This window comes from Streptomyces sp. NBC_00250, assembly GCF_036192275.1.
GTDB lineage: Bacteria > Actinomycetota > Actinomycetes > Streptomycetales > Streptomycetaceae > Streptomyces.
The window spans coordinates 7,491,381-7,545,000 of sequence record NZ_CP108088.1 but is presented as its reverse complement, the minus strand read 5'-3'; the positions used below and the strand labels follow the sequence as shown (position 1 = coordinate 7,545,000).

General features: G+C 74.0%; 42 protein-coding genes (1 of these 42 running past the window's edge). 18 read left to right on the top strand and 24 right to left on the bottom strand.

Annotated elements, in window-relative coordinates:
* Positions 1-904, top strand: the 3' portion of a protein-coding gene (gene ptsP / locus OG259_RS34195; RefSeq protein ID WP_328945750.1) for a phosphoenolpyruvate--protein phosphotransferase. The gene continues 767 nt to the left of window position 1, outside the view; the window shows 904 of its 1,671 coding nt (coding positions 768-1,671); its start codon lies off the left edge, out of view; the stop codon is at positions 902-904.
* A gap of 75 nt (positions 905-979) precedes the next feature.
* On the opposite strand, the gene OG259_RS34190 is transcribed toward ptsP, so the two are convergent.
* Together OG259_RS34190 and OG259_RS34185 are read right to left on the bottom strand one after the other, a co-directional pair.
* On the bottom strand, positions 980-1,879 hold the full coding sequence (locus OG259_RS34190) for a hypothetical protein (RefSeq protein ID WP_328945749.1): 900 nt from the start codon (positions 1,877-1,879) through the stop codon (positions 980-982).
* 23 nt (positions 1,880-1,902) lie between these two features.
* Complete coding sequence (locus OG259_RS34185; RefSeq protein ID WP_328945748.1) at positions 1,903-3,189, bottom strand: MFS transporter; 1,287 nt, start codon at positions 3,187-3,189, stop codon at positions 1,903-1,905.
* Positions 3,190-3,235: 46 nt separating this feature from the next.
* Between OG259_RS34185 and OG259_RS34180 the strand changes: the two genes are divergently transcribed.
* Entirely contained in the window at positions 3,236-4,555 is a 1,320-nt protein-coding gene (locus OG259_RS34180; protein ID WP_328945747.1) for an aminotransferase class I/II-fold pyridoxal phosphate-dependent enzyme, read from the top strand.
* Positions 4,556-4,645: 90 nt separating this feature from the next.
* On the opposite strand, the gene OG259_RS34175 is transcribed toward OG259_RS34180, so the two are convergent.
* On the bottom strand, positions 4,646-6,253 hold the full coding sequence (locus tag OG259_RS34175; RefSeq protein WP_328945746.1) for a serine protease: 1,608 nt from the start codon (positions 6,251-6,253) through the stop codon (positions 4,646-4,648).
* Positions 6,254-6,396: 143 nt separating this feature from the next.
* Here OG259_RS34175 and OG259_RS34170 point away from each other — a divergent pair, with 143 nt between their 5' ends.
* The gene (locus OG259_RS34170; RefSeq protein WP_328945745.1) at positions 6,397-7,080 is read left to right on the top strand and encodes an RNA polymerase sigma factor; all 684 of its coding nucleotides are present in this window, start codon (positions 6,397-6,399) and stop codon (positions 7,078-7,080) included.
* On the top strand, positions 7,077-8,195 hold the full coding sequence (locus tag OG259_RS34165; protein ID WP_328945744.1) for a CU044_5270 family protein: 1,119 nt from the start codon (positions 7,077-7,079) through the stop codon (positions 8,193-8,195). The genes OG259_RS34170 and OG259_RS34165 overlap by 4 nt, the downstream gene beginning before the upstream one ends.
* Before the next feature lie 8 nt (positions 8,196-8,203).
* Here the strand turns inward: OG259_RS34165 and OG259_RS34160 are convergent, their stop codons facing one another.
* Positions 8,204-10,174 carry an acetoacetate--CoA ligase gene (locus OG259_RS34160; RefSeq protein ID WP_328945743.1) on the bottom strand — a complete coding sequence of 657 codons (1,971 nt, stop codon included), beginning with the start codon at positions 10,172-10,174 and terminating at the stop codon, positions 8,204-8,206.
* 215 nt (positions 10,175-10,389) lie between these two features.
* Here OG259_RS34160 and OG259_RS34155 point away from each other — a divergent pair, with 215 nt between their 5' ends.
* Complete coding sequence (locus OG259_RS34155; RefSeq protein WP_328945742.1) at positions 10,390-12,747, top strand: glycoside hydrolase family 31 protein; 2,358 nt, start codon at positions 10,390-10,392, stop codon at positions 12,745-12,747.
* Between the two features lie 122 nt (positions 12,748-12,869).
* Here OG259_RS34155 and OG259_RS34150 read toward each other — a convergent pair whose 3' ends face one another.
* Positions 12,870-13,493, bottom strand: coding sequence for an NUDIX domain-containing protein (locus tag OG259_RS34150; RefSeq protein WP_328945741.1), 624 nt, complete (start codon positions 13,491-13,493; stop codon positions 12,870-12,872).
* Between OG259_RS34150 and OG259_RS34145 the strand changes: the two genes are divergently transcribed.
* The 3 genes from OG259_RS34145 to OG259_RS34135 all read left to right on the top strand — a co-directional run bounded on the left by OG259_RS34145 (position 13,492) and on the right by OG259_RS34135 (position 16,088).
* A complete protein-coding gene (locus tag OG259_RS34145; RefSeq protein WP_328945740.1) occupies positions 13,492-14,313 on the top strand; it encodes a M15 family metallopeptidase in 822 nt (273 codons plus the stop codon). The two genes, OG259_RS34150 and OG259_RS34145, sit on opposite strands and share 2 nt — an antisense overlap.
* Positions 14,314-14,403: 90 nt before the next feature.
* The gene (locus OG259_RS34140) at positions 14,404-14,904 is read left to right on the top strand and encodes a Zn-ribbon domain-containing OB-fold protein (protein WP_328945739.1); all 501 of its coding nucleotides are present in this window, start codon (positions 14,404-14,406) and stop codon (positions 14,902-14,904) included.
* Between the two features lie 26 nt (positions 14,905-14,930).
* A complete protein-coding gene (locus OG259_RS34135; RefSeq protein ID WP_328947259.1) occupies positions 14,931-16,088 on the top strand; it encodes a lipid-transfer protein in 1,158 nt (385 codons plus the stop codon).
* Positions 16,089-16,119: 31 nt separating this feature from the next.
* On the opposite strand, the gene OG259_RS34130 is transcribed toward OG259_RS34135, so the two are convergent.
* Genes OG259_RS34130 through OG259_RS34115 form a run of 4 tightly spaced genes read right to left on the bottom strand, consistent with a single transcriptional unit; the run spans position 16,120 to position 20,737 of the window.
* A complete protein-coding gene (locus OG259_RS34130) occupies positions 16,120-16,725 on the bottom strand; it encodes a GTP-binding protein (RefSeq protein ID WP_266889426.1) in 606 nt (201 codons plus the stop codon).
* Positions 16,706-17,185, bottom strand: a complete 480-nt coding sequence (locus tag OG259_RS34125; protein WP_266889428.1) for a DUF742 domain-containing protein — start codon at positions 17,183-17,185, stop codon at positions 16,706-16,708. Before OG259_RS34125 ends, OG259_RS34130 begins: the two co-directional genes overlap by 20 nt.
* Before the next feature lie 10 nt (positions 17,186-17,195).
* Positions 17,196-17,645, bottom strand: coding sequence for a roadblock/LC7 domain-containing protein (locus OG259_RS34120; protein WP_266889430.1), 450 nt, complete (start codon positions 17,643-17,645; stop codon positions 17,196-17,198).
* Positions 17,642-20,737, bottom strand: a complete 3,096-nt coding sequence (locus OG259_RS34115) for a nitrate- and nitrite sensing domain-containing protein (RefSeq protein ID WP_443052064.1) — start codon at positions 20,735-20,737, stop codon at positions 17,642-17,644. Before OG259_RS34115 ends, OG259_RS34120 begins: the two co-directional genes overlap by 4 nt.
* A gap of 405 nt (positions 20,738-21,142) precedes the next feature.
* Here OG259_RS34115 and OG259_RS34110 point away from each other — a divergent pair, with 405 nt between their 5' ends.
* Positions 21,143-21,511 carry a hypothetical protein gene (locus OG259_RS34110; RefSeq protein WP_328945738.1) on the top strand — a complete coding sequence of 123 codons (369 nt, stop codon included), beginning with the start codon at positions 21,143-21,145 and terminating at the stop codon, positions 21,509-21,511.
* Positions 21,512-21,649: 138 nt separating this feature from the next.
* Here OG259_RS34110 and OG259_RS34105 read toward each other — a convergent pair whose 3' ends face one another.
* The 5 genes from OG259_RS34105 to OG259_RS34085 are packed head-to-tail and all read right to left on the bottom strand — an operon-like array spanning position 21,650 to position 30,333.
* Positions 21,650-26,350, bottom strand: a complete 4,701-nt coding sequence (locus OG259_RS34105; protein WP_328945737.1) for a hypothetical protein — start codon at positions 26,348-26,350, stop codon at positions 21,650-21,652.
* Between the two features lie 52 nt (positions 26,351-26,402).
* Complete coding sequence (locus OG259_RS34100; RefSeq protein WP_328945736.1) at positions 26,403-27,344, bottom strand: hypothetical protein; 942 nt, start codon at positions 27,342-27,344, stop codon at positions 26,403-26,405.
* Complete coding sequence (locus OG259_RS34095) at positions 27,341-28,024, bottom strand: hypothetical protein (RefSeq protein ID WP_328945735.1); 684 nt, start codon at positions 28,022-28,024, stop codon at positions 27,341-27,343. Before OG259_RS34095 ends, OG259_RS34100 begins: the two co-directional genes overlap by 4 nt.
* Entirely contained in the window at positions 28,021-29,565 is a 1,545-nt protein-coding gene (locus OG259_RS34090; protein WP_328945734.1) for a hypothetical protein, read from the bottom strand. The genes OG259_RS34095 and OG259_RS34090 overlap by 4 nt, the downstream gene beginning before the upstream one ends.
* Positions 29,566-29,622: 57 nt before the next feature.
* Positions 29,623-30,333, bottom strand: coding sequence for a GntR family transcriptional regulator (locus tag OG259_RS34085; protein WP_328945733.1), 711 nt, complete (start codon positions 30,331-30,333; stop codon positions 29,623-29,625).
* A 112-nt stretch (positions 30,334-30,445) separates the two neighbouring features.
* Here OG259_RS34085 and OG259_RS34080 point away from each other — a divergent pair, with 112 nt between their 5' ends.
* The 3 genes from OG259_RS34080 to OG259_RS34070 are packed head-to-tail and all read left to right on the top strand — an operon-like array spanning position 30,446 to position 32,756.
* Positions 30,446-31,234 (top strand): LamB/YcsF family protein, encoded by a 789-nt coding sequence (locus OG259_RS34080; RefSeq protein WP_328945732.1) that lies wholly within the window; start codon positions 30,446-30,448, stop codon positions 31,232-31,234.
* Positions 31,231-31,896, top strand: a complete 666-nt coding sequence (locus OG259_RS34075; RefSeq protein ID WP_328945731.1) for a 5-oxoprolinase subunit B family protein — start codon at positions 31,231-31,233, stop codon at positions 31,894-31,896. Before OG259_RS34080 ends, OG259_RS34075 begins: the two co-directional genes overlap by 4 nt.
* The gene (locus OG259_RS34070) at positions 31,893-32,756 is read left to right on the top strand and encodes a biotin-dependent carboxyltransferase family protein (RefSeq protein ID WP_328945730.1); all 864 of its coding nucleotides are present in this window, start codon (positions 31,893-31,895) and stop codon (positions 32,754-32,756) included. Before OG259_RS34075 ends, OG259_RS34070 begins: the two co-directional genes overlap by 4 nt.
* Positions 32,757-32,824: 68 nt before the next feature.
* Here OG259_RS34070 and OG259_RS34065 read toward each other — a convergent pair whose 3' ends face one another.
* From OG259_RS34065 to OG259_RS34040, 6 genes are all read right to left on the bottom strand, one after another.
* Positions 32,825-36,523 (bottom strand): hydantoinase B/oxoprolinase family protein, encoded by a 3,699-nt coding sequence (locus OG259_RS34065; RefSeq protein ID WP_328945729.1) that lies wholly within the window; start codon positions 36,521-36,523, stop codon positions 32,825-32,827.
* Positions 36,520-37,545 carry an SGNH/GDSL hydrolase family protein gene (locus OG259_RS34060; RefSeq protein WP_328945728.1) on the bottom strand — a complete coding sequence of 342 codons (1,026 nt, stop codon included), beginning with the start codon at positions 37,543-37,545 and terminating at the stop codon, positions 36,520-36,522. Before OG259_RS34060 ends, OG259_RS34065 begins: the two co-directional genes overlap by 4 nt.
* Entirely contained in the window at positions 37,542-38,768 is a 1,227-nt protein-coding gene (locus OG259_RS34055) for a glycosyltransferase (RefSeq protein WP_328945727.1), read from the bottom strand. Before OG259_RS34055 ends, OG259_RS34060 begins: the two co-directional genes overlap by 4 nt.
* Entirely contained in the window at positions 38,765-39,886 is a 1,122-nt protein-coding gene (locus tag OG259_RS34050; protein WP_328945726.1) for a glycosyltransferase family 4 protein, read from the bottom strand. The genes OG259_RS34055 and OG259_RS34050 overlap by 4 nt, the downstream gene beginning before the upstream one ends.
* Before the next feature lie 317 nt (positions 39,887-40,203).
* Positions 40,204-41,619 carry a HEAT repeat domain-containing protein gene (locus tag OG259_RS34045; RefSeq protein WP_328945725.1) on the bottom strand — a complete coding sequence of 472 codons (1,416 nt, stop codon included), beginning with the start codon at positions 41,617-41,619 and terminating at the stop codon, positions 40,204-40,206.
* Between the two features lie 256 nt (positions 41,620-41,875).
* Complete coding sequence (locus OG259_RS34040) at positions 41,876-42,268, bottom strand: ankyrin repeat domain-containing protein (RefSeq protein WP_328945724.1); 393 nt, start codon at positions 42,266-42,268, stop codon at positions 41,876-41,878.
* Between the two features lie 312 nt (positions 42,269-42,580).
* Between OG259_RS34040 and OG259_RS34035 the strand changes: the two genes are divergently transcribed.
* Both OG259_RS34035 and OG259_RS34030 read left to right on the top strand, forming a co-directional pair.
* On the top strand, positions 42,581-42,775 hold the full coding sequence (locus OG259_RS34035; protein WP_015032212.1) for a hypothetical protein: 195 nt from the start codon (positions 42,581-42,583) through the stop codon (positions 42,773-42,775).
* A 37-nt stretch (positions 42,776-42,812) separates the two neighbouring features.
* Complete coding sequence (locus OG259_RS34030; RefSeq protein WP_328945723.1) at positions 42,813-44,441, top strand: hypothetical protein; 1,629 nt, start codon at positions 42,813-42,815, stop codon at positions 44,439-44,441.
* A 100-nt stretch (positions 44,442-44,541) separates the two neighbouring features.
* On the opposite strand, the gene OG259_RS34025 is transcribed toward OG259_RS34030, so the two are convergent.
* Entirely contained in the window at positions 44,542-46,041 is a 1,500-nt protein-coding gene (locus tag OG259_RS34025; protein ID WP_266889478.1) for an SCO1417 family MocR-like transcription factor, read from the bottom strand.
* A gap of 102 nt (positions 46,042-46,143) precedes the next feature.
* Here OG259_RS34025 and yczE point away from each other — a divergent pair, with 102 nt between their 5' ends.
* From yczE to OG259_RS34005, 4 genes are all read left to right on the top strand, one after another.
* Entirely contained in the window at positions 46,144-46,812 is a 669-nt protein-coding gene (gene yczE / locus OG259_RS34020; protein WP_328945722.1) for a membrane protein YczE, read from the top strand.
* Positions 46,809-47,573: a glycerophosphodiester phosphodiesterase gene (locus OG259_RS34015; RefSeq protein WP_328945721.1), complete on the top strand. Its 765-nt coding sequence runs from the start codon at positions 46,809-46,811 to the stop codon at positions 47,571-47,573. Before yczE ends, OG259_RS34015 begins: the two co-directional genes overlap by 4 nt.
* 70 nt (positions 47,574-47,643) lie before the next feature.
* The gene (locus OG259_RS34010; protein WP_328945720.1) at positions 47,644-49,008 is read left to right on the top strand and encodes an MFS transporter; all 1,365 of its coding nucleotides are present in this window, start codon (positions 47,644-47,646) and stop codon (positions 49,006-49,008) included.
* Positions 49,009-49,263: 255 nt separating this feature from the next.
* A complete protein-coding gene (locus OG259_RS34005; RefSeq protein WP_015032218.1) occupies positions 49,264-49,638 on the top strand; it encodes an RNA polymerase-binding protein RbpA in 375 nt (124 codons plus the stop codon).
* 272 nt (positions 49,639-49,910) lie between these two features.
* Here the strand turns inward: OG259_RS34005 and fxsA are convergent, their stop codons facing one another.
* From fxsA to OG259_RS33990, 3 genes are all read right to left on the bottom strand, one after another.
* Complete coding sequence (gene fxsA, locus OG259_RS34000; protein ID WP_328945719.1) at positions 49,911-50,504, bottom strand: FxsA family membrane protein; 594 nt, start codon at positions 50,502-50,504, stop codon at positions 49,911-49,913.
* A 138-nt stretch (positions 50,505-50,642) separates the two neighbouring features.
* Positions 50,643-51,419 carry a polyprenol monophosphomannose synthase gene (locus tag OG259_RS33995; protein WP_328945718.1) on the bottom strand — a complete coding sequence of 259 codons (777 nt, stop codon included), beginning with the start codon at positions 51,417-51,419 and terminating at the stop codon, positions 50,643-50,645.
* 526 nt (positions 51,420-51,945) lie between these two features.
* Positions 51,946-53,589 carry an amidohydrolase gene (locus tag OG259_RS33990; protein ID WP_328945717.1) on the bottom strand — a complete coding sequence of 548 codons (1,644 nt, stop codon included), beginning with the start codon at positions 53,587-53,589 and terminating at the stop codon, positions 51,946-51,948.
* Positions 53,590-53,620 lie beyond the last annotated feature (31 nt).

Genomic DNA, 53,620 nt, shown 5'->3' with positions numbered 1-53,620 from the left:
GGACGGGCACAAGGTGCCGCTGCTCGCCAACGTCGGCGGTCCGGCGGACGTGCCGGCCGCGGTGGAGGCCGGTGCCGAGGGTGTCGGTCTGTTCCGTACGGAGTTCCTCTTCCTGGACGACAGCAAGAAGGCTCCGTCCGAGGAGAAGCAGATCGAGGCCTACCGCGCGGTGCTGGAGGCCTTCCCCGAGGGCCGGGTGGTCGTGCGGGTGCTGGACGCCGGTGCCGACAAGCCGCTGGACTTCCTGACGCCGGTGGACGAGCCGAACCCGGCGCTCGGTGTGCGGGGTCTGCGGTCGCTGCTCGACCATCCCGAGGTGCTGCGGACGCAGCTGACCGCGCTGGCGAAGGCCGCCGAGGGTCTGCCGGTGTACCTCGAGGTCATGGCGCCGATGGTGGCGGACCGTACGGACGCGAAGGCCTTCGCCGACGCGTGCCGTGAGGCGGGGCTGCGGGCGAAGTTCGGTGCGATGGTCGAGATTCCCTCGGCCGCGCTGCGGGCACGCTCGATCCTCCAGGAGGTCGAGTTCCTGTCGCTGGGCACCAACGACCTGGCGCAGTACACCTTCGCGGCCGACCGTCAGGTCGGTGCGGTGTCGCGGCTGCAGGACCCGTGGCAGCCGGCGCTGCTCGACCTGGTGGCGCTGTCCGCCGAGGCGGCCAAGGCCGAGGGCAAGAGCTGCGGTGTCTGTGGTGAGGCTGCCGCCGACCCGCTGCTCGCCTGTGTGCTGACGGGTCTGGGTGTCACCTCCCTTTCCATGGGTGCCGCCTCGATTCCGTATGTGCGGGCGACGCTGGCCAAGTACACGCTGGCTCAGTGCGAGCGGGCCGCTGCCGCGGCGCGTGCGGCGGACACGGCGCACGAGGCGCGTGTGGCCGCTCAGGCGGTGCTGTCCGGGGAGTGATCCCGGGCGTTCGCCGACGTACGAAGGGGCTTTCCGTCATCCAGGTGACGGGGAGCCCCTTCGTCGTGTCCGGGGTCAGTGGTGGGTGGTCCAGTCGTCGTCGGGGTCGAGGGTGAGGGCGAAGCCGGCGCGGTGGTCCACGCCCGGTTCCGGGGAGAGGGGTTCTCCGGTGCGGGCGTCTGTGCAGTAGGCGGCGAAGACTTCCGCCTCGGTGAGCGGGGTGAGGGTGCCGCCGGTGAGGCGCCAGCCGTGGAGCCGGTCGCGGTCGCCCGGGGTGCTGGTGCGCAGGACGAGTCCGCCGGGGGCGCCGAGGACGATGCCTGCGGCGAGGACGGCGGTGAACTCGGCGGCCGGTGCGTCGTCGACGCCCACCGGTTGTGTGGTGCCGTCGGCGTGGAGGACGGCGAGGAGTTGATCGTCGGCCGCCGGGACGCTGCAGACGAGGTGGTGGGTGCCGCCGCCTGCGGCGTCGAGGAGCCGGGCGAGGAGCCGGGCGGCCCGCTCGAAGGCGGCCCTGCCGATGTCCTTGCCGCAGGTGGCGCAGTCGCCCGCGCCGGCGAGGACGGTCGTGGCGTACTCCCAGGTGGCGTGGCGGACGGCGGTGTCGACGAGCTCGGGGAGGAGGGTGCTGAGGGGCTGCCCGGTATAGGTGACGTGGGCGCCGGTGGCGGCGAGGTGGGCGGTGAAGCGGCTGCGGCTGGTGGGGTGGTCCGGGTCGATGGCGGTCTCGGCGCAGTAGGCCGCGTACTCCTCGGGGTCGAAGAGGGTGACGGTGGTGTGGCCGCCCTGGGTGGCGAGGGTCCTGAGGAGGGCCTCGACCTGGCGGAGGTAGGTGGTGTGGTCGTCGAAGGCGAAGGTCCGGTACTGGCGCATGGTCGTGAAGTCGTGCTCGTCGGCGAGCAGGCCGACGGTGCTGGGAACTTCGCGGCGCAGTGCGCGGCGGAGGCTTGCCTGGGTGGTGCCGGTCCGTGTCATGTCTCCCCCTGGTGACGGTCCGATCAGTGCTCACTCACCGTAACCTTCGCCACTGACAGTGACGCTTGGGGGAGGCGTCGGCGGACGAGGCGGTTCTGGGCGGCGGTGGTGCCGACGAGGGCGGCGCCGAGGACGGGCCAGGCCAGGGGGCCCGCGGAGACGAGGCCGGTCATGAGGAGGGGGCCGACGAAGCGCTGGGTGGACTGGGCGAGGCCGTGGACTCCGAGGTAGGCGCCCTGGGCGTCGTCGGGGGCGAGGGCGACGGAGATCTCCCAGGACGCGATGGTGTGGATCATCTCGGCGAAGGTGAGGGCGACGGCGGCGGTGATCAGGGCGGTGATGGAGAGGGTCCGGCCGCCGAGGGCGGAGACGGCGAGGGCGAGCGTGCCGACGGCGAAGAGCGCGGCGAGGGGGGCGAGCAGGCGGCGGGCGGCTTCGGTGGAGGAGCCGAAGCGCGAGAGGGGGACCTGGAAGATCACGACGAGGGCGCTGTTGGCGACCATCAGGAGCGGGGCGAGGCCGACGGGGGCGTCGGTGGCGTGGACGATCCAGAGCGGCAGGGCGACCTGGAGGATCGAGTCGTGGAGGAAGAAGACCGAGTCCGCCGCGGTGAAGCCGAGGAAGCCCCGGTCGCGCCAGGGGTTGGAGGGCTTGGTCGTGGGGGTGGCGTCGGTGGACGCGGCGGCGATCCGGGAGGCGGCGGGGGCGGGGGGTTCGGCGCAGCGGAGGGTGAGGGCCGCCATCACGAGGTACGAGAGGGCGTCGCCGATGAGGAGGAGGTGGAAGGCGGTGGTGCTGCCGACGGCCAGGGCGGCCGCGGCGCCGAGGCCGCCGAGGGTCCAGCCGATGTTGGAGGTGGTGCGGTTGATGGCCTGGTAGCGGACGCGGTCGGGGCCGGCGACCCGGGCGGCGTAGAGCTTGGTGAGGACGTTGGTGGCGCGGTCGGGCAGTGCGCCGACGGCGGAGAAGAGGACGAGCAGCAGGTAGTCGTCGGTGGTGAGGAGGGCCAGGAGGGCCGCGGCGCGCAGCAGTTGGGTGCAGATGATGACGCGGACGAGGGGGAAGCGGTCGGCGAGGCGGCCGCCGAGGGGGGCGCCCGCGATGCCGGCGGCGCCCGAGACGGCGATGAGGAGGCCGACTTCGCCGAGGCCGAGGCCGGTGACGTAGGTGAAGTAGAGGGCCATGGCCGTGGACCAGAGTCCGGTGCCGCACTTGTCGATGAAGCCGATGACGAGCATGCGGCGGCCGTCCCGGCCGCCGGGGATGCGGTCCTTGAGGCCTGTTCGGGTGGAGTGGGTGGAGCGGCTCAACGGGTCCCCCTTGCGAACTGCTTTGTATTGATACATACTTGACTACGTGGCAGCACAATATGCGATCGAAGGTACGACGGCCAAGGGGATTGCCGCGTCCGTGGAACGGGGCGTCACCGAGGGCGGGCTCTCCCCCGGCGACCTCCTGCCGCCCGTGCGGCGGCTCGCCGACACGCTGGGGGTGAGCCCGGGAACGGTCGCGACGGCCTACAAGGAGCTGCGGCAGCGGGGGCTGATCGTCACGCGGGGTCGGGGCGGCACGGTCGTCGCCGACGTACCGTCCGTGGCCTCGCGGCGTCCGCCGCGGGTACCGCAGGGTCTGGTGGACCTGGCCGGCGGGCATCCCGACCCGGCCTTCCTGCCCGTACTGCGGCCCCCGTCGACGGTCACCCCGGTGTACGGGTCCCATCGCGCCGCGCCTCGGCTCGCGGTGCTCGAAGAGGTGACCCGGCAGTGGTTCGCGCGGGACGAGGTGCCGGCGCGGCACGTGACGTTCGCGCACGGGGCGCTCGACTGCATCGCGCGGCTCCTCTCGACGGAGCTGCGGCCCGGTGACGCGGTGGCCGTGGAGGATCCCGGCTTCCACCATCTGCTCGATCTGGTGCCCGCGTTGGGGCTGCGGATGGTCCCGGTGGCCGTGGACGGTGAGGGGCTCGTACCCGAGTCGCTTCGGACGGCGCTCCGGGGCGGGGTGCGCGCGGTGGTGTGCAGTCCTCGGGGGCAGTGTCCGACCGGGGCGTTCTTCACCCGGTCGCGGCGGGACGAACTGGTGGCGGTGCTCCGGGAGTTCCCGGAGGTGCTCGTCGTCGAGGACGACCACAACGCGGAGGTCGGCGGGGCCGCGGCGTACACGCTCGCGGCGGCGGGGCTCGAACGATGGGCGCAGGTGCGCACCGTGTCGAAGCATCTCGGGATCGACCTGCGGTGGGCCGGGGTCGCGTGCGACGCGGTGACGCTCGCGCGGCACGACGGGCGGATGCTGATGACCTCGGGCTGGGTCAGTCACGTCCTCCAGGAGTCGGTGTCCGGCCTGTTCCGCGACGAGGCGGTACGCGCGCTCGTGGCGGACGGCGAGACGGCGTACGCGGAGCGGCGCGCGGCCCTGATCGGCGCACTGGGGGCGCACCGGATCCGGGCGGTCGGGGCCAGCGGGCTGAACGTGTGGGTGCCGGTGCGGGACGAGTCGGCGGTCGTCAACGGGTTGCGGACGCAGGGCTGGTGGGTGGCCGCGGGGGCGCGGTTCCGGATCGCCGCCCCGCCGGCCGTACGGATCACGACGTCGACGCTCGCGCCCGAGGACGCGCCGCGCCTGGCGGCGGACTTCGCCGAGGTGCTGGGGGACGCGCAGGCGACGTACGGCGGGTGACACCCGTAGGGGGTTGGTGGCGGCGGACGTGCGTGAGCGCTCCGGGGAGGGTGGTCCCTTCCCGGAGCGCTCGGATGCGGTCTCGTCAGGTCATCGGGTCCGGTAGGCGTTCGTCAGGGTCTGGGTGAGGGTGTTGCCCTGGGTGTCGGTGAGTTCGGCGCGGAGCGAGACGGACCGGCCGGGGCCGGGGGTGCGGAAGCCCGCCTCGTCGTTGACGACCGGGACGCGGGTCCACGTGGTGCCGTTGTCGGTCGACATCGACACGGTGAGGGAACGGATTCCGGTCTCGACGGCCGCGCCCTGGACGGTGACCGGTACGCGGACCAGGGTCCCCGCCGGCGCGGTGCCGTCGAGGTCGAGCGCCGGGGCGAAGCGGACGGTGCTGAGCGGCAGCGCGGCGGGGCGGGACGCGGCGGCCGAGGTGAACGTCCAGGCGGCGGTGACGCGTCCGCTCGCCGGGGTGCCGTCGCCCCGGGTCGCGGTGGCGGTCAGGCGGTACGAGGCCCGCCCGGGAGTGGTGGTGAAGGTGGCGCGGCCGGGGTCGCCCTGACTGGTGCCGATCAGGAGGCCGTCCCGGTGGAGTGTGGTGGTGGCGCTGTGGAAGCGCGGGGCGGTGGGCACGTGACCGTCGCCGTCGGCGAGGAGCGGGATGTCGAGTGCGAGGCTGTCGCCGTCGCGCACGCCCGCGGGGCGGGCGCCGGGTGCCGTGTCGAGGGCGGGGCCGAAGACGGCGTTGTCGAAGGTGTGGGTGGTGGTGGCACCCGCGCGTACCGCGATTCCGTTGGCGGCGTAGCGGTTGGGCGGGGTCTCGGGGGCCGCGGGACCGGTGTAACCGAGGTCCCAGAGGCCGCGTTCCGGGGTGACGAGGAAGGTCGCGGTACCGGGCAGAGGGAGGGGCTGGACGAGGCCGACGGTGGGGCCGGCGCTGGGCTGGATGTCGACGAACCCGGTTCCGGTCACGCCCTCCGGGGCGGCTCCGCGGACCTTGACGGTGGCCAGGGAGGCGGCCGAGGGATGGCGGACGAGACCGGTCAGGGCGCGTGCGGAGGTGAAGACGTAGCCGAGCGCGTAGTCGGCGCGGGCGCCCGACCAGTAGGTGTCGATCCACTCCTTGACCGAGCCGGACTCGGCGGCGGGGCCGAGGTGGGCCACGCGCAGGTCCCCGCTCGACATCATGATGTTCGCCGAGCGGGTCGTGCCCGCGTGGGTGGCCTCGACGAACGCCATGCTGTGCAGGTAGCGGGCGCCGGACTCCGGCGGGCGGACGTCCACGGGGGCGGTCGTACGGGCGTCGACGGTGACCGTCGTGTCGTGGTCCAGGTCCAGGCGGGGCTGGACGATCCAGTCGGTTCCGGTGGCCTGCTCGGCACCGGAAAGGGTGGAGTCGAGCAGGTAGCGGCCCTTGGGCAGGCGGACGGTGACCGTGCCGGACGGGTCGTGGGGCGAGGCGGAGGCGTCGGCGCCGGGGCCCGAGATGCCGGTGACGTTCGTCCGGTAGTCGCCGGTGGCGGCGCCCGCGCGGTCGAGATGACGGATGGTCAGCGCGTACGTCTCCGGGGTCGCGGCCGAGGCGGTCGCCGTCGGGGGCAGGGCGGAGAGGGTCGTGCCTCCCAGTACGGCGACCACGGCCAGGGTGCGCAGGACCGTGCGACGGTTCGCGCCCCGGGGCGTACGGCTGGGTGTCGAGGAATCGTTCATGTCCAGCACTGCGCGTTGAGGGTCCAGCGTTCCCGTGACCTGGGCCACATCGGCGCATGTCCTGGACGACGATGGCGCGAGGTGTGGCGCGGGTCACGGGAACCCGGACGAACCACCGCCCAGTGCCTTGTGTGGAATCACCTATGAGAGATCGTTTCCGCGCCGGGGACCCCTCCGCGCTCGGCGAGGCGTACGACGAGCACGCACGCGTGCTGTACCACTACGCCTTCCGGGTGTGCGGGGACCGGGCGGCGGCCGAGGATGTCGTCTCCGCCGCGTTCCTGGAGGCCTGGCGCTGTCGCGGGATGGTGCACGCCGAGGGCGGAAGTCTGCGCCCGTGGCTGCTCGGCATCGCGACCAACATCATGCGGGGTGCCGCCCGCGAGGCGCGGCGGCGGGACGCGGCGCTCGCCCGGATGCCGGAGCGCGGGGTGCTGCCGGACTTCGCCGACGACGTCCTCGCCCGGATGACCGACGGAGAGCAGATCCGGGCCGCGCGCGCCGCTCTCGGCAAGCTCCGGCGGCGTGAGCGGGAGGTCTTCACGCTGGTCGTGTGGGCCGGGCTCGACTACGCGGCTGCCGGGGAGGCGTTGGGGATCCCGGTCGGGACGGTTCGTTCACGGCTGTCCCGGGCGCGTGAACGGCTCCGGAAGCTCGCCGATGCCGAACTGCGGGCGGCCCGCCGGGAGGAGCGGGCCGCGGCCGTCGCCGTTCGGTCCCGTACCAACGCCGCACCCGCCCCGGAACCCGTGAGCAGAGCCCTTTCCGCCCCGTCCGACGTCCGTCCTGCCCTCGTGCCCCGATCGATCCCGGAGAACCAGGCATGAACGCCTTCGCCCCTCGTACGCCGCGCCACCAGGACCACGGGCACGCGGACGCGCACCTGCGGGCCGAGCTCGCCGAGCTGCTGCCGCCGCCTCCTGTACCCGAGCTCGCCCCGGAGCGGGATCGCGATCTGCGGCACACCGTCCTGCGGACCGCCCTCGCCTCCGGTGACGGCGCCGGCGTCCGCCCGCCCCGTGCGCGCCGGGCGGGGGCCAAGCTCCGGCTCGGCTGGATCGCGGCGCCGGTGGCCGCCTGCGCGGTCGTGGCCGGTGCGGTCGTGCTCGCGCCCCAGGACCCGCCGGCCGGGTCCCCGGGCCGGATCTCGGCCGGGCAGCAGGCGTCGCCCGGCGCCGTACAGGTGCTGTCCCGCGCGGCGCTCGCCGCCGCCGCCGCTCCCGCGCCGGACGCCCTGCCCGAGGGGTACGTCTACGTCAGGAGCCTCGTCGCCCATGCGGGGCGCAGCGCTGCCGGTGGATCCGCGACGCTGCCGCCCGTCCATCGGCGCGAGGTCTGGCTGTCGGCCGACGGCAGCCGGCCCGGGCTGCTGCGCGAGCCCGGTTCCGCCGACATTCCGCTCGGCGCGCCGCTGCCCGTGTACGAGCTGGACCACCGCGGAGCCACGCCCCGGAAGACCACGGCGGGGGCAGAGCCGCCCTCCGTCACCAACCCGACCCACGCGTACGTGGCGACGCTTCCGACGGACCCGGAGGCGCTGCTGAGGCTGATCCGTGACGAGACGCGGGGGCGGGGGGACGACGGAGGCGATCCGGACCAGCGGGCGTTCACCGCGATCGGAACCCTGCTGGCCGAGACGTGGGCTCCTCCGAAGGTCACCGCCGCGCTGTACGAGGCCGCGGCGCGGATTCCCGGGGTCACCGTGCTGCCGTCCGCGAAGGACGCAGCCGGTCGCGAGGGCGTCGCCGTGGCCCGTACCGCGCACGGCGAGCAGACCCAGTGGATCTTCGACCGTACGTCGTCGGCGTTCCTCGGGGAGCGGACCGTCCTGACCGCGACCACGTCGGCGGGCCCCTCGGGCACCGTCCTCGGGGTGTCCGCGGTGCTCGCCAAGGCAGCGGTCGGCGCCCCCGGCGAGCTGCCGGGGGCGCCGAAGGGCTAGCCGCTGGATCAGCCCCGGCGGGTGGCCGCCAGGGTCTCGTAGAAGTGCAGGAGTCCGAGGTCGTCGACCGAGCCGGCGTTGACGGCCTTGGCCAGCGGGGTGCCCTGGAGGAGGCGCTTGACCGGGACCTCGATGCGCTTGCCTGTGAGGGTGTGCGGGACGCCCGGGACCTCGATGATCTCGTCGGGGACGTGGCGCGGCGAGAGTTCGGAGCGGATCGTCCGCTTGATGCGGGCGATCAGCTCCTCGTCGAGGGTGGCGCCCTCGACGAGGTGGACGAAGAGCGGCATCCAGTAGCCGCCGTCCGGCTCCTCCAGGCCGATCACGAGGGATTCGCGGATCTCCGGGAGGCGTTCGACGGCCTCATAGATATCGGCGCTTCCCATCCGTACGCCCTGGCGGTTCAGGGTGGAGTCGGAGCGGCCGTGGATGACGACCGAGCCGTGGTCGGTGATCGTGATCCAGTCGCCGTGGCGCCAGACGCCCGGGAACATCTCGAAGTAGCTGTCGCGGTAGCGGCTGCCGTCGGGGTCGTTCCAGAAGTGGATCGGCATGGACGGCATGGGATTGGTGACGACGAGTTCGCCGACCTCGTCGATCACGGGCTTGCCGGAGGGGTCCCAGGCCTGGAGGTCGGTGCCGAGGCCCGCCGCCTGGAGTTCCCCGATGTGGACGGGGAGGGTGGGGACGGCGCCCGCGAAGCAGGAGCACACGTCGGTGCCGCCGCTGACGGAGGCGATCCAGAGGTTCTCGCGGACCTCGTCGTGGAGCCAGCGGAAGCCGTCGGGGGGCAGCGGGGAACCGGTGGTGGCCACGCACTTCACCGACGAGAGGTCGAAGTCACGGCCGGGGTGCACTTCCGCCTTGGCGCAGGCCATCACGTACGCGGCGGAGGTGCCGTACAGGGTGGCGCGGGTGCGTTCGGCCACGCGCCACTGGGCGGCGGTGTCGGGGTAGCCGGGGCTGCCGTCGTACAGGACGACGGTGGTGCCGGTGAGCAGGCCGGAGACGAGGAAGTTCCACATCATCCAGCCGGTGGAGGTGTACCAGAAGAACACGTCCTCGGGACCGAGGTCGCAGTGCAGGCCCAGTTGCTTGACGTGCTCGACGAGGATGCCGCCCTGGGACTGGACGATCGCCTTCGGCAGGCCGGTCGTGCCGGAGGAGTACAGGACCCACAGCGGGTGCGAGAACGGAACCTGCTCGTACACCGGCTCGACGTCGGCCGCGACGAGGTCGTCCCAGGCGAGGGTGCCCTCCGGGGCCGGGGTGCCGAGCAGCGGGATGTGGACGACCGCGCGGAGGGTCGGGAGCTCGGCGCGCAGTTCGGCGACGGTGTCGCGGCGGTCGTGCTCCTTGCCGCCGTAGCGGTAGCCGTCGACGGTGAAGAGGACGACGGGCTCGACCTGCTGGAAGCGGTCCAGGACGCTGCGGGCGCCGAAATCGGGGGCGCAGGAGGTCCACACGCCGCCGACGGCGGCGGTGGCGAGGAGCGCCACGACGGACTGCGGGACGTTGGGCAGGTAGCCGCTGATCCGGTCGCCCGGCTGTACGCCGAGGGCGCGGAGTTCGGCGGCGAGGGAGCCGACCTGGCGGCGGAGCTCGCCCCAGGTGATCGGCGTGGGCTCATGTGTTTCGTCCACATGGAGCAGCGCCGTGTCATGGGGCCGCTCGCCGGCGGCTCGCAGGGCGTGCTCGGCGTAGTTGAGGGTGGCCCCGGGGAACCAGTCGGCGCCGGGCATCGAGCGGTCGCCGAGGACGCGCTCGTACGGGGTGGAGAAGCGGATGTCGAACCACTCGACGACCGCCTGCCAGAAGGCTTCGAGCTCGTCGACGGACCAGCGGTGGAGCGCCGGGTACCCGCCCTCGGCCGGGGCGCCGTGGTGCTCGGCGGCCCAGGTCTGGAAGCGGGTGACGGCGGCCGTGGCGATGCGGTCCTCGTCCGGCTGCCAGAGCGGCTCGGTCTGCGCTGATGTCATTGGGGTGGCTCCCTGGCTGTACGCGGGGTCGGCGTGTGTCCCGCGCACGTGCTGGGGTGTGCGCGCGACGCGGCTGACAGGACGATGCCATGTGATCGTCTTTCGCACCAGGGCTGCCCGCCCATGGTCGGGGAGGTGAATATGTGCTCCCACCACGGGTGAACGACAGTTGAACGGACCTTGTTCCGCCCCTGGTGGGTGGCAGGGTGAGCCGCATGGACGGTCGTGAACTGGTGCGTTCGATGAAGGTGTTCGGCTCGGTGCAGGGGTTGCGGACGGTGCGGGCGGCGTGGCGGCAGCGTCGTACGGACGCGTGGGGGCTGCCGCCGAGGGGTGCCGAGCGGGCCCGGGTGCCGGGGCTCGCGATCGGGGCGGAGTCCGCGCCCGGTGGGGGGACCGTCCGGTTCGCGCGGTCCTCGTTGCGGATCTGTGTGTCGTCGGGCGGCACCGTGTTCTGGGGGTGGGACGGGGCCGATCCCCTTCCCTCGTACGCCTTGGCGGGCGAGGCGCCCGATCCGGATCCCCGGGCCGCCCTGGAACCGGACACGGACGGCGGCTGGCGGATCGTCTCGGAGCGGGTGACGGTGGCGGTCTCCCGGCACGGGGCGGTGGAGATCCGTACGCCGGGCGGGGTGATGCTGCGCCGGGACCTGCCGCCGCGCTGGTGGGAGCCGGTGGCCGAGGGGGGCGCGGGCGGGGCGCGCTGGGTGCAGCGCAGTGAGGTGCCGGCGGACGCGCGGTTCTTCGGGCTCGGTGGGCGGTCCGCCGGGCCGCGGCTTCGGGACGGCTCGTACCGGCTGTGGAACACCGATCCCAAGGGGAGCTTCGGTCCCGGGGACGATCCGCTCTACCTCACCATGCCCGTGCAGTTCGTCGTCTCGGACGCCGGAACGCACCTGGCCTTCCACGACAACTCCTGGGACGGCCGGGTCACCCTGGCCGAGGGCGAGGAGGGCGCGGGGTCCGGGCACGACCGGCCGGGGACCAGCGAGGTCCGCATGGGCGGCGGGCCGCTGCGCTGCTGGGTGGTGGTCGGCACCCCCGCGCGCGTGCTCCACGGCTGGGCGGCCCTCACGGGTGCTCCGGCGCTGCCGCCGGACTGGGCGCTCGGAGCGCAGCACGCGCGCTGGGGGTTCGGCAGCGAGCGCGAGGTCCGGCGCGTCGTGGCCGGATATCGGGAGCGGGGGCTGCCGCTGTCCGCCGTCCACCTCGACATCGACCACTACGACGGGCACCGGGTGTTCACCGTCGACCGGGAGCGGTTCCCCGATCTGCCGGGGCTCGCGAAGGAGCTGCGGGAGCAGGGCGTGCGGCTCGTGTCGATCGTGGACCCGGCGGTGAAGGCCGAGCCGGGGAACGCGGTGTACGACAGCGGGCGGGCGGCCGGGGCCTTCGTCCGGGACGCGCGGGGCGACGAGGTCCACGGGGTGGTGTGGCCGGGCGAGTGCGCCTACCCGGACTTCACCGATCCCGCGGTACGGGAGTGGTGGGGCGGGCTGTACGAGGAGCGGCTCGGGCAGGGCTTCGCCGGGGTCTGGCACGACATGAACGAGCCGGTGTCCTTCGCCCCCTTCGGTGACACGACGCTGCCGCGTTCGTCGCGGCACGCCCTGGACGGCCGGGGCGGCGACCACCGCGAGGCGCACAACGTGTACGGGCTCACGATGGCCCGCGCCGGGTACGAGGGGCTGCGGCGGCTGCGGCCCGACGAGCGGCCCTTCCTCTTCTCGCGTTCCGGCTGGGCCGGCATGCAGCGGTACGGGGGCACCTGGTCGGGCGACGTGTCGACGGGGTGGCCGGGGCTGCGGGCCTCGCTCTCGCTGGTACTGGGGCTCGGCCTGTGTGGGGTGCCGTACTCGGGCCCCGACGTCGGCGGTTTCGACGGCAGCCCGACGCCGGAGCTGTTCCTGCGCTGGTACCAGCTGGGGGCGTGGCTGCCGCTGTTCCGCACGCACGCGGCGATCGGCGCGGGGCGGCGCGAACCGTGGGAGTTCGGACCCGAGGTCCTGGAGCACGCGCGCGTGGCCCTGGCCGAACGGGAGCGGCTCCGGCCGTACTTCACGACCCTGGCCCGGCTCGCCCGGATGACGGGCGCTCCGTACGTGCGCCCGCTGTGGTGGGGGGCGCCCGAGGACCGGGTGCTGCGCGACTGCGAGGACGCGTTCCTGCTCGGCGACGCGCTGCTGGTGGCGCCGGTCCTGACCCGGGGCGCCGACCGGCGGGCGGTGCGGCTGCCGCGCGGACGGTGGTACGACACGGCGACGGAGCAGGCGTACGAGGGTCCCGGGCAGGTGCTGCTCGACGCGCCGCTCTCCCGGGTGCCGGTCCTGGCGCGGGCGGGGGCGGTGCTCCCGGTGCGGGGCGAGGACGGCGGTCTGGCCTTGGAGGTGTGGGCGCCCGCCGCCGGGCGGACGGGCGGCGGGCTCGTCGTACGGGACACGGGGGACGGCTGGGAGTCGGCCGAGATCGAGCGGTACCAGTCACGGCTCGTGGACGGGCGGGTGCTCGTGGAGCGGGTGACGGACGACGGGGTGGAGGAGGCCGGGCTGCCGGTGCGGGTGCGGGGGGTGTGACCTCGCGCCGAGGTCGTGTCCGGAAAGTCCTGCCTGGCCTGCGGACAGGCGGCGCTACTTCCCGGACGCGACCTAGGGGACGGGGCTCGTCCGGCGCTTGGCCCCCTCAGCCGTACGCCCCCTCAGCCGTACGCCCCCGCGAACCACTTCCGTACCGCCTCCGTGTGGAGCGGGAAGGCCAGCTCCACGGGCGCGTGGAGCACATGGTGGCCGCTCGTCTCGTTCGTCGGGGCCGAGGGCGGGAGAGCGGCGGCCGGGCGGGGCGGGAGGAGGCCGAAGAGGAGGAGGTGGCCGGCCGGGGAGCTCAGTGCGTCGGCGAGGCCCACCTCCTCGGCGGAGGCCACGATCCCGGTCTCCTCGCGCAGCTCGCGGGCCACGGCTGCCCGCCAGTCCTCGCCGTGGTCGATGAAGCCTCCGGGCAGGGCGACCCCGCCCCGCGCGGGCTCGATGGTGCGGGTGATGACGACGAGGCCGGTGCCCGCTCCGTCCGTGACGGGGAGCAGGGCGACGGCGACGGGCAACGGGTTGCGGTAGGCGGTGTGGCCGCAGGCCGCGCAGGTGCGGGGCCAGCCGGCCTCGGCCGGGTGGGCGGCGCCGCAGGCGGTGCAGTGCGAGGCGCTGGTGCGCGCGGCGGTGTGGGAGGTGCCGGGCGCGGTCGCGTGGGAGGTGCCGTGGGTGTCCTTCACGGGCCGACCGTATGCGATCACCCTTTCCCGGCGCTGCCGGAACTGATAGACGGTGCGCATGACAGGACTTGCTTCCGCTCTCCGTACTCTCGCCGTCACGGCCGCGGCCGGACTGCTCGCCGTCACGGGTGCCGTCGCCGCCCCCTCTCCCCCGGCGTCCGCCGCGCAGGAGCCGAAGGCGCCACGGGAGTTCGTGGCCCTCGCCTCCGTGGACCGGACGATCCTTCAGGAGATGCGCTACACGACGGCGCACAACTTCGTGGGCGAGCCGGTGGACGGCTACCGGCAGCCGCTGTGCATCCTGACGCGGTCGGCGGCCGAGGCACTGCACCGGGCGCAGGTCGGGCTGCTGGCCCGGGGTTACACGCTGAAGGTGTACGACTGCTACCGGCCGCAGCGGGCCGTCGACCACTTCGTGCGCTGGGCGAAGGACCTGGCGGACGAGCGGATGAAGGAGGAGTTCTATCCGCTCGTCGACAAGTCGAGGCTGTTCGCCGACGGTTACATCGCGGAGAAGTCCGGTCACAGCCGGGGCTCGACCGTGGACCTGACGATCGTGCGACTGCCGGCGGTACGTACGCGCGCGTACGTGCCGGGCGAGAGGCTGAGGGAGTGCTACGCCCCTCGGGCGGAGCGGTTCCCCGACAACTCCGTGGACATGGGGACCGGGTACGACTGCTTCGACACGCTCTCGCACACCGACGACCCGCGGGTCCAGGGCGTGCAGCGGGCCCATCGGCAGTTGCTCAAGGGGGCGCTCGTCGAGCAGGGCTTCGTGAACCTGCCGGAGGAGTGGTGGCACTTCACCTTCAAGCCGGAGCCGTTCCCGAGCACGTTCTTCGACTTCCCGGTGGCGCGGAGGTCGGTGGCCGGTCACTGAAGTCTTTCGTCCGCGAGGCTCCCGTGGCACACTCCTGACGGTTCGTCAGATCAGTGGTGATCGTCGCGATCGGTGGTACGGGAGGCCTTGATGGCACGGACGCGCAGACCTGTGGTGGCCGGGTGGTTCACCGACGACACCGTGCCGGAGACGGAGTTCCGGCTGCTCGGCACCCGTTGCACCGCCTGCGCGTCGGTCTTCTTCCCGCGCGCGGACGACGGGTGCCGCAACCCGGTCTGTCCCGGCGGCGGGGAGCTCGCCGAGTTCCCGCTCTCCCCGCGCGGCCATGTCTGGTCGTACACCGACGGGCGCTACCGTCCGCCCGCCCCGTACGTCTCCGATCCGGACGCGCCCTGGGAGCCGTACACCCTCGTCGCCGTCGAGCTGGCGGCCGAGGCGATGGTGGTCCTCGGACAGGCCGCTCCGGGGGTGACCGCGGCCGATCTGGCGATCGGGACGGAGGTCGAGGTGGTGCCCGGGGTCCTCAACCAGGACGAGGAGCACATCTGGACCACCTGGAACTGGCGGCCGGTCGGGTCCGGGGCAGAGCAGGAACGGCCCGTCGAGCCTGCACGGGAGGAGCGGTCGTGAACGACATCGCCGTACTCGGGGCCGGAATGCACCCGTGGGGCAAGTGGGGGCGGAGTTTCATCAGTTACGGGACGGCCGCCGCCCGGGCCGCCCTCGCCGACGCTGGCCTGGAGTGGACGGACGTCGGCTCCGTCGTCGGCGCCGACACCATGCGGTGCGGATACCCGGGGTACGTGGCGGGGGCGACGTTCGCGCAGGCCCTCGGGTGGCAGGGCGCACGGGTCACCAGCGTGTACGCGGCCTGCGCCTCGGGCGCCCAGGCGATCGGGACCGCACGGGCCCAGATCCTCGCCGGACTCGCGGACGTGGTCCTGGTCGTGGGCGCGGACTCGACCCCCAAGGGGTTCTTCGCGCCGGCCGGCGGCGAGCGCCCCGACGATCCGGACTGGCTGCGGTTCCGGGTGCTCGGGGCCACCAACCCCGCGTACTTCGCGCTCTACGCCCGCCGCAGGATGGCCCTGTACGGGGACACGCCCGAGGACTTCGCCCAGGTGAAGGTGAAGAACGCGACGGCCGGTGCGCTCAATCCGCTCGCCCGCTACCGCGCGCGCGTGAGCGCAGAGCAGGTCGCGGCCTCGGCCGTCGTCGCCGATCCGCTGCGGCTCCTCGACATCTGCGCGACCTCGGACGGGGGCGCCGCGCTCGTGCTGTCCAGCATGGAGTTCGCGCGCCGCCACGGGCACCCCGACCCGGTGCGGGTCCGGGCCGTGTCGACGGTCTCCCCCACGTACCCCAAGGCGGTGCTCGACCTCCCGGACATCGCGACCGACTCGGCGGTGGCCGTCGCCCCGGCCCCGCACTCCTTCCGCGCCTCCATCGCGCGCGCCGCCTACGAGGAGGCGGGGATCGGGCCCGAGGACCTCTCCCTCGCGGAGGTGTACGACCTCTCCACCGCCCTGGAGCTGGAGTGGTACGAGGACATCGGGCTGTGCGCGGCCGGCGAGGGCGCCAAGCTGCTGCGCGACGGGGCGACCGCGCTCGGCGGACGTCTGCCCGTCAACACCAGCGGCGGACTGGCCTCCTTCGGGGAGGCGGTGCCCGCCCAGGCGATCGCCCAGGTCTGCGAGCTGACCTGGCAGCTGCGGGGGACGGCCGGCGACCGGCAGGTGCCGGGGGCGCGGGTCGGCATCACCGCCAACCAGGGCCTGTTCGGGCACGGGTCGGCGGTGGTGGCGGTGCGCTGAACACCGTGCCGCCGTCCCGGGCCCGCTCCTGTCAGGTCGTCGCGGCCGCGTGGCTCCGGTCCGCGAGCACGAGCGCGTGCTCGACGACGGCGACCAGGACGTTCTTCACGGACTCGCGGTCCCGGGCGTCGCACATCAGGAGTTCGACCTCCGGGTCCAGGTCGAGCGCCCCGCGCACGCTCTCGGCGGGGAACCGCCGGGCGCCCTCGAAGCAGTTGACGGCCACCGTGAACGGGATGCCACGCCGCTCGAAGTAGTCGATGGCCGCGAAGCTGTCCTCCAGGCGGCGGGTGTCCGCCAGGACGACCGCCCCGAGCGCGCCCTGCGCCAGCTCGTCCCAGAGGAACCAGAACCGGTCCTGCCCGGGGGTGCCGAACAGGTACAGGACGAGGTCCTCGCGCAGGGTGATCCGGCCGAAGTCCATGGCGACCGTGGTGGTCGTCTTGGCCTCGACGCCGTGCAGGTCGTCGACGGGCCGCCCCGCCTCGCTGAGGATCTCCTCGGTCCGCAGGGGCCGGATCTCGCTGACCGCGCTCACCAGCGTCGTCTTGCCGACCCCGAACCCGCCCGCGACGAGGATCTTGAGGGTCACCGGCTCGACGTACGGCTTCTTGCGGCTAGAGCGCCCGAAGGCCATTGATCACCTCGCGGAGAATGCTCACGTCCGGCAGCTCGGCCGGCGGAACGGGGCGGGTCACATGGACGAGTTCGTCCTCGACGAGGTCGCCGACGAGCACCCGGACCACCCCGACGGGGAGGTCGAGTCCTGCGGCGAGCTCGGCGATCGACTGGGGCTGCTCGGAGCAGCGTTCGACGATCTCCACGTGCTCGGGGGAGAGCGTCTGGTCCCGGCCGGGGTCGTCGGCGGCGGGCTCGGGCACGACCACCGCGATCAGGTCGAGCCGGTGACGGGTGGCGGCGCTCGTCCGGCCGCGGGTCATCGCGTACGGACGGACCACCGGACCGGCCTCGTCGTCGAACCAGTGGTGGTGGCCCGGGGTCGGGCCCTGGTCCGACGGGTTCGGCACGTCCGGTCGGCCGAACCTGCTCGGCGGGCTCGACTGGTTCAGCTGGTTCCGCTCGGTTGCGTCACTCATGCCGTCCCACTCACCCTCCCGCGGGCAGACCGGTCCGGGGGGCCGTCGCGAGGTGGGCCCCGACCCGCTTCACCATCAGCGTCATCTCGTACGCGACCTGGCCGACGTCGGAGTCCGCGTCGGCGAGCACCGCCAGGCAGCTGCCGTCACCGGCGGCCGTGACGAAGAGGAAGGCGTCCTCCAGCTCGACGACCGTCTGGCGGACCTTGCCCGCCTCGAAGTGGCGGCCGACTCCCTTGGCGAGGCTGTGGAAGCCGGAGGCGACGGCGGCCAGGTGCTCGCCGTCCTCCCGGGTCAGGTCCTGGGACGCACCGGTCGGGAGGCCGTCGCTGGAGAGCACCAGGGCCTTCCGGATGGACGCGACGCGCTGCACGAGCTCGTCGAGGAGCCAGTTCAGCTCGCCGTTTCCGTGCCCGTGGCCGGAAGTGGTGCTGGATGCTGCGGCGTTCGGTGCGGTCATCGACCGTCCCCCTCGGGTGTCGTTCCAGGTGCTGTCGGGTCGTCCGGGTCGGCGTTGTGCCGTCGCCCGCGCTGCCAGCCGCGCTGCATGGCGGCCATGCGCGCGCGTACCTCCTCGGCGTCGCGCTCGAAGGACTCGGGGTCCGCCGGCGAGGTGCCGTCGCTCGTACGGGCGTCGGCACGCCCGCCCGTACCGCGCTCGGCCGGGCCGTCGGTCGCGCGCAGCTGCGGCGCGAGGCTGGCCTGGCGGACGCGGCGGGGCAGCCCGCCGAACGGCTCGGCGCTCTCCGGCGGCACGGGCCCCTCCGGCGGGACGGGGACGAGGGTGGGGCCGGTTCCGCGCGGGGGGATGGGCAGGCCGTGCTGGATGCCGGTTCCGCGCGGGGGTACCGGCGGATCGTCCTGCCGACCGGCTCCACGCGGGGGCACCGGCAGATCGTCCTGCCCGGCTCCGTAGGCGTGGTGGCCCGGGATGCCCAGGCCATCGGTCGGCCGCCCGAGACCGCCGGTCGCCGGGCCGAGGCCGTCGGTCGTCCGGCCGGGGACGGGATGCGCCCGGCCGGTGAGCGGCTGGTCTAGGTCGGGGAGGGCGTGGGACCGGTCCGGACCCGAGTCGGCGCGGTCCGGGAGCGGGTGCGGGCGGTCCGCGAAGGAGCGGCCGCGGCCCGGCTCGTCGGCGCGCTGCCCGCGGCCCGGCACGTCGGTGCCGCGACCGCGGTCCGGCTCGTCGAGGCGGCGGCCGTGGTCGACGACGAGCGTCGGGGTGCGGCGGCGCGGCAGCGGTACGGGGCCGAGAACTGCCCCGTCGACGGGCTTCTCCTCCTCGCCCTGGCCGTTCGGCCGGTCCGCGGCCTGCTGGTGCTGGTCTCCCGCCGACGCGAGTCCGGCGCGGCGCCGTCCCCGGGGCAGGAAGAGGCCGCCGCGCTCGCTCTCGGTGTCGAGGAGGTCGGCCGAGCGGTCGAGGAGCACGTCGAACTCCTCGCTGCCGATCGGCCCTTCGAGTTCCACGGGACCGTCGAGCGGTCCGGGTCCCTCGGTCACGTCGGGGACCCTGGCGAGCGCCGGGCGGCGGCTGGGCAGAACGCCGTCGTCGGCCGTCGCGCCGTCGGCCGGGCCGGTGCGCTCCAGGGTCTTGCGGTCGAGGCGGAAGCCGGCGCCCTGGGTCTCGGGCGCGTCGGTGAGCAGCGCGGCCGGGATGAAGACGACCGCCGTGGTGCCCCCGTACGGAGAGGTCTGCAGCGAGACACGGACGTTCTGGCGCTGGGCGAGCCGGCTGACCACGAAGAGGCCGAGCCGGTCGGTGTCCGAGAGCTCGAACTCGGGGGTCTCGGCGAGCCGGAGGTTGGCGTCGAGCAGGGCGTCGGGGTTCATGCCGAGGCCGCGGTCGTGGATCTCCAGGGTGAAGCCGTTGGCGACCCGCTCGCCGAGTACCTGGACGGCGGTGTGCGGGGGTGAGAACACCGTGGCGTTCTCGAGGAGTTCGGCGATGAGGTGGGTGAGGTCCGCGACGGCGGGGCCGCCCACGCCGAGGCGCGGGAGCCGGCGTACCTCGATGCGCTCGTAGTCCTCGACCTCGGCGACGGCGGCGCGGACCACGTCCATGAGCTGGACGGGCTTGCGCCACTGCCGGGACGGCGCGGCGCCGGACAGGATGACGAGGCCCTCGGCGTGCCGCCGCATGCGGGTGGTGAGGTGGTCGAGCCGGAAGAGGTCGGCCAGCTCGTCGGTGTCCTCGGTGCGCCGTTCCATGGTGTCGAGGAGGGTGAGCTGGCGGTGGAGCAGGACCTGGTTGCGGCGCGCGAGGTTGACGAACACCTCGGAGACGCCGCGGCGCAGTTCGGACTGCTTGACGGCGGCCTCGACGGCGGCCCGCTGGAGCGTGTTGAGGGCCTGGCCGACCTGGCCGACCTCGTCCTGCCCGTACGCGAGGTGAGGCACTTCGGTGCCCACGTCGACCTGTTCGCCCGCGGCGAGCCTCCGCATCACGCTGGGCAGGCGGACGCCGGAGACCTCCTGGGACTCCTTCTGGAGGCGGCGCAGGTCGCGGACGAGTTCGCGGCCGATGCGGACGGAGATGACGATCGAGGCGAGCAGGGCGAGGAAGCCGAGGACGCCGGCGACGCCGACCTTGAGGAGGACGCTGTACGCGGCGGGCTGGACCCGGTCCTGGTAGCGGTCGCCGGCCGCGGTGTTCTCGCGGGCCAGGTCGTCGAGGACCGGACTGGCGTTCTCCTGCCAGTAGACGGGCGTGACGGCACGCGGGCGGTCGGTGGGGCCCTCTTCGATGATCGCGTTCTCGGCGGTGCGCAGCGGCTGGCTGTCGGGGCTTCGCCAGTACTTCTCGAACTTCTCGCGTTCGGCGGCAGGCAGGAGTTCGAGGTTGACCTCGTAGAACTGCTTCCGGTTGGCCACGAGGTTGGATATCTCGCGGATCTCCTCGATGGTGACGCGGTCCGCGACGAGCGCGGAGAGGACGAGGGCGTCCTCGCGGGAGAGCAGCTCACGCGCGCGGGTGACGCCGACGAGGGCGCGGCCCTGCTTGTCCATCTCCACGTTCTCGAGGGCGTGGAGGGTGATGAGGAAGCTGTAGCAGGGGTCGACGAGCCGGTTGTAGAAGTCGAGGGCCTGCATCCGGCCGATGTCGCGTTTCTCCACGGAGCGGCGCAGCGAGGCGAGGCCGTCGAGCGCTTCGAGGAGGGAGGTGAGCCGCTGGGCGGTGACGGGCCGCATCTCCTCGCGTACGCCGGGGTCGGCGGCGTTCGCGCGGATGCGGGCGATCTGGCGGTCGGTGGCCCGGCGGGTCTCGTTCAGCGAGCCCAGGGTGTCGGAGCCCCGGGGGTCCGCGAGGTAGATGAGTGACTGGCGGCGTTCGAGCTGGATGACCCTTGCGGTGTCCTCCAGGGGGTAGCCGACCTTGTCGACGATGTAGCCGACGTCGAGGAGTTGGTCCGCCTCGCGTCCGGTGAGGACCGTGGCGAAGCCCCACAGGCCGGTCAGGGAGACGAGCGGTACGAGCAGCAACGCCACGATCTTCCGGCGGATGGACTTCCCGCGAAAGCGCATGGCCTCCCCCAGCTCGGCCTCCGCGGCCACGGAGGTCCTTCACGTTCGTGACGTCCGGCGTCAACACGCGGCGTCAACCTTGAGTTTCAACAAACGGCGGCGTGAGCCTACTACTGCATCACGGCCATCTCGAAGGCATGTCCGGGCTATTTTCAGCCTGTCGAGTGAGTGTTGATCATGAGATGTCCTGGTATTCGGGGAGTTGGGATTGGTCAATGTGGCGTAGGACACCTGATGACGCTCCATTTCTCCGGCCTGCGGAGATGGCTGGAATTGTTCGTTCCGGTCCTGCGTCGGTCACGTTCATCCCGGGACGGGCGAAACCTTTTCCCTCCCTCGTGCGTCAATAAGTACGGGGAGGGTTCTGTCCGCGTATAGGCGCTCAAGACGGGCAGCCACTCCTGTAGTCGTTCGGTGGTGGGGAGTGACAGGACAATGGAACACGAGGCGCGGTCGGCCCGGCAGTTGTGGGTCGAGGACGAGCAAGCCCGACGGCGGATGCCCGATCCGGTGCGCAATTCCGCCGTGCGGGCCGTGATGATCACATCGGTGACGCTCATCCAGGGAGTCGTGGCGTTCTTCAGTTCCCTGACGGGCTCGTGGCTGGCGTTCCCGGTGACCGTCAGCGCGGTGGTCTCCACCGTCGTGGCCACCTGGAGTGTCCTCGACATCTGGATCACCCGTCAGGTGTGGCGCCAGCGCAACGGTGTGGTGTCACAGCCGAGCAGCACGGCGCGTCCGCCCATCCGGGCCGGCCGCGGAGAGGGGTCGGCGGAGACGGCCTCGCTGTCCGAGGCGGCCTGAGGCGACTGGGGCCTGTCCGACCCTGATCCGCCGGACAGGCGCCCTGGGACCGTCCGGCGATTCACGTCGTACAGGTCCCGGGAGAACCGATGAGCGGCCCGGCCCCCTGTCGAGGGGGCCGGGCCGCTCACCGTTGCGCTAGAGAGACGCCACCCGGGTGGGGTCGTCGGAGGCATGGCGGCGGTACATCCTCGTCGCCGTGATCTCGCCGTGGATCGCCTCACCCTCCCCGCCGGTCTGCGGCAGACCCGGGCGCAGGTGCTCCTCCACGCTGATGTACTTGAGGCCGGCCCGCAGGTCGGCGTCGTTGCGGAGCCGGATCACCAGCGGGAACTCGGCGAGCGCGGTCGTGTCGAACAGGCCCGTCGTGTACAGGAGCTGGACGCCCAGCGCGTCCGACACGGCCCGCTGGAGCTCCAGGAGGTACGTGGCGTTGGCGCGGCCGATCGGGTTGTCCAGGAACAACGTGCCCGCGTGGCGGTGCTTGTCGCGGCCCCGGTCGTTGGAGCGGAGCGCCGCCATCGTGCAGTACAGGGCGATGGCCGCGGTGAGCAGCTGTCCGCCGGAGAAGACGTCGCCCATCTGCCCGACGGGCACCCGCTCGGCGCGGAGCACCGCGTCCGGCTTGAGGATCTCGACGGAGACGCCCTTGGGTTCGAGCGCCGCCTGGACTCCCCGGAGCAGCAGGGACATGCCGTCGCGGCGCAGGTCGGAGTTCTTCTTGACCGCGGCGCGGGTCGCCTCGTCGACGACCTCGCCGAGCCGCTCCGCGAGGGTGGCCTGATCGGGCTCCTCGAAGCGGATCCGCAGGAACTCCTGCCCCGACCACTCGCCGAGGCCCTCGGGGAGCCGGGAGAGCCGCTGCGCGGAGCGGAGGGTGGCCAGCGAGGACTCCACGAGGCCGCGCAGCCGGTCCACGATCGAGTCGCGGTTGCGCTCCAGCTGCTCCAGTTCGTCGGTGAGGACCCGCAGCCGGGGCGCGAAGGCCTCGGCCCACTTGGCGGCGTGCTCGGGCAGCGCGGACGCGGGCAGTTCGCGGATCTGCTGGCGTGCCGGGGTGCGGACCTGCTCGTAGCGGGTGGAGTTGGCGTGCCGTACGAGGATGTCGCTCGCCTCGCGGACGGAGGCGTCGGCCGAGGACAGCTCGGCCGTGCAGCCGCGCAGCGAGCGGCGTGCCTCGGTGGCCGTCGTACGGGCCTCATCCAGGCTGCCGGGGTACGGCTCGGACTCCTCCCGCTCCTCGTCCGTGTGATCGCGGAGCAGGTCCCGCAGCAGGGCCGCGGTCTCGTCGAAGCCGCCCGCCGCGTCCTCGGCGGTCCGGTGGTCGCGGAGCAGGCCGGTGTGGGCGGCGCGGGCCGCCTCCAGGGCGGCGCTGCGGGAGGCCAGTTCGGCGGTGGCCGTACGGAGCAGGACCTGGGCCCGCTCGGCGTCGGCGGGCACGACCTCCTCGGGCAGCTCGGTGTGCGCCTCGCCGTCCTCGGGGGCGAGGCGCTCGGCCTCGCCACGCAGTCGGCCGAGCTTCTCGCTGGCCTCCGACGCGCGGGTCTCCAGCATCTGCACGAGGGACTCGGCGCGGGCCGCCGCCGCCTGCCGGGACGGGCCGTCGGCGCCGTCGGTGGACTCCAGGAGCTGCTCGGCGCGGGTGCGGACCTTGTTGGTGAGACGGTCCAGCTCGGCGAGGGCGGCGGACTCGTCGCTCTCGGCGCGGGCCTGCTCGGCGCGCAGGTCGGCGCCGACGCCGACCTTCTCGTACAGCTGGGAAGCGGCCCGGTAGGCCTCGCGCAGGGTGGGGAGCGCGGCGCGGGGCGCGGTCTCGTTCACCTCGGGGAGGGTGTCGGGGGCGCCGGCGATCTCAGCGCGCTCGGCCCGCAGGGCGCGGGCGGTGCGGTGGGCGTCGTCGGCGGAGCGCTGGGCCGCGCGGCGGTCCTCGTCGGCGGCACGGGCGCGTTCCAGACAGGTCTGGGCGCGGGCCTCGGCCTCGGTGGCGTCGTCGGCGAGTTCGCGGAGCTTGGCCTGCCAGGCGGACCGCTCGCGCAGCCGGAACGCGAGGCCCGCGAGGGCGTCGGCGACCCGGCGGGCGCGCTGGGCGGCCTCCTGGCGCTCGTCGCGTACCTGGGCGGCTTCGGCGGCGGCCTCGTCGGCCTCCACGCGCGCGGTGCGTGCCTCGTCGAGGGTCGCGGTGGCGGCTTCCGCGGTCTCGCGGGCGGTCGTGGCGACGGCCGCGAGCTCGGCGAGCATCCCGGGCGGGCAGTCGGCGCGCCAGGAGCCGATCCGGGCCGCGAGGGAGCGGTCGCCGGCGAGGCGGGCGGCGAGGGTACGGATCTCCTCGTCGCGGGCGGTGGCGCGGGCGCGCAGCGCGTGGCGCTCCTCGTCGGCCGCGTGCTCGTCGTGCATGGCCGGGTTCGGCGGGACGAGGAAGACGCTGTGGACGCTGCTGTCGTCCGCCGTGTCCTGCCCGGGTACGGGGGCGAGCAGGGCGGCGGCCGTACCGACGGCCACGGCGGAGCGGGGCAGCAGGGCGGCGGTGCCGAGGACCTCGCGGGCGCGTCCGTACGAGACGGGGTCGGTGATCACGACGCCGTCGACCAGCTCGGGGCGGGCGGCGAGTACGCGCGCGTGGTCGGCGGGGTCCACGGCCTGGGCGAGGTAGCGCCAGCCGGGGAGGGCGGGGATGCCGTGCTCGCCGAGGTACTCGACGGTGGCGAGGACGTCGGGTCCCGGCGGCAGCAGGCCGCCGTCGCCGAGGGCGCCGAGGATGCGGGAGTCGTCGGCCGCGGCGGTGCGCAGGTCGAAGAGCTGGCGCTCGGCGGAGGTGACGGCCTGGTCGAGCATGCCGCGCAGTTCGTCGGCGTACCGGTCGAACTCGGTGACGGTGAGCGGGCCCTGGGGCGCGCTGTCGGCGTCCGCCCCGGAGGTTTCCCCGGGGTCGGCGTCGGGGTGGGCGGCGCGCTGACCGGGCAGCGGAGAGCCGGTGGCCGGGAGGGACGGGCCGGTGGTCGGGAGGCTCAGGAGTTCGGCGAGGCGCTCCTCGCCGGCGAGGAGCTCGGCGGCCCGGCGCTCGGCGTCGTAGGCGTTCCCGGCGGCCTCGGCCGCGTCCGCGGCGCGGGCGGCGGCGAGTTCGGCACGGGACTCGGCCCCGGCCGCCTCACGCGCGCGGTCCGCCGCCGTACGGGCGGCCTCGCGGGCGGTGTCCCAGGCGGCGACCGTCGTCTTCTCGGCGTCGCTCGCGGCGAGCGCGGCACGGGCGGGGTCGGCGTCGGGCGCGGTGTCGTCGAGCCAGCCGGCGCGTACGGCTTCGGCGGTCTCCTGCTCGACCTCGGCGAGGCGCTGGCGCAGGTGACCGGCCTCGCTGCGGGCCCGCTGGGCCTCCGTCGCGGCGGCCGTGGCGTCACGGTGGGCGGTCTCGCCCATGTCCTGGAGGGCGGTGGAGCGTTCCTCCTCCTCGGCCGCGTGGCGCTCGCCCTCCTCGGCGGCGGCGGAGAGGGCGCGTACGAGGTCGGCGGCGGCCTCGGCGCGGGCCGCGAGGGCCGGGGCCGCGTCCCGCTCGGCCTCGCGGATGGCGGCGGCCACGCGCGCGGAGCGGTCGCCGGCGGCGCGTTGACGGAGGACGACCTCGGCCGCCTGCCAGGCGGAGTGCACGGTGCGGGCGTCGGTGAGTTCGCGACGCTGGGACGCGGCGCCCTTCTCCGCGGCGGTCAGCGCAAGGGAGGCGTGCCGGTAGGCGAGTTCGGCGGCGATGAGGGCGGCGCGCCCGCGTGCCGTCTCGGCCTCGGCGACGGCGTGTCCCGCGGAGGTGACCTGCTGGGCGAGTTCGGCGCCACGCGCGCGCTCCACGGCGGCGCGGGCGGAGAGCCGGCGGGCCAGGGTGCGGGTGCGGCGCTCGGCCGCCGTGTGGATCTCGCGCGCGTGCGACCGGGTCCCGGCGGCCTCGACGATCCGGTTGAGCAGGTCCACCGATCCGGCGGTGAACTCGCGCTCGGCGGTCAGTTCGGCGCGGCGGCCGAGCTTGTTGCCGAAGCCGCCGACGAGGTCGGCGAGGCCGTCGGTGTCGCGGGTGTCGGTGACGGCCCGCAGCAGCAGGTCGGTGAAGTCGGAGTCCTTCTTGACCGCGAAGAGGCCGGCCGCCTCGCCTTCGTCGGCGTTCATCTCGCGCTGGTAGCGGAAGAGTTCGGGGTCGAGGCCGAGCTCCCCGAGGTGCTCGTTCCAGCGGTCGTGGATCTCCTCCCAGTAGACCTCCAGGTGCGGGTACGCCTTGCCCGCCTCCGTGATCGCGTCACGGAAGCCCTTCATGGTGCGGCGGCGGCCGGTCGCGCCGGAGGCACCCTCGACGGGCGGGCGGACGGAGGTCGCCTCGGCGACGGGGAGGTTGTCCAGGCTGAGGCCGGGGCCGGGACGGAACGAGTACCAGGCCTCGGCGAACCTCCGCGGGTCGGAGGAGACCTGCCGGCCGCGCCACTCGCTGGCCTTGCCGACGACGACGAGTTCGCCGGTGAGGGTGTGCTGCCACTCCAGGGCGACGTGCCCGCAGTCGTCGGCGAGGAGGAACTTGCGCAGCACTCCGGAGCTGGCGCCGCCCAGGGTGTTGCGGTGGCCGGGGAGCATGACCGAGAAGATCAGCTTCAGGAGGACGGACTTGCCGCCGCCGTTCTCCAGGAAGAGCACGCCCGCGGGGGCGGGACGGCGCGGCGGGCCGACCGGCTCCTCCTCGAAGAACTCCGCCTGGGTGGGGGCGGGGTGGGGCACGGGCGCGCCGACCCCGCGCAGGTCCAGGACGGTGTCGGCGTAGCGCGCACCGGCGGGACCGATGGAGTACAGGCGGACCCGGGACAGCTCGTACATGGCGAGGGACTCTCGTGCTCTCGTGCTCGGGAAGATCGGTTACGCGGGGCGGTTACGCGTGCGGTGAGGCGTGGAAGGGCAGGCCCGCGTCGGCCGCGAGCTCCAGGTCGTCGCCGTCGGGCGGCGGAAGGAGGGTCGCGGAGCCGTCGCTGACGGGGACGACACCGAGTTCGAGCAGCTCGGCCATGGCGGCCGAACCGGCCATGTCGCGGACCTGGAGCTGGTAGCGGGCGGTGGTGCGGTAGGAGCCGCCGCCCTCGTCGCCGGTGCGCTGGAGGAAGCCGGATTCGGTGAGGAACGCTGCCGCCTTGCCGACGATGCCGGTGGTGGATCCGGCGAGGCGGCGGGCGTCCTTGGTGGCGCCGGTGGCGCTGCGGCGGGCGTAGATCCGCCAGGCGGCCTCCAGGCCGGGAGCGTCGGACGCCGGGTCGGTGTTCTCGCCCAGTTCCTCGGCGCGCTGCTCCAGACGCAGACACGCCTGGCGTACGAAGGCGTCGACGCCGTTGACGGTGAGGCGGCCGATGTACGCGTCGTCCGCGAGGTCCTCGGGGCGGGGGAAGGCCATGGCGGCGACGGCGAGATGCGCCAGGCCGTGCAGGAACCGGTCGGCCGAGTCCGTGGAGGCGCGGCGCGCGTAGTCGCCCATCCGGACGGCGAAGACGGAGTCCTCACCGGCGGTGACGGCCATCCCCGCGCGCGGGGAGACCTCCAGGACGACGAGGCCGAGACCGGTCGCGACGGCGTCGGCGAGGCGCGCGAAGGCGGGGTCCTCGCGGTAGCGGCGGAGCAGCTCCGCGTACTCGGCGTCGCGGGCCGGGAGCAGCTTGGGCTGCAGCCCGAAGGCGACGAGCCGGGCCGCGTCGGAGGCGTCGGCGGGGGTGACGGCGGACGCGGCGGCGCCGGCCGTGGCGGCGGCGCTCGTGGTGGCGGCCTGGGGCTGCGGGGGCTCCTGCTCGCCCCACGCGTCGGCGTACTCGGCGTGGGTTTCGCTCACGGCTGGGGCTCCTCGGTACGGCTCTCGGTCGATGTCGGTACGGCGGGGGTGACGGGTCGGGGTGGGGGCAGCGGCAGCGGGACCGGGGTGACGGCCGCCCGGGAGGTGGCGGGGCGGTCGGTCGGCGGGGCGGCGGGACGCGCGGCGGGCCCGTCCGCGGTGCGGTCCGCCGGTCGGTCCGCGCGCGTGACCGGTTCGTCCGTGAGCCGCACGGCGCGGACGGACGGGACGTCGCGCCGCCGCCGGGCGGACGCCGTACGGGTCGGCTCGGGCACGGCCACGACGCCGAGCCGCGGCTTGGGCCGGGGGCCGGACGCCTGTGCGGGCCGGTCCTCGGCGTCACCGCGCGTCGACGCGCCGGCGGGCGGGTCGACGCGGACGGCACGCACGCGGGGGCCGGGGCTGGGGACGGGGCGGTGGGTGGCGGGCTCCGGCGCGGTCTCGGGCTCCGATGCGGGCGCGGGCTGCGGCGGGGAGCCGGGCTGTGACGTGGAGCGCGGCTCCTGTTGCCGCTCCACGTGTTCAGACGGTGCCGACGAGTCGCGCGCGCCGTCTTCGCGTACGCCGATGCCCGCCGGGTCCGACGGGTCCTGCGCGGCCTCGGACGGGTGGGCGGGGCGGGCGGGCGGTACGGCGGCGTCGGCCGCGAGCGGCGTCGGAACCGGAGGGACGAGGGTCACGAGCCCTCCGTGCGGCCGGCGGCCATGCCCGCCGCGTCGAGCAGCGCCGTACCGACGATGAGGTCGGCGCCGCCGAACTCGGGGTCGTCCAGCGGGGTGCCGTCGTCGACGGCGAAGAGGAGCCGCTCCTCGCCCTGGCGGTAGGCCGTGCCGACCGGGGGGCTCGCCGCGTGGACGGCGAGCAGGGCGACGAGGTAGGGCAGGTCGGAGTCGAGCTCGCGGGCCTCGGCGAGCAGGCCGGAGAGCCGCCGCGGGGCGTCGTGCTCCAGGTCGAGCAGACGCATGGCGTTCGCGAGCTGCTCCTCGCTGAACCGGGAGTCGTCGGGGGTGGCGATGAGGTCGGGCTCGGGCATCTCCGCGCCGAGGTGCTCGCGCTCGACGGGCGGGGTCAGGAGGAGGTCGACAAGGTCGCCGAGGCGTACGGAGGCCGGGGTGCGCAGACCGGTGCCGCGCGCGAAGAACGCGTCGGTGACCCTGGCGGCCTGCTCGACGGGGAGCGGCAGGGTCGGCGCCACGAGCTGCCCGTACAGGTCGAGCCCGGTGTACGAGGTGGGGGCGGCGAAGGCCTGCCGGTCCTGCTCGGCGCGGAAGAGCGGCCCGGCGTCCAGGAGACGGGACTGGAGCTGGGTGTGGCGCCGGATGCAGTCCTTCACTATGTCGACGAGCTCGGCGGCGCGGCGCTTGTGCTCGGCCGTCTTGGCGTCGGACGCGGCCTCGGCCTCGTCGCGCGCCCTGCGGATGTTGGTGAGGATCGCGTTCTCGTGGCGGTAGCGGTCGGCGACGTGGTCGAGCGCCTCAGCGATCATGTCCGGCACCGTGTTGAGCCAGTCCACCGCGCGCACGTTGCGCCGGGTGGCCTCCAGGGTCTTGCGGAGGGTCTCGGCGTACTGCACGGTCCGGTAGCGCGCCTGCTCGGCGGCGAGCTGGGCGTCGGCGAGCCGGCCGCGGTTGATGAGGACCTCCAGCTTCACCTCGGCGGCGATCTGGGCGCTGGTGACGTCGGTGTCGAGGGCTCCGACCAGGACGTTGACCGCTTCGTCGGTGGTCCGGAGGTAGACGCCGCCGCCGTACCCCGGGACCTCCTCGATGAGCTTGAAGTCGTAGTCCCTGCGGACGTACACGCCGTCGGTTCCGAAGGTGCCGTAGACGGCGCGGAAGCCCCGGTCGACGCTGCCGACGTTGATCAGGTTCTCCAGGACCCAGCGGGCCACGCGCTCGTGCTCGGCGGCGGGGCGGGTGGGCGCCTGGGCGGCGACGCGGGGCAGCAGCCGGGCGACGATCTGCTCGTGGTCGGCGCCGGTGTCGAAGTCCATGTTCAGCGTGATGAGGTCGATCGCGGAGAGGGCCACCTCGGCCATCGCGTAGACCGTGTACTCACCGGCCAGGTTCGCCTTGCGGGCGTCCAGGTCGTGCAGCGGGGCCGTGCACGCGAGCGCGCGGAGGCGCCGCGCGAGCCCTTCGTCGGCGGCCGGACCCTGCGCGGGCCGCGGCCCCGCGCTGAGCTGGGGCGGAGCGAGGTCCGTCGAGGCAGGCGAAGTCACGGTGGACAGATTAGGTCCTCGAACTGACAACGGTCGAAACGGCGCAGATCGGGGAGGTCAGTCCGCCGGGCTCGGAGGGGTCCCGACGGCCCGCGCGTAGGCGGCCGCGACCCGGGTGCGGGAGTCGTCGAGATAGCGGGCCAGGAGGTCTTCGGCCGTGGTCCGCTCGCCGGCTCGCAGGGCGTCGAGGATCTCCCGGTTCCGTGCCAGGTACGGCTCGTGCAGGACACGGGGGTCGCCGACGACGTGGAAGGCGAGTCGGAGTTCCGCGAGGACGCCCCGCATCAGCTCGTCGGCGCGGGCGCTTCCGGCGAGGCCGACGAGCTCGCGGTGGAAGTGGATGTTGGCCGTGGAGACGGCCTGCCAGTCGCCCGTCCGCGCGGCCGTCTCGCCTTCCACCACGGCGGCGGCGAGGGCGTCGAGGGCGTACGGCGACGGTCCCAGGTCCCGCACGACGGCGCATTCGACGAGCCGCCGGGTGCGGTAGATGTCGTCCACGTCGTCGACGGCCAGGACCCGGACGAAGACGCCGCGGTTGAGCTCGTGGACCAGCAGCCGTTCGTGGGTGAGGAGCCGGAAGGCCTCGCGCAGGGTGTTGCGGGACACACCGAGCGCGCCGCCGATGCCGTCCTCGGAGAGCCGGGTGCCGGGCGGGAAGTAACCCTCCGCGATGCGGGTGCGCAGGATGTCCGCGACCCGCTCCGCCGTGCTCGTACGCCCGAGCAGCGCACGGTCGTCGGTCAGGTCCCCGGCTTCGCTCGCTGCCACGGCACTCCTCGTCGTCATCTTGTCGGATCGTTCAACAATCCTCTACGTTGACGGCATCGTACGGTCCCCCGTGCCGGCCCGGCACCCCTTTCCTCCCTCCTGCGAGGTGCAGATGCGCACGCCCCCGGCCCCGAGCACGGACGAGGCCCTGATCGATCTCAACGCCGATCTCGGCGAGGGCTTCGGCCGCTGGACGCTCACCGACGACGAGGAGCTCCTGTCGGTGGTGACCAGCGCCAACGTGGCCTGCGGCTTCCACGCCGGCGACGCGGCGACCATGCGGCGCGTGTGCGAGCTCACCGTCGCGCGCGGGGTACGGATCGGGGCCCAGGTGTCGTACCGCGACCTGGCCGGCTTCGGACGCCGCTCGATGGACGTGCCCGCGGCGGAGCTGGCCGCCGAGGTGGCGTACCAGATCGGCGCCCTGGAGGTCTTCGCGCGGGCGGCCGGCGCGCGCGTGGCGTACGTGAAACCGCACGGGGCGCTCTACAACCGGGTGGTCCGGGACGAGGAGCAGGCGGCGGCGGTCGTCGAGGGCGTCCTGCTCGCGGACCGCACGCTGCCGGTCCTGGGGCTGCCGGGGTCGCGGCTGCACGAGGCAGCCACGGAGGCCGGTCTGCCCGTCGTCCCGGAGGCCTTCGGCGACCGGGCCTACCGGGCGGACGGCTCCCTGCTGCCCCGCGGACAGGCGGGGGCGGTCGTCAGCGACCCGGACGCGGTGGTGGAACGGTCGGTGGCCATGGCCCGGTTCGGGGTGGTCACGGCGCACTGCGGCAGTTCCGTCGCCGTACGGCCCCGGTCACTGTGCCTGCACGGCGACACCCCGGGCGCGGTGGACCTCGCCCGTCGGGTCCGGAAGCACCTTGAGGGCTCCGGGGTACGGGTGGAGGCCTTCGCGTGAGGTCCACCGCCCCGCGCGCGTTGCGCGTGGGCGAGGGGGCGCTCCTGGTGGAGCTGGCCGGGGGCGAGGAGACGGAGGCGTTCCACGCCGAGCTGCTGCGGCGCCGGGCGGCCGGTGCTCTGCCCGCGATACGGGAGATCGTTCCGGCGGCGCGGACGGTGCTGCTCGACGGGGTGGCGGACCCGGACCGGCTCGCGGCCGAGCTGACCGGCTGGGAGCCGGGGCCGCTCTCCGCGCGCGTGGGCGAGGCGATCGAGATACCGGTCCGCTACGACGGGCCCGATCTCGCGGAGGTCGCCGCGCTGTGGGGGGTGTCGGTCGAGGCTGCGGTGCGGATCCACACGGCGGCCGAGTTCCGGGTCGCGTTCTGCGGGTTCGCGCCGGGCTTCGGCTATCTGACGGGGCTCGACGAGCGGTACGGGGTGCCGCGGCGGGCGACGCCGCGCACCGCCGTGCCGGCGGGTTCGGTCGCTCTGGCGGGGCCGTACACGGGCGTGTACCCGCGCTCCTCCCCCGGTGGCTGGCAGTTGATCGGGACGACGGACGCGGTGCTGTGGGACACCGGCCGTGACCCCGCCGCACTCCTTTCGCCCGGAACCCGCGTCCGCTTCACGGCGGAACGGTCCACCGCGGGCGACTCCACGGCGGAGGGCGGGCGATGACCGACCGGGCCGTCGCCGTGGTCCGGGCCGGGGCGCTGACCACCGTCCAGGACCTGGGGCGTACCGGGTACGCGCATCTCGGCGTGCCCCGCTCCGGCGCCCTCGACCCGGCGGCCGTACGGCTCGTCAACCGGCTCGTCGGCAACCCGGAGACGGCGGCCGTCCTGGAGACCACCGTCAACGGCTGCGCCCTGCGGCCCCGTTGTGCGGTGACCGTCGCCGTGGGCGGCGCGCCCTGTCCCGTACGGGTGGACGGGCGCCCGGGCGCCTGGGGAACCGCCGTCCGGGTGCCGGCCGGGTCCCTCCTGGAGATCGGCGCGGCCGTACGTGGGCTGCGCGCGTACGTGGCGGTCAGTGGCGGGATCGACGTCGAGCCGGTGCTCGGCAGCCGCTCCACCGACCTGCTGTCCGGACTGGGTCCGGCGCCGCTGGCGGACGAAGCGGTCCTCCCGCTGGGCCCGGGAACGGGCGTACGGGGCCCGGCCGACGCTCCCCCGTGGCCCGGCCCGCCGGACGAACTCGTGCTGAGGGTCCGGTTCGGGCCGCGCGACGACTGGTTCACCGCCGCCGCGCTCCGCACCCTCACCACGCGCGCGTACCGGGTGTCCCCGGCGAGCAACCGCATCGGGCTGCGCCTCGAAGGCCCGGCTCTTGAGCGGGCCATGCCGGGCGAGCTGGCGAGCGAGGGCATGGTCCTCGGCGCGGTCCAGGTGCCGCCGGACGGGCGGCCCGTGGTGTTCCTCGCCGACCATCCGACGACCGGGGGCTACCCGGTGGTCGGCGTGGTCCGGGAGGCCGATCTGGGCGCGGTGGCGCAGGCGGTGCCGGGGACGCCGGTTCGGTTCACGGCCGTGCGCTGAGGCCGTCCACGACGGCGGGACGGTTCGATCCGGGGACGGCGAGACGGTTCGTCCGGGGACGGGGGATGTCACGTCCCGTCGGGCGGCGGGCCGTAGCCACCGCCGCCGGGGGTGCGCAGGACCAGGACGTCGTCCGGCCCGACCTCCGTGGTGGCGGCGGCGCCGAGGCGCTCGACGGTGCCGTCCGCGCGTTCCACGAGGTTCTCGCCGAGGGCGCCCGGCTCGCCCCCCGCCATGCCGTACGGGGGGACCCTGCGGTGTCCGGTGAGGAGGGCCACCGTCATCGGCTCCAGGAACCGGATGCGGCGCTCCACCCCGCGTCCGCCCCGCCAGCGGCCGCGCCCTCCGCCGTCCTCCCGTACCGCGAAGGCGTCGATCCTGACCGGGTGGCGCCACTCCAGGATCTCGGGGTCGGTGAGCCGGGAGTTGGTCATGTGGGTCTGGACGGCGTCGGCGCCGTCGAAGCCGTCGCCCGCGCCGGAGCCGCTGGCGACCGTCTCGTAGTACTGCACGCGCGCGTTGCCGAAGGTGACGTTGTTCATGGTCCCGGAACCCTCCGCCTGGACGCCGAGGGCCGCGTAGAGCGCGCCCGTGACGGCCTGGGAGGTCTCGACGTTCCCGGCGACGGTGGCGGCCGGGTGGGCGGGCGCGAGCATGGAGCCGGGCGGGACCCGGACCTCCAGGGGTTCCAGGCAGCCGCTGTTGAGGGGGATGTCCTCGTCGACGAGGGTGCGGAAGACGTACAGGACGGCGGCCATGACGACGGCCGTGGGTGCGTTGGCGTTCCCCGGCAGCTGCGGGGAGGTCCCGGTGAAGTCGAGGACGGCGGACCTCCGTTCGCGGTCGACGCGGACGGCGACCCGGATGATCGCGCCGCCGTCGGTCTCGTAGCGGTATGCGCCGTCGTCCAGGCGGGCGACGATGCGGCGGACGGACTCCTCCGCGTTGGCGCGGACGTGCCGCATGTAGGCCTGGACGACATCGAGCCCGAACTCGTCGACGGTCTTGCGGAGTTCCTCGATTCCCTTCTCGTTCGCGGCGATCTGGGCGCGGAGGTCGGCGAGGTTGGTGTCCGGGTCACGGGAGGGGTGAAGGGCGCCGGTGAGCAGGGCCCGCGTCTCGGTCTCGCGCAGTCGCCCGTCCCGCACGAGCAGCCAGTTGTCGAAGAGGACGCCCTCCTCGTCGACGGTCCGGCTGAAGGCGGGCATGGAGCCGGGGGTGATCCCGCCGATCTCGGCGTGATGGCCGCGCGAGGCGACGAGGAAGCGGAGGTCGGCGCCTGATTCGTCGAAGACCGGCGTCACGACCGTGACGTCGGGCAGATGGGTGCCGCCGTGGTACGGGTCGTTGATCGCGTACACGTCCCCGGGGCGCAGGTCGTCGCGGCGGCGCCGCAGGACCTCCTTGATGGATTCGCCCATGGAGCCCAGGTGGACGGGGATGTGGGGCGCGTTGGCGATGAGGTTGCCCTCGGCGTCGAAGAGGGCGCAGGAGAAGTCGAGGCGTTCCTTGATGTTGACGGACTGGGAGGTGTTCTCCAGGCGGACGCCCATCTGCTCGGCGATGGCCATGAAGAGGTTGTTGAAGACCTCCAGGAGGACGGGGTCCACGTCCGTGCCGGCCGCCACGCGCGCGGGGCGGGGGGTGACGCGCTGCAGGAGGAGGTGTCCGGTGCCGGTCGCGGTGGCCCGCCAGCCGCTGTCGACGACGGTCGTGGCGTCGGCCTCGGCGAGGATCGCGGGCCCGTCCACGACGTCGCCCGGCCGCAGGTCCTCACGCCGGTGGAGGGGAGCCTCGTGCGGCGTGCCGGCGCTGAACATCCGGACGGCGGCGTGGGGCGTGGGCGGCCCTGCCCGCTCGTCCGGGGCTGCCCGCTCGTCCCGGTCTGCCCGCTCGTCCCGGTCTGCGGGCTCATCCCGGTCTGCGGGCTCATCCGGGGCCGCGGGCTCATCCGGTGCTGCCGGCTCGGCGTGAACGGGGCCGTGCGGACCTGCCCGGCCGACGGCTTCGACGGAGACCGCCTCGACGACGAGCGGCCGGTCCATGGTGAAGGCGTACCGCGCGCGGTGCACCGCTGTGAACTCCGCTTTCAGGTTCTCGGGCGGCGCGAGGTCGACCTGGAGGTTCGCGTCGGTTCCCGCGTATCTCAGGAGTACGCGCGCGTGCGTCGTGATCGCCTCGTCCGGCAGGCCGTCGGCGCGCAGCTCCGCGCGCGTGCGGTCGGCGAGTTCGGCGCAGAGATCCGTCACGCGCGCGTGCGTGCCGGGGGCGTCGAGTTCCGCCTCGACGGACCGCTCGCGCATGGCGGTGGCGTCGGCGAGCCCGATGCCGTACGCGGAGAGCACCCCGGCCAGCGGGGGTACGAGCACGGTGTCGACGCCCAGGGCGTCGGCGACCGCGCAGGCGTGCTGGCCACCGGCGCCGCCGAAGCTCGTGAGGGCGTACCGGGTGATGTCGTGGCCCCGCTGGACGGAGATCTTCTTGACCGCGTTGGCCATGTTGAGGACGGCGATCTCCAGGAAGCCCGCCGCGACCTCCTCGGGCGTGCGGTCGCCACCGACCTCCTCCGCGAGGGCGGTGAACCGTTCCCGTACGACGTCGGCGTCCAGGGGCAGGTCGCCGTTCTCGCCGAACACGGCGGGAAAGTGGGCGGGCTGGACGCGGCCGAGCATGACGTTGGCGTCGGTGACCGTGAGCGGCCCGCCCCGGCGGTAGCAGGCGGGGCCCGGGACGGCGCCCGCCGAGTCGGGGCCCACCCGGTAGCGGCGCCCGTCGAAGTGCAGGACGGACCCGCCGCCGGCCGCGACGGTGTGGATGCTCATCATCGGTGCCCGCATCCGCACCCCGGCGACCTGTGTACCGAGTTCACGCTCGAAGACGCCGGCGTAGTGCGACACATCGGTGGAGGTGCCGCCCATGTCGAAGCCGATGACGCGGTCGCGGCCCGCCTGTGCCGAGGTGCGGGCCATGCCGACGACGCCGCCGGCGGGTCCGGAGAGGACGGCGTCCTTGCCCCGGAAGTGGGCCGCCTCGCGCAGTCCGCCGTTGGACTGCATGAACATGAGGCGGATTCCGGCGAGTTCGTGGGCGACCTCGTCGACGTAGCGGCGCAGGATCGGCGAGAGGTAGGCGTCGACGACGGTGGTGTCCCCGCGGGGGATGAGTTTGATGAGCGGACTCACCTCGTGCGAGGAACTGACCTGGGTGAAGCCCGCGTCGCGCGCGATCGCCGCGATCCGGGCCTCGTGTGCCGGATGGCGGTAGCCGTGCAGGAGGACGACGGCGGCCGAGCGGAACCCCTCGCCGTGGGCGGCGTCGAGCGCCTCGGCGACGGCGGACTCGTCGAGGGGCCGGACGACGTGGCCGTGGGCGTCGACCCGCTCGGGAACCTCGATCACGCGCGCGTAGACCGCCTCGGGGAGCACGATCCGGCGGTCGAAGAGCCGGGGCCGGTTCTGGTAGGCGATGCGGAGCGCGTCGCGGAAGCCCTCGGTGACGAGGAGCACGGTCGGCTCGCCGCGCCGCTCCAGGAGGGCGTTGGTGGCGACGGTGGTGCCCATCTTGACGACGGCGATCCGGTCGGCGGGGACGGGTTCGTCGGGCCCCAGGCCGAGGAGGAGGCGGATTCCGGCGACGGCGGCGTCCTGACGCCGGGTGGGATCGTGCGAGAGCACCTTGCGCGTGACGAGCCGGCCGTCGGGCCGCCTGCCCACGACGTCGGTGAACGTGCCGCCCCGGTCGATCCAGAACTCCCAGCGCCCGTTCATCTCCCCATTGTGGCCGTGAGTGCGGCGGCGAGGGCGTCGTCCGCCCGCGCGTCGAGGGGTGCGGGACCGGTGCCGTCGGCCCAGTGACGCAGTTCGGCACCGGCGAGCAGCAGGAGCTGCGGCAGCAGGTCGTGACTGCGCCGGACGAGCCAGCCGGTACCGGCGGTGGCGAGCCAGAGCACGGTCTCGGCACGGCTCGGCGGCGGCAGGCCGGGCTCCCGGGCGGGCGGCGCCCCGTGGGCGAGGCCCCGGTCGGCGAGGAGCCGGTGGAACCCCTCGGCGACGGCCCGGTGGCCGCGCTCGCCGGGGTGCAGCCGGTCGGCGCTCCACAGGGTGCGGTCCTCGGTCCAGCTGTCGTCGGCGAGGTGCAGGTGGACGGCGCCGTAGCGAGCGGAGAGGGCGTGCACGACGGCGTTGACGGACCGCTGGCGGCGGGCGAGCGGGCGCGCCAACGGGGGCGGCAGGCCGAGCATCCGGCCGGGGTCGGGCAGACAGGCCGTCAGGAGTACGGCTCCGGCGTCGTCGAGGTCGGCGCAGACCCGGCCCAGACGGCGGGCGAGCACCCCGATGTCGAAGGTGCGGCGCAGGGTGTCGTTGACACCGACGACGACGGAGGCGAGGTGGGGACGGAAGGCGAGGGCTCGGGGGGCCTGCCGGTCTGCGACGTCACCGCTGAGCGCCCCGCTGACCGCGAGGTTCAGGAACGCCGTCTCCTGCCCCTCGGCCGCGAGCCCGTCGGCGAGGAGCGGCGCCCACCCCCGCCAGGCCCCGTCCACCCGGTCCCCGACGCCCTCGCTGAGCGAGTCCCCGAGCACGACGAACCGGACGGTGCCGGTGGTCCCCGGACGGGGGCGGGGGCGGGGCGGGGGTACGCGGGCGGGGGCGGGGGCGGGGACGGGGAGCGCGGCGTGAGCAGGGAGCGCGGCGGGAGTGGTGGCGAGCGCGACGGGCATCGGGGCCGTCGCCTCGGACTCCACCGAGATCGCGAGCGCGACCGGGGCGGACGCCTGGTCCGGTGTCATCGGCGCACCTCCTCGGGGAGCAGCGCCTCCGGGGCCGGGAGGGCGTCGTGTGCCCGGAGGAAGGCCGTGACGGAACGCTCCCAGGTGAAGACCTCCGCACGCGCGCGTGCGGCCTTGCGGCGGGCGGTCTCCGGGGCCGCGAGGAGTCCCCGTACGGCGGAGGCGAAGGCGCCCGGGGTGTCCACGGCCGAGGCACCTGCGGCGCCGACGACCTCGGGGAGTGCGGAGGAGGCGCTGACGACGACGGGGGTTCCGCAGGCGAGGGCCTCCAGGGCGGAGAGACCGAACGTTTCCGCGGGTCCCGGGGCGAGACACACGTCGGCCGCCGCCTGGAGGTCCGCCAGCGCCTCCCGGTCGGCGACGTGCCCGAGGAACCGCACCGGGAGGCGCCGCTCCCGTGCCCGCCGTTCCAGGGCCCCCTTCAGCGGCCCGTCGCCCGCGACCACCAGCGCCGCCTCGATGCCCGCGTCCCGCAGCTCCGCGAGGGCGTCCAGGGCCGTACCGGGCCGCTTCTCCACGGAGAGGCGCGAGCAGAGCAAAAGCAGTACCCGCTCCCCCTCCGCGTGCCGGGCCCGCAGCGCGGTGCTGCGGCGGCCGGGCCGGAAGCGCTCCAGGTCCACGCCGAGCGGAGCCCGTACGACGTTGCGTGCCCCGATCCGTACGAACTCGCGCTCCGCCCACTCCGTCGTGCAGACGATCCGCGCGAACGCCCACGCCGTGCGGCGGTTGAGCCGGTCCGCCGCGCGGGCCGCGACCGCCGACGGCACCCCCCAGGTGCGCAGGACCCCGTCCGCGGTCTCGTGGGAGACCATCACCGAGGGCACGCGGGCGCGTCGCGCCCACTCCCCCGTCCACCGCAGGGTCGTGCGGTCCGAGACCTCGATCCGGTCCGGCGCGAGTCCGTCGAGGAGGCGACGCAGCCGGCGCCGGTCGGTGAGGACCCGGTAGCCGCCGGTGCCGGGCAGTACCGGGCCGGGGAGGGTGATGACCCGGCCCTGCTCGGTGTGGACGTCGCTCGCGACGTCGCCGGGGACGATCAGGACGGGTCGGTGCCCTGCCGCGCGGTAGCCCCGGCCGAGCTGGTCGAGGGCGGTACGGAGGCCGCCCGATGTGGGGGTGACGAAGTTGGCGAGCCGTACGATGCGGAGCCCGGCCCCGTCGTGGCCGTGAACCCCTTCGGTCTCGCTTCCGCTGTGAACCCGGTCGACACGGCCGCCTCTCATGCCGCCACCACCGTCCGCTCCCGCAGGACCTCCAGGTAGTGCCCGATCAGCTCGTCGCCGAGGGCCTCCCAGGTGCGGCCCTCGACGGTGGCCCGGCCGGCCAGGCCGAAGGCCGCGCGCAGGTCCGGTGCCGCGGCCAGCGAGGCGACGGCAGCGCGCAGCGCGTCCGGGTCTCCCGGGGGTACGAGGAGTCCGGTGCGGCCGTGGTCGACCAGGTCCAGGGGTCCACCGGCGGCCGGGGCGATCACCGGGACTCCGCTCGCCATGGCCTCCTGGACCGTCTGGCAGAAGGTCTCGAAGGGGCCGGTGTGGGCGAACACGTCGAGCGAGGCGAAGATCCGGGCGAGGTCGGCGCCCGTGCGGCGGCCGAGGAACCGGGCGCCCGGCAGGGCGGTGCGGAGCGCGGGCCCGCTCGGCCCGTCCCCGACGACCACCAGCCGCACCCCGGGGAGTCTTCCGGCTCCGGCGAGGAGGTCCACGCGCTTCTCGGGGGCCAGGCGGCCCACGTAACCGACGAGGAGTTCCCCGTTCGGGGCGAGTTCCGCGCGCAGGGCGTCGTCGCGCAGCTCGGGGCGGAAGCGGACGGTGTCCACCCCGCGGCCCCAGAGCCGGATGCGGCCGATGCCGTGGGCCTCCAGGTCGCGGACGGCGGCGGAGGACGGGGCGAGGGTGCGGTCGGCGGCTCCGTGGACGGCGCGGAGGCGGCGCCAGGCGGCGCCCTCGCCGGTTCCCACGTAGGTGCGGGCGTAGCCGGCGAGGTCGGTCTGGTAGACGGCGACGGCGGGGATGCCGAGCCGGGTGGCGGCCGTCATCCCGCGCACCCCGAGGACGAACGGGCCGGCGAGGTGGACGAGGTCGGCGCGGTGGGCGGCGATGGCCGCGGCGACACGGCGGCTGGGCAGGGCGACGCGTACCTGCGGATAGCCGGGGAGGGGGAGGGAGGGCACCCGGACGACGGCGCAGGGGGCGTCGGCGTCCGCGGCCGGGTCGGCGACGGCGGGGGCGATGACGAGCGGGGTGTGACCCCGCCGGACGAGGTGGCGCGCGGTCTGCAGGGCGCAGTGCGCCACACCGTTGACGTCGGGAGGGAAGGATTCGGTGACGATGACGACACGCATACGGGTGTTGTCGTCGCGTCCGGCGTGTCCCCGCCAACGTCGATCTGGACGGGGAGGGAACGTCCCATGAGCGTTTCGCGCGGGGACCACCGGCGGCCGGAAACGATCAAGCGCCGCCGTGCGGGAGCGTGCCGGGCGCTCCCCCCGTGGCCCCGACTCGTCCGTGCGCCCGGCCGGTGCGCCGGGGCGGGGCCTCGCGCGGCGGGTTCTCCGCCGGGGGCCGCGCCGCCCCGGAGCCGGGTGACGGGGTGACCGGTTCCGGCCCGTGGGGCCGGAGCTCGGGTCGGGTCCGAGGTCCGGGCCGGACCTCGCCACGGTCAGACCTGCAGGTCAGGCCCTATCCGGTTGCGTACCGCGGTCTGGACCTCGACCTCTTCGGCCGGGTCCGCCGCGAGGCGGCGCAATCGTTCGGCGACGCGCACGTCCCCGGTCTCGGCGTGCTGGGCCGCGACCTCGCGGGTGGTCTCCTCGCAGTCCCACAGGCATTCGACGGCGAAGCCGTTCGCGAAGGTGGGGTCGGTGGCGGCGAGGGCGCGGGCCACGCGCCCGCGTAGCTGGGAAGAGGCCGTCTCGCGGTAGACGTGGCGCAGCACGGGGGCGGCGCAGACGATGCCGAGGCGGCCGGCGCCGTCCACGAGCGCGCCGAGTGAGGGCGCGTCGGGGCCTTCGGAGCGGATGGTGTCGCGCAGCGCGCCGAGGACGGAGGGGGAGTCCTGGGCGGTGCCTCGGGAGGCGAGGACGTCTGCGGCGGCGGCGCCGAGGGCGTCGGTCCGACGGACCCACGCGCGGGCGCGGGCGACGGCGTCCTCGCCGCACATGCGGCGGTAGGCGGCGATCGCGGCATCGGCGACCTCGCCGGAGTCGCCGTCCGCGGCGGCCGCGACGAGGTCGAGGACCGCGGGGTCCCGCGATTCGGCGAGGTGGTGGAGGGCGGCACCCCGGGCTCCCACCGAGCCGTGGCGGGCGGCGGCGAGGAGTTCGGGCCGGTCCTCGGGGCCCGCGACGGCGGTGAGGCAGCGGGCGGCGGGACCGTACAGCACGGCTCCGCGCTCGTAGCCCTCCTGCGCCCAGTCGAGGACGGCGCGCACGCTCCAGCCGGGGCGGGGCCCGGCGGGGCGCATCTGGCGCTGCCAGCGGTCGAAGGAGCCCTGTTCCTGGGCAGCCCTGACCCGGGCGCCGACGGCGTCGCGCTGGTCCTCGGCCCACAGGCGCCAGGGGCGGGGCTCGAAGGCGTCCCGTACGACGCCGGCCAGCTCGGCGTCGCCCTCGGCGTCGGCCGGGAAGCGGGCGAGCACGGGAACGGCCAGCGCGCGGAGCCCGGCGTCGTCGTCGCGGAGCGCCAGCTCGTCGAGGGCCCAGGCCCAGTTCGTGCCGGTCGCCGCGTAGCGACGGAGCAGGACCAGGGCGTCCTGGCGTCCGTAGGAGGCGAGGTGCCCGAGGACGGCGAGCGCGAGCCCGGTCCTGGACTCCTCGGTGTCGAGGTGGTCCTCGGCGCCGAAGAGGTGCGCCTCGATCTCGTCGAGACCGCCGTGGAGGTCCAGGTAGAGACGGGCGTAGTAGAGGGAGCGGTTCTCGACCTGCCAGTCGTGGCGGGGGTCGTCGAGAACGCAGTGGTTGAGGGCCGCGAGGGCCTCGGCGCGTGGCGCGGCGAGCGCGTGCAGGGTGCCGTCGCCGCGGCCCCGCTGCAGCAGGCCGAGCAGAGTGCCGCTCGGCGCTATGACTGGATCGAACATGGGGAGACGCCTCACATCAAGCTGTCGACACGACCGGGGGATACCGGGATGACCCGGGTCGGGCGGTACATCGCCCGTACGCCTAGGCCGTGCGGCAACATGTCGGGCCGCTCGTCGTCCATCGCCTGCCAGTGACCATCTTCCTCAGCCTCTCGTCGGTGGCCCGTTTTGCCGGGCCCGACGTCATGATGACCCACCCATTTCGCCACCGCGACCACATTTACGACGCCGCTCTCACCTGGGGTTCAGTGCCCGTTCACCGGGATCCGAAGAGGGCGAGGAGTTCGGTCTTGCCGAACATCCGGGCGGTGTCGAGCGCGGACGGAGTCCCAGCCTCCGGATTTGCCCCGCCGGCGAGGAGCGCGTGGATCACGGCGTCCTCACCCTTGAAGACGGCACCGGCGAGCGGGGTCTGGCCGCGGTCGTTGGCGCGGTCGGCGTCGGCACCGCGCGCGAGGAGGGCGGAAACCGCGGCGGGGTGGCCGTGGTACGCGGCGAGCATGACGAGGGAGTCGCCCTTGTCGTTGGTGAGGTTCGCGGGGACACCCGCGTCGACGTAGGCGGCCAGCGCGTCGGCGTCCCCGGTGCGCGCGAGGTCGAAGACCTTGGACGCCAGCTCGATGACCTCGGGGTCCGGAGTCTCGCTCATCGGGGGGATCCCGCCTCTCTCTCCTGCGTTCGTCGACCGGTGCACGGCAAGCGCGGCCGTACGAGTGAATCGACAGGGTACTGCCCGTTCGGCGACATGACCTCGCCCGACCGAGGCAAAGATCACGACAGCCCGCCCACGGCCGCTCCTCTAGCGCACGCCGGGCATTTCGCCACCCGACAGCCCGTTCGATGTCCGCCGGTCAAGTGAAATAGCCCGTTTTTCACTCTAATGCACCTTTAGTCACATAGATACTTGCTGTGAACTTGGAAGGACTCATGGTGACTGTCCCCTCAACCAGGAGAACACCCAATGATCCTGTCCATCTCAGGCGTGGTCCTGCTCGGCATCATCTGCTTCCTGTTCTTCAAGAAGGACGGGATGAAGGCCTCGCACGCCCTCGTCAGCGCGCTGTTCGGCTTCTACCTCGCGGGTACCGCCATCGCACCGAGCATCACGGCGGGCGGGCAGAGCCTCGCCGGCCTCCTGGGCGGGATCAAGTTCTGACGCCCTCCAGTCCCTTCCACCACTTCAGGAGTACTTCGTGGCCCGGCGACCACTCCCCCGCATTCTGAGCAGCGGCAGCGCACAGATCGCTCGTAGTCGAGAGATCGCGCGCACGGCCGCCGACAGCGCCACCGACGTGCTCCATCCACTGATCACGGTCTCCCGTGGTCTGCGGAAGCTGGCCGCGACCGCGCGCGCCAAGTGGGCCGCGACCCCCAAGGAGCGGCGTGGTCCTACGCTTCTCCTGGTCGCGGCCTGCGTCCTGGTCGTCGCCCTGATGCCGTACGGGCCGCTCCTCGCCCTCGTCACGCTCATGGCCGCGGCCGCGTGGAAGGGTCGCGAGCGCCCCGTCGTCAAGACCGGTCCCGACGACGCGGAGCTCGCCCGGCTCAAGGGCCTTTACGAGGCCCTCGTGCCGTACTTCTCCGTCGCCGAGGACCCCGCCCCGCTCTTCGCCCACGGCGGCGACTGGAGCGGCGCCTTCACGGAGTACGCCTTCGACGAGGACGGGCGTCTCACCCGGCTGAGGATCGCGTACCCGCCGTACTTCACCGACGGCGAGCCCGCCGCACGCGCGCGTATCGAGCAGTTGCTGCACGCCAAGTCCGGGCGCGGCCGCGAGTACCTCTTCGACTGGGACGAGGAGGGCAACCGGCTCGTCATGAGCGTGCTGCCCGCCCTGCCCACCACCATCGCCGCCCAGCGCTTCGTCACCGTGCCGGGCGAGACCGTCCTCGGCTTCACCGACGCGGAGGCCGTGCAGCGGACGGTGCCCGTGATCGCGTCGGACGGTACGGAGGACGCGCCGGCCGTGGTCTGGCGCACCGGCCCCCGGTCCACCGAGCCGCATCTGCTGGTCGTCGGCCAGCCGGGCAGCGGCACCACCTCCCTGCTGCGCTCGATCGCGCTCCAGGCCCTCCCCCACGGCGACGTGCTGATCGTCGAGGGCGGTGGCACCGGCGAGTACGCGTGCCTCACCGGCCGCGACGGAGTCCTCGCGGTCGAGTGCGGGCTCTCCGGCGCCCTCGCCACCCTGGAGTGGGCGGCGCACGAGACGGAGCGGCGGCTGATCGCCGCGAACCGGGCCCGGCAGGCCGGACAGCCCGCGCCCGAGGACACTCGCCGCCCGCTGTGGATCCTGCTCGACCGGCCGGGCGTCCTCGGCGACCTGGCCGCCGCCGACGGCCGCCCCGACCCGCAGGAGCTGCTCCAGGTGCCGCTGCGGCACGGGCGCGCGGCCCAGGTCACGGTGGTGGTCGCCGAGCAGTTCGACAGCGCGGACACGCTGAGCGAGGCGGTACGGACCCACACCAGGGCCCGGATCGTGCTCGGCCCCGCCGCACCGGAGCAGATCGCCTCCGTCCTCGGTACCCGGCCGCACACCACGCCCACGCCACAGGTCCCGGCGGGCCGTGGCTACGCGCGCCTGGGCGCCGGCCCGGTCCTTCGCCTCCAGGTGCCCGCGACGCCCGACCCGTACGACGACGCGACGAGCGAGGCGCACCGCCAGGCGGTCCTCGAACTCCTCCCGGAGCGCCGCACGGCGACGACGATGGAGATCGAGACGGTCACCGTGAAGAGCTCCCCCGAACCGGCCCCGGCACCCCGCGCCGAGCCGGACCCCGAGCCCGCCCCCCTGCACGCCCCCGTCCCCGCGGAGGGCTGAGCACCACGCGCGCGTGAAGAGGCCGGTACGGACCCCCCAGGTCCGTACCGGCCTCTTCACGCGATGTGCGAGAACACGCGATGCGCGAGAGGACGAACGACTACGCCACGAACGACCGCGGCGGTTCGGTCCCCCCACCGGCGCCCGACTCCACGAGCCGGGCCGCGGCGGCCAGTCGGGCCGCGGCCTCGTCGGCGACCGGCCCACCGACCGTGAAGGGCAGCCGGACGAAACCCTCGAAGGCCCCGTCGACGCCGAACCGAGGGCCCGAGGGGACCCGGACGCCGACCCGCTCGCCCGCCTCGGCGAGCCGGGAGCCGGAGAGGCCGCCGGTCCGGACCCAGAGCGTCAGGCCGCCGCGCGGCACGGAGAACTCCCACTCCGGGAGTTCCCGGCGGACGGCGGTGACGAGCGCGTCCCGGTTCTCCCGTGCCTGGTCGCGGCGGAGGGTCACGGCCTCCTCCCAGCCGCCCGTCCGCATGAGCCAGTTCACGCCGAGCTGTTCGAGGACGGGGGTGCCGAGGTCGGCGTACGCGCGCGCGGCGACCAGGGAACGGATGACGTCGGGGGCCGCCCGGACCCAGCCGATGCGCATGCCCGCCCAGAAGGCCTTGCTCGCCGAGCCGACGGTGAGGACGGTGGAGCCGGCCGGGTCGAAAGCGCAGACCGGCCGGGGCATCTCCAGGTCGTCGTCCAGGTGGAGCTCGGCCATGGTCTCGTCGACGACGAGGACGGTGCCGGCCGAGCGGGCAGCGTCCACGAGCTGCCGCCGCTGGTCCTCGTCGGCCAGGGCGCCGGTCGGGTTGTGGAAGTCGGCCACCACGTACGCAAGGCGGGGGGCCGCGTCGCGCAGCACCTGCCGCCAGCGGCCCAGGTCCCAGCTCCCGAGCCCCTCCGACATGGCGACGGGCACGAGGCGGGCCCCGGCCTCCCTCATCAGCTGGAGGATGTTGGCGTACGACGGGGACTCGACGGCGATGCGCTCGCCGCGCCCCGCGAAGAGGTGGCAGATGGCGTCGATGGCACCCATGGCGCCGGTCGTGACCATGATCTGCTCGGGCATGGTGGGGATGCCGCGCGCGGTGTACCGGTCGGCGAGCATCTGCCGCAGCGTGGGCAGTCCCGCCGGGTAGTCGCCGTGCGTGTGGGCGTAGGGGGGCAGTTCCTCCAGGGCACCCTGGACGCCCCGGGTGAGCCAGGGCTCGGGCGCGGGCAGCGCGGCGCAGCCGAGGTCGATCATCGAGCCCAGCGCCTCGGGGGGCAGCGGTTCGAGTCCCCGCGCGGGCAGTGGGTTCCCGGCCGGTACGGCGGTCCAGCTGCCGGCCCCGCGCCGCGACTCCAGGAAGCCCTCGGCGCGGAGCGCCTCGTAGGCCGCGGCCACCGTCGTACGGCTGACGGTGAGGGCGAGGGCGAGTTCCCGCTCGGCGGGCAGGCGGGCGGCGACCGGGACCCGGCCCTCCAGGACGAGCAGACGGATGCCGTCGGCCAGCGCGCGGTAGGCGGGCGGCTTCCGGGCGCCGGGTCCGGCGGGCCTCGGCTGCTGCGCCTGGAGCTGCCGCGCGAGCTGAGCCGGTCCTACCGCCGAAGTCCACTGGGCCATCGAAATCAGTCCACCTTCCTCGAATTGGCCATGGTTGGCACCCGTTCCCCCGCCACAGAGTGTCATGAGCCAGTCCACTACCACCACTCTGGGGGAAGACCCTTGTCCATCGCCTCCGGCCTCCACGGCCGGCACCTCACCCGTCGGCTCGTCCAGCTCTACGTGGGGTTGACGCTGTACGGGGTCAGCTCGGCGCTGCTGGTGCGCAGCGGTCTCGGCCTGGAGCCCTGGGGAGTCCTCCACCAGGGCCTCGCCGAGAAGACGGGGCTGACCATCGGCGTGGTGTCGATCATCGTGGGGGCCGTGGTGCTGCTGCTGTGGATCCCGATCCGGCAGCGCCCGGGGCTCGGCACGGTGTCCAACGTGTTCGCGATCGGTCTGGCGATGGACGGCACCCTGGCGCTCGTCCCGGACGTCCACGGCCTGACGGGCCGGATCCCGCTGCTCGCGGTCGGCATCGTCCTCAACGGGGTGGCCACCGGCCTGTACATCGCGGCGCGCTTCGGCCCCGGCCCGCGCGACGGCCTGATGACGGGCCTGCACCGGCTCACCGGCCGGTCGATCAGGCTGGTGCGGACGGCGATCGAGGTGGCGGTGGTCGCCACCGGCTTCCTGCTCGGCGGCTCGGTCGGCGTCGGCACGGTGCTGTACGCGCTGGCCATCGGACCCCTCGCCCAGTTCTTCCTTCGCCGGTTCGCCGTTCCCGAGCCGGACTCCGTAAGCACCTCGGTCTCCACCGCGACACCGGAAGGCGCCATACTGCGGCGGTGACTCGCGTACGCCACCCCTATCTCGACCATCCCTCGCCCCTCCCGTTCGCCCATCGCGGCGGCACGGCGAACGGCCTGGAGAACACCGCGGCCGCCTTCCGCGGAGCCGCCGCGGCGGGCTACCGCTACTTCGAGACCGATGTGCACACGACATCGGACGGGGCTCTCGTCGCCTTCCACGACGCGACCCTCGACCGGGTCACGGACGCCTCGGGCCGGATCCGCGACCTGCCGTGGGCGGCGGTCCGGGAGGCCCGCGTGGCGGGCAAGGAACCGCTGCCGCTCTTCGCCGACCTCCTGGACGAGTTCCCGGAGGCCCGCTGGAACGTGGACCTCAAGACCGAGTCGGCGCTGTACCCGCTGGTGAACCTGATCCGCAAGAAGCGCGCCTGGGACCGGGTCTGCGTGGGTTCCTTCACCGAGGCGCGGATCGCGCGGGCCCAGCGGATGGCCGGGCCCGAGCTGGCCACCTCGTACGGCGTGCGCGGGGTGATCGGGCTGCGGCTGCGCTCGCTCGGCATCCCGGCGGCGGTACGGGCCGGGGCGATCGCCGCACAGGTCCCCGAGCGGCAGGGCGGCATCCCTGTGGTGGACCGCCGCTTCGTTCGGGAGGCGCACGCGCGCGGGCTCCAGGTCCATGTGTGGACCGTGAACGATCCGGCCCGGATGAACTCTCTCCTCGACCTCGGGGTCGATGGCATCATGACCGATCAACTGGAGACGCTGCGCTCGGTGCTGACCGAGCGGGGTGTGTGGGTCTGAGCGCGCGTCCCGGTGACTCCGGGCCCGGATCACCAGGCCCGCTCACGGGGACGAACGAGGGGGCGCGGCCTTGACCGCTGGAACCACCGAACCGGAGGAGTACACCTCCGATCCCGCCGAACGCAAGCGGGAACAGCGGGGCTGGTACTTCTACGACTTCGCCTGCTCCGTGTACTCGACGAGCGTGCTCACCGTGTTCCTCGGCCCCTACCTGACCTCCGTGGCGCGGGCGGCGGCCGACGCCGAGGGCTTTGTGCACCCGCTCGGAATACCCGTGCGGGCCGGCTCGCTCTTCGCGTACGCCGTGTCCGCCTCGATCGTGGTCGCGGTCCTGCTGATGCCGCTGGTCGGCGCGATCGCGGACCGTACGGGCCGGAAGAAGCCGCTGCTCGCGGCCGCCGCCTACGTGGGCGCGACGGCCACGGCGGCGATGTTCTTCCTGGCGGGCGACCGGTATCTGCTGGGCACGTTCCTGCTGATCGTGGCGAACGCCTCGATCTCGGTCTCGATGGTGCTCTACAACGCCTATCTGCCGCAGATCTCGGAGCCGGACGAGCGGGACGCGGTCTCCTCGCGCGGGTGGGCCTTCGGCTACACGTCGGGCGCGCTCGTCCTCGTCCTGAACCTGATCCTCTACTCGGGCCACGACTCCTTCGGCCTCACCGAGGGCGAGGCGGTCCGGATCTGCCTCGCCTCGGCCGGCGTGTGGTGGGGCGCCTTCACCATCGTGCCGCTGCGGCGGCTGCGGGACCGGCGGATCGGCCCGGAGGGGCACGAAGGAGCCGGCGGGGTCGGCAGCGGCTGGCGACAGCTGAGGGCGACCCTCAAGGACATGCGCCGGCATCCGCTGACGCTCTCCTTCCTGCTCGCCTACCTGGTCTACAACGACGGCGTGCAGACGGTGATCTCGCAGGCCTCCGTGTTCGGCTCGGAGGAGCTGGGCCTCGACCAGACCACGCTCATCACGGCCGTCCTGCTGGTCCAGGTGCTCGCGGTGGCGGGCGCGCTCGGCATGGGGCGACTCGCCCGGTCGTACGGCGCCAAGCGGACGATTCTGGCCTCGCTCGCGGTCTGGACGGCGATCCTGGTGGCGGGCTATCTCCTGCCGCCCGACGCGCCCGTGTTCTTCTACTGTCTCGCCGCCGCGATCGGCCTGGTGCTGGGCGGGAGCCAGGCGTTGTCGCGTTCGCTGTTCTCTCATCTGGTGCCGCGCGGCAAGGAGGCGGAGTACTTCTCGGCCTACGAGATGAGCGATCGTGGGCTCAGTTGGCTGGGTCCGCTCGTGTTCGGTCTCGCGTATCAGCTGACCGGGAGCTACCGGGATGCCATCATCTCCCTGGTGATCTTCTTCGTGGTCGGTTTCGCCCTGCTCGCCCGGGTCCCGGTGCGGCGCGCGGTGGAAGCCGCCGGGAACCCGATACCGGACCGAATTTAGACGTGGCAGTGAAAGGGCGGTAGTGTACGCGTTTGGCCTGCCAGGCGGACCGTTACTGCGTGCTGCTTTGGTGAAGACACCGGGTCACTTCTGCCGTCAGATGTGACAAAACGGGCACTGGTGGGTACAACAAGGGGCGGCACGACGGGCGACGCATGACCCGGCACGGGAATCTTTACCGCCGACCGGACGTTGACCGGATAACGACGACAGCGACACCTGTCCTGTGGGCGACAAGCCCGGGAGGCACGATTCATGAGTGAGCGAGCTCTTCGCGGCACGCGCCTCGTGGTGACGAGCTACGAGACCGACCGCGGCATCGATCTGGCCCCGCGCCAGGCCGTGGAGTACGCATGCGAGAAGGGCCATCGTTTTGAGATGCCCTTCTCGGTGGAAGCGGAAATTCCGCCGGAGTGGGAATGCAAGGTCTGCGGAATCCAGGCACTCCTGGTGGACGGGGACGGACCTGAGGAGAAGAAGGGCAAGCCTGCGCGTACGCACTGGGACATGCTCATGGAGCGACGCACCCGCGAGGAACTGGAGGAGGTCCTTGCCGAAAGGCTGGCCGTCCTGCGTTCCGGCGCCATGAACATTGCGGTGCATCCGCGCGACAGCCGCAAGTCCGCCTAGCGGACCCATCGGACGAACAGACGCCGCGGGGCCCGGTACACGAACTGTGTACCGGGCCCCGCGGCGTTCGTCGTGTCCCGCTCGCTCGCCGACGGCGGATCAGGACCCGCCCGCGACCTCACTCACAGCGGACCCGTGCCCGCCACCTCGGCCCACCACCTCACAGCGGACCCGCGCCCGCCACCTCGACCCGCCATGTCACAGCGGACCCGTGCCCCGCTCCCTCAGTGCGGAGGGGCGGGGCACGGGCAGTGCGGGGCAGGGGCGAATGATCAGGACATCAGGGGCGGGCGGGGCTCGTCGGCCCGGCGCGGGCCCTGAGCGGCGTCCTCGCGGATGACCTCACCCTGCACGACCTTGCCGTCCGGGCGGTGGATACGGGCCTGCTGGAAGGCGTCCTGGAGGCTGCCGGGAGGTGCGGCGGCCATCCGGCGCTCGGCGGCCCGGTCCGCGTACCGCCCGAGGAGGGAGCGGACCGGGGGGATCAGCAGCAGCAGGCCGAGGACGTCCGAGACCAGGCCGGGGAGCATCAGGAGCAGACCGCCGAGCATCAGGAAGCCGTTGCGGTCCTCCGCGCCGGTCCGCTCGGGCGCCGAGGGCATCGTGCCCGTCTGCGCCGCGGCCTGGGCCTGCTGGAAGGTCGAGGTGAGGTTACGGAAGGCACGCCGGCCCGCCCGCTTGACGACGGCGGCACCGAGCACGATGCCGCCGACGAGCAGGGCGAAGACGGTGAGTCCGCCCGCCGCGTTCGCCACCACCGTGAGCAGCCAGATCTCGAGGACCAGCCAGGCGGCGACGCCGATCGGAAGGAACGTACGCGCGCGTGAGCGCTTGGGGGCGAGGGGAGGCGTTGCGCCGGTCGTCATGGTCCCCAGTGTGCCTGGACCCCCGCCGGAACGTCGTAAAGGAGAGATCAGGACGCGGGAGGGCGACGGGTCAGGCCACCGAAGGAGAATCCGAAGGGAAACCGCGGGAGAACCCGTGGGAAAGGGTGGGGAATCCGGTCAGGAAGACTTGCGGCCGAGCAGCTTGCCGACCTTCTCCGCGCGCGCGGAGAGACCCCAGCCGGTGACCCGCCACAGCGCCTCGACGACGATGTTCCGGCTCATCTTCGAGTCGCCGATCTCGCGCTCGACGAAGGTGATCGGGACCTCGACGACGTGGAAGCCGGCGGCGACGGCGCGGCGGGCCAGGTCGACCTGGAAGCAGTAGCCGGCCGAGGCCACGTCCTCCAGGCCCAGGCCCTCCAGGGTCTCCTTGCGGAAGGCCCGGTAGCCGCCGGTGACATCGCGGATCGGTACGTCGAGCATCACGCGCGAGTAGAGGCTGCCGCCGCGGGAGATGAACTCGCGGGACTTCGGCCAGTTCACGATGCGGCCGCCCGGCACCCAGCGGGAGCCGAGGACCAGGTCCGCGCCCTTGAGGGCGGTGAGCAGCCGCGGAAGCTCCTCGGGCTGGTGGGAGCCGTCGGCGTCCATCTCGACGAGGACGCCGTAGCCGTGCTCGATGCCCCACCGGAAGCCGGCGAGGTAGGCGGCGCCGAGCCCCTCCTTGCCCTTGCGGTGCAGGACGTGCACATGGTCGTCCTCGGACGCGATCTCGTCCGCGAACTTGCCCGTGCCGTCAGGGCTGTTGTCGTCGGCGACGAGAACGTGCGCCTCGGGCACGGCCTCCCGCACCCGCGCGACGATCGGCTTGATGTTCTCCGCCTCGTTGTAGGTCGGAATGATCACCAAGGCCTTGCCGAGCGGGCCGTAACGCCTCTGGCCACCGTCGTTCACTACTGCCCCTTCGGATACATACACAGGCCCCCACCATAGCGAGGTCCTCGGAGTGCTCCGGCGCTGCGGGGTCGGTTGGAAGGGTTGACGCGGCGGCCGGACCGGACGGTTCGCGGGGTGGCGCGGCCGGTCGGGCGGGGGGTCACGGCCGGTCGGAGGGGCGGTCGGCGCCGTTGACGTGCGGTGCGGGGCCCGACGTCCTTCGGTCCGACCTGGGATCCGCTGGCTGCGGGTCGACCGAGAGCCGTTGTCTACTGAACGTCCGGGCCCCACCCGGGTCGCACCTTCCGCCGGAGAAACCTTCCCCCTCGCGGCCGAGGCGCGGGCGGCGTTCGGCGAATGCGTGGAGGTGCGGACCGGTCGGACGTCCTGTGGTGGACGCGGAGAACCTACCCGCCCCCGCCTGTCGACTGTCAACACCCGCTTGACCTGCGGAGACTTCCTAAAAGCCCAGGCCGGAGGGGAAGATCCGCAGGTCGGGGACAAGCGTACGGAACGAGTGTCCCAGGGGGGATATATCCCTACATCACTCGTTCGGCCGTACGAACACCGTCTGCCCGTGCACGACCGTCCGCAGACAGACGGGAAGATCGACACCGGGGGACAGATCGGGCAGACCGGGCGTTCCGGAGCGCGGGTCGGTGGACCAGCGGGCGACCCGGTCGTCGGGCGCCTGGACGACGAGTTCCTCGGTCCGCCAGACCGCGTAGTCGGCGGGGGCGCCGGGCACCAACGTCCCGGCGTCGTCCCGGCCCACCGCCCGCCAGCCGCCCCGCGTGTGGGCGGTGAAGGCGGCCCGGGCGGAGATCCGGTGCTCGGGGGTGCGGTGGAAGGCGGCGGCCCGGACGGTGCCCCAGGGGTCGAGCGGGGTCACCGGGCTGTCCGAGCCGAAGGCCAGCGGCACTCCGGCGCGCAGCAGCGCCGCGTACGGGTTGAGGGTGCGGGCCCGCCCGACACCGAGCCGGTCGGCGTACATGCCCTCCTCGCCGCCCCAGAGCGCGTCGAAGGCGGGCTGGACCGAGGCGGTGAGGCCGAGCTCGGCGAAGGCGGCGATGGTCTCGGGGGTGAGCATCTCGACGTGCTCGACGCGGTGCCGGGCGGCCCGGATGCGGGCCAGGCCGAGCTTCTCGGCGGCGGCCCTGACGCCTTCGACGACGGCGGTCACGGCGGCGTCCCCGATGGCGTGGAAGCCGGCCTGGAGGCCCGCCTCGGTGCAGGCCACGACGTGGAGGGCGATGGTGGCCGCGTCCAGGTGGGCGGCTCCCGTGTGGCCGACGTCGGCGTGGTCGGCATACGGCTCGTGGAGGCAGGCCGTGTGGGACCCGAGGGAGCCGTCGGCGAACAGGTCGCCGGCCGCGCCGAGGGCGCCGAGGGCGCGGGCCCGCTCGACGTCGAGGTCGGCCCAGTAGCCGACGACCCGGGGTCCGGACTCGTCGCGGGCCAGGTCCAGGAGCCCGGTGAAGTCGTCCTCGGAGGAGATCCGCGGGCCGCCGCACTCGTGCAGGGTGCCGATGCCGAGGGAAGCGGCGCGGCTCCGGGCGGCGCGCTGCGCCTCCGTGCGCTGGCGCGCGGAGACGGCGCCGAAGGCGGCGGCGCGCACGGCGTGGTGGGCGTCGCCGGTGAGCGGCTGCTGTCCGTCGTGGAAGCCGTCCAGGTCGCGGACGCCCGGGACGAGGTCGAGGAGGGCGGTGGTGACGACGGCCGAGTGGACGTCGATGCGGGTCAGGTAGAGCGGACGGCCGCCGGTGAGTCCGTCGAGTTCGGCGCGGCCGAGCGGGCGGCGCTCGGGCCAGCGGGAGGCGTCCCAGCCGTGGCCGATGAGGATGCGGTCCTCGGGGCGGGCGGCGGCGTGGGCGCGGATCAGCTCCGCGGCCTCGGCGAGCGAGGCCGCGGAGGACAGGTCGAGCCCGGTGAGGGCGAACCCGGTGGCGGTGGTGTGGACGTGCGCGTCGACGAACGCCGGGGTGACGAGCGCGCCCTCCAGGTCGACCACCTCGTCCACGCCGGTGGCGAAGGCGTCGGCCGCGCCCTCCGAGCCCACCCAGGCGACGTGCCCGCGCTCCACGACCATGGCGGTGGCGAAGGGATCGGCCGGGCTGTGGACTTCCCCACCGCGCAGCAGCACGGTGCGGTGTTCGGCGGGAGACGCGGGAGGCATGGACTCACTCATGCGACCAGGCTAGGACCTGCCCGGACCCGGT

Coding starts and splice junctions, on each gene's coding strand:
- OG259_RS34135 (WP_328947259.1), top strand. CDS start 14,931: ATGCACCCGTGGGGCAAGTGGGGGCGGAGTTTCATCAGTTACGGGACG.
- OG259_RS34035 (WP_015032212.1), top strand. CDS start 42,581: ATGATCCTGTCCATCTCAGGCGTGGTCCTGCTCGGCATCATCTGCTTC.
- OG259_RS34170 (WP_328945745.1), top strand. CDS start 6,397: ATGAGAGATCGTTTCCGCGCCGGGGACCCCTCCGCGCTCGGCGAGGCG.
- OG259_RS34130 (WP_266889426.1), bottom strand. CDS start 16,725: ATGGCCTTCGGGCGCTCTAGCCGCAAGAAGCCGTACGTCGAGCCGGTG.
- OG259_RS34080 (WP_328945732.1), top strand. CDS start 30,446: ATGCGCACGCCCCCGGCCCCGAGCACGGACGAGGCCCTGATCGATCTC.
- OG259_RS34155 (WP_328945742.1), top strand. CDS start 10,390: ATGGACGGTCGTGAACTGGTGCGTTCGATGAAGGTGTTCGGCTCGGTG.
- OG259_RS34050 (WP_328945726.1), bottom strand. CDS start 39,886: ATGCGTGTCGTCATCGTCACCGAATCCTTCCCTCCCGACGTCAACGGT.
- OG259_RS34065 (WP_328945729.1), bottom strand. CDS start 36,523: ATGAACGGGCGCTGGGAGTTCTGGATCGACCGGGGCGGCACGTTCACC.
- OG259_RS34055 (WP_328945727.1), bottom strand. CDS start 38,768: ATGAGAGGCGGCCGTGTCGACCGGGTTCACAGCGGAAGCGAGACCGAA.
- OG259_RS33990 (WP_328945717.1), bottom strand. CDS start 53,589: ATGAGTGAGTCCATGCCTCCCGCGTCTCCCGCCGAACACCGCACCGTG.
- fxsA (WP_328945719.1), bottom strand. CDS start 50,504: ATGACGACCGGCGCAACGCCTCCCCTCGCCCCCAAGCGCTCACGCGCG.
- OG259_RS34145 (WP_328945740.1), top strand. CDS start 13,492: ATGACAGGACTTGCTTCCGCTCTCCGTACTCTCGCCGTCACGGCCGCG.
- OG259_RS34150 (WP_328945741.1), bottom strand. CDS start 13,493: ATGCGCACCGTCTATCAGTTCCGGCAGCGCCGGGAAAGGGTGATCGCA.
- OG259_RS34120 (WP_266889430.1), bottom strand. CDS start 17,645: ATGACCGCACCGAACGCCGCAGCATCCAGCACCACTTCCGGCCACGGG.
- OG259_RS34045 (WP_328945725.1), bottom strand. CDS start 41,619: ATGTTCGATCCAGTCATAGCGCCGAGCGGCACTCTGCTCGGCCTGCTG.
- OG259_RS34060 (WP_328945728.1), bottom strand. CDS start 37,545: ATGACACCGGACCAGGCGTCCGCCCCGGTCGCGCTCGCGATCTCGGTG.
- OG259_RS34040 (WP_328945724.1), bottom strand. CDS start 42,268: ATGAGCGAGACTCCGGACCCCGAGGTCATCGAGCTGGCGTCCAAGGTC.
- OG259_RS34025 (WP_266889478.1), bottom strand. CDS start 46,041: ATGGCCCAGTGGACTTCGGCGGTAGGACCGGCTCAGCTCGCGCGGCAG.
- OG259_RS34005 (WP_015032218.1), top strand. CDS start 49,264: ATGAGTGAGCGAGCTCTTCGCGGCACGCGCCTCGTGGTGACGAGCTAC.
- OG259_RS34160 (WP_328945743.1), bottom strand. CDS start 10,174: ATGACATCAGCGCAGACCGAGCCGCTCTGGCAGCCGGACGAGGACCGC.
- OG259_RS34125 (WP_266889428.1), bottom strand. CDS start 17,185: ATGAGTGACGCAACCGAGCGGAACCAGCTGAACCAGTCGAGCCCGCCG.
- OG259_RS34110 (WP_328945738.1), top strand. CDS start 21,143: ATGGAACACGAGGCGCGGTCGGCCCGGCAGTTGTGGGTCGAGGACGAG.
- OG259_RS34105 (WP_328945737.1), bottom strand. CDS start 26,350: ATGTACGAGCTGTCCCGGGTCCGCCTGTACTCCATCGGTCCCGCCGGT.
- OG259_RS34070 (WP_328945730.1), top strand. CDS start 31,893: ATGACCGACCGGGCCGTCGCCGTGGTCCGGGCCGGGGCGCTGACCACC.
- OG259_RS34190 (WP_328945749.1), bottom strand. CDS start 1,879: ATGACACGGACCGGCACCACCCAGGCAAGCCTCCGCCGCGCACTGCGC.
- OG259_RS34175 (WP_328945746.1), bottom strand. CDS start 6,253: ATGAACGATTCCTCGACACCCAGCCGTACGCCCCGGGGCGCGAACCGT.
- OG259_RS34165 (WP_328945744.1), top strand. CDS start 7,077: ATGAACGCCTTCGCCCCTCGTACGCCGCGCCACCAGGACCACGGGCAC.
- OG259_RS34140 (WP_328945739.1), top strand. CDS start 14,404: ATGGCACGGACGCGCAGACCTGTGGTGGCCGGGTGGTTCACCGACGAC.